This window comes from Streptomyces sp. NPDC001816, assembly GCF_042892235.1.
Taxonomy (GTDB): Bacteria; Actinomycetota; Actinomycetes; order Streptomycetales; family Streptomycetaceae; genus Streptomyces.
The window spans coordinates 909,320-965,380 of the sequence record NZ_JBIATY010000001.1; the positions used below are offsets into that span (position 1 = coordinate 909,320).

General features: G+C 70.3%; 53 protein-coding genes and 2 pseudogenes (2 of these 55 only partly in view). 31 read left to right on the top strand and 24 right to left on the bottom strand.

What is annotated here, in order from left to right; translation table 11 throughout:
• Positions 1–81 carry the end of a hypothetical protein gene (locus tag ACFYZZ_RS04150; protein WP_389171275.1) on the top strand. The gene continues 591 nt to the left of window position 1, outside the view, so only the last 81 of its 672 coding nucleotides appear in the window; its start codon lies off the left edge, out of view; its stop codon occupies positions 79–81.
• Positions 78–446, top strand: a complete 369-nt coding sequence (locus tag ACFYZZ_RS04155; RefSeq protein ID WP_389171278.1) for a hypothetical protein — start codon at positions 78–80, stop codon at positions 444–446. Before ACFYZZ_RS04150 ends, ACFYZZ_RS04155 begins: the two co-directional genes overlap by 4 nt.
• A 99-nt stretch (positions 447–545) precedes the next feature.
• Here the strand turns inward: ACFYZZ_RS04155 and ACFYZZ_RS04160 are convergent, their stop codons facing one another.
• Positions 546–1,787, bottom strand: a complete 1,242-nt coding sequence (locus ACFYZZ_RS04160; protein ID WP_389171281.1) for a PP2C family protein-serine/threonine phosphatase — start codon at positions 1,785–1,787, stop codon at positions 546–548.
• 605 nt (positions 1,788–2,392) lie between these two features.
• Complete coding sequence (locus ACFYZZ_RS04165; protein WP_389171284.1) at positions 2,393–3,025, bottom strand: type III effector protein; 633 nt, start codon at positions 3,023–3,025, stop codon at positions 2,393–2,395.
• 122 nt (positions 3,026–3,147) lie between these two features.
• Between ACFYZZ_RS04165 and ACFYZZ_RS04170 the strand changes: the two genes are divergently transcribed.
• The 3 genes from ACFYZZ_RS04170 (at position 3,148) to ACFYZZ_RS04180 (ending at position 4,576) form a co-directional block, all read left to right on the top strand.
• Positions 3,148–3,579 (top strand): Hsp20/alpha crystallin family protein, encoded by a 432-nt coding sequence (locus ACFYZZ_RS04170; RefSeq protein WP_389171286.1) that lies wholly within the window; start codon positions 3,148–3,150, stop codon positions 3,577–3,579.
• 107 nt (positions 3,580–3,686) lie between these two features.
• Positions 3,687–4,082, top strand: a complete 396-nt coding sequence (locus tag ACFYZZ_RS04175) for a DUF2267 domain-containing protein (RefSeq protein WP_389171288.1) — start codon at positions 3,687–3,689, stop codon at positions 4,080–4,082.
• 113 nt (positions 4,083–4,195) lie between these two features.
• Positions 4,196–4,576: a DUF2267 domain-containing protein gene (locus ACFYZZ_RS04180; protein WP_389172009.1), complete on the top strand. Its 381-nt coding sequence runs from the start codon at positions 4,196–4,198 to the stop codon at positions 4,574–4,576.
• A gap of 353 nt (positions 4,577–4,929) precedes the next feature.
• Here the strand turns inward: ACFYZZ_RS04180 and ACFYZZ_RS04185 are convergent, their stop codons facing one another.
• The 3 genes from ACFYZZ_RS04185 to ACFYZZ_RS04195 form a co-directional block, all read right to left on the bottom strand.
• Complete coding sequence (locus ACFYZZ_RS04185) at positions 4,930–5,634, bottom strand: hypothetical protein (RefSeq protein WP_389171290.1); 705 nt, start codon at positions 5,632–5,634, stop codon at positions 4,930–4,932.
• A 68-nt stretch (positions 5,635–5,702) separates the two neighbouring features.
• Positions 5,703–6,056: a DoxX family protein gene (locus tag ACFYZZ_RS04190; protein WP_389171293.1), complete on the bottom strand. Its 354-nt coding sequence runs from the start codon at positions 6,054–6,056 to the stop codon at positions 5,703–5,705.
• Positions 6,053–8,044 (bottom strand): acetoacetate--CoA ligase, encoded by a 1,992-nt coding sequence (locus ACFYZZ_RS04195; protein ID WP_389172011.1) that lies wholly within the window; start codon positions 8,042–8,044, stop codon positions 6,053–6,055. Before ACFYZZ_RS04195 ends, ACFYZZ_RS04190 begins: the two co-directional genes overlap by 4 nt.
• A gap of 62 nt (positions 8,045–8,106) precedes the next feature.
• Here ACFYZZ_RS04195 and ACFYZZ_RS04200 point away from each other — a divergent pair, with 62 nt between their 5' ends.
• Positions 8,107–8,739, top strand: coding sequence for a TetR/AcrR family transcriptional regulator (locus ACFYZZ_RS04200; protein WP_389171296.1), 633 nt, complete (start codon positions 8,107–8,109; stop codon positions 8,737–8,739).
• Between the two features lie 115 nt (positions 8,740–8,854).
• Here the strand turns inward: ACFYZZ_RS04200 and ACFYZZ_RS04205 are convergent.
• Together ACFYZZ_RS04205 and ACFYZZ_RS04210 are read right to left on the bottom strand one after the other, a co-directional pair.
• A pseudogene (locus ACFYZZ_RS04205) lies at positions 8,855–9,082 on the bottom strand (transposase); the annotation flags it as partial.
• Between the two features lie 244 nt (positions 9,083–9,326).
• On the bottom strand, positions 9,327–9,848 hold the full coding sequence (locus tag ACFYZZ_RS04210) for a Clp protease N-terminal domain-containing protein (RefSeq protein ID WP_389171298.1): 522 nt from the start codon (positions 9,846–9,848) through the stop codon (positions 9,327–9,329).
• Positions 9,849–10,134: 286 nt separating this feature from the next.
• On the opposite strand from ACFYZZ_RS04210, the gene ACFYZZ_RS04215 reads away from it, so the two are divergent.
• The 6 genes and pseudogenes from ACFYZZ_RS04215 to ACFYZZ_RS04240 form a co-directional block, all read left to right on the top strand.
• Positions 10,135–10,344, top strand: a complete 210-nt coding sequence (locus tag ACFYZZ_RS04215) for a ferredoxin (RefSeq protein WP_365524678.1) — start codon at positions 10,135–10,137, stop codon at positions 10,342–10,344.
• A complete protein-coding gene (locus tag ACFYZZ_RS04220) occupies positions 10,334–11,689 on the top strand; it encodes an NAD(P)/FAD-dependent oxidoreductase (RefSeq protein WP_389171300.1) in 1,356 nt (451 codons plus the stop codon). The genes ACFYZZ_RS04215 and ACFYZZ_RS04220 overlap by 11 nt, the downstream gene beginning before the upstream one ends.
• A gap of 31 nt (positions 11,690–11,720) precedes the next feature.
• On the top strand, positions 11,721–12,905 hold the full coding sequence (locus ACFYZZ_RS04225) for a cytochrome P450 (RefSeq protein ID WP_389171303.1): 1,185 nt from the start codon (positions 11,721–11,723) through the stop codon (positions 12,903–12,905).
• Positions 12,906–13,131: 226 nt separating this feature from the next.
• The gene (locus tag ACFYZZ_RS04230; protein WP_389171306.1) at positions 13,132–13,533 is read left to right on the top strand and encodes a PAS domain-containing protein; all 402 of its coding nucleotides are present in this window, start codon (positions 13,132–13,134) and stop codon (positions 13,531–13,533) included.
• Between the two features lie 63 nt (positions 13,534–13,596).
• Positions 13,597–13,848 (top strand): hypothetical protein, encoded by a 252-nt coding sequence (locus tag ACFYZZ_RS04235; RefSeq protein ID WP_389171308.1) that lies wholly within the window; start codon positions 13,597–13,599, stop codon positions 13,846–13,848.
• A 96-nt stretch (positions 13,849–13,944) separates the two neighbouring features.
• Positions 13,945–14,046, top strand: a pseudogene (locus tag ACFYZZ_RS04240) (IS5/IS1182 family transposase); the annotation flags it as partial.
• 87 nt (positions 14,047–14,133) lie between these two features.
• Here the strand turns inward: ACFYZZ_RS04240 and ACFYZZ_RS04245 are convergent.
• The 4 genes from ACFYZZ_RS04245 to ACFYZZ_RS04260 form a co-directional block, all read right to left on the bottom strand.
• A complete protein-coding gene (locus ACFYZZ_RS04245) occupies positions 14,134–14,289 on the bottom strand; it encodes a DUF6131 family protein (protein WP_099053157.1) in 156 nt (51 codons plus the stop codon).
• 98 nt (positions 14,290–14,387) lie between these two features.
• Positions 14,388–14,882, bottom strand: coding sequence for a hypothetical protein (locus ACFYZZ_RS04250; RefSeq protein ID WP_389171311.1), 495 nt, complete (start codon positions 14,880–14,882; stop codon positions 14,388–14,390).
• 38 nt (positions 14,883–14,920) lie between these two features.
• Complete coding sequence (locus ACFYZZ_RS04255) at positions 14,921–15,478, bottom strand: hypothetical protein (RefSeq protein WP_389171313.1); 558 nt, start codon at positions 15,476–15,478, stop codon at positions 14,921–14,923.
• A gap of 168 nt (positions 15,479–15,646) precedes the next feature.
• Complete coding sequence (locus tag ACFYZZ_RS04260; RefSeq protein ID WP_389171314.1) at positions 15,647–16,393, bottom strand: ANTAR domain-containing protein; 747 nt, start codon at positions 16,391–16,393, stop codon at positions 15,647–15,649.
• 128 nt (positions 16,394–16,521) lie between these two features.
• Between ACFYZZ_RS04260 and ACFYZZ_RS04265 the strand changes: the two genes are divergently transcribed.
• Positions 16,522–16,872 (top strand): helix-turn-helix domain-containing protein, encoded by a 351-nt coding sequence (locus ACFYZZ_RS04265; RefSeq protein ID WP_331743949.1) that lies wholly within the window; start codon positions 16,522–16,524, stop codon positions 16,870–16,872.
• 147 nt (positions 16,873–17,019) lie between these two features.
• On the opposite strand, the gene ACFYZZ_RS04270 is transcribed toward ACFYZZ_RS04265, so the two are convergent.
• Positions 17,020–17,211, bottom strand: a complete 192-nt coding sequence (locus tag ACFYZZ_RS04270; protein WP_389171316.1) for a hypothetical protein — start codon at positions 17,209–17,211, stop codon at positions 17,020–17,022.
• Between the two features lie 381 nt (positions 17,212–17,592).
• Between ACFYZZ_RS04270 and ACFYZZ_RS04275 the strand changes: the two genes are divergently transcribed.
• The gene (locus ACFYZZ_RS04275) at positions 17,593–17,901 is read left to right on the top strand and encodes a transposase (protein ID WP_389171317.1); all 309 of its coding nucleotides are present in this window, start codon (positions 17,593–17,595) and stop codon (positions 17,899–17,901) included.
• A 59-nt stretch (positions 17,902–17,960) separates the two neighbouring features.
• The gene (locus tag ACFYZZ_RS04280; protein ID WP_389171319.1) at positions 17,961–18,497 is read left to right on the top strand and encodes a hypothetical protein; all 537 of its coding nucleotides are present in this window, start codon (positions 17,961–17,963) and stop codon (positions 18,495–18,497) included.
• Here ACFYZZ_RS04280 and ACFYZZ_RS04285 read toward each other — a convergent pair.
• The 6 genes from ACFYZZ_RS04285 to ACFYZZ_RS04310 all read right to left on the bottom strand — a co-directional run bounded on the left by ACFYZZ_RS04285 (position 18,454) and on the right by ACFYZZ_RS04310 (position 26,617).
• Positions 18,454–19,242: an IS5 family transposase gene (locus tag ACFYZZ_RS04285; RefSeq protein WP_389172013.1), complete on the bottom strand. Its 789-nt coding sequence runs from the start codon at positions 19,240–19,242 to the stop codon at positions 18,454–18,456. The two genes, ACFYZZ_RS04280 and ACFYZZ_RS04285, sit on opposite strands and share 44 nt — an antisense overlap.
• A 335-nt stretch (positions 19,243–19,577) precedes the next feature.
• Complete coding sequence (locus tag ACFYZZ_RS04290) at positions 19,578–21,026, bottom strand: GH1 family beta-glucosidase (protein ID WP_389171322.1); 1,449 nt, start codon at positions 21,024–21,026, stop codon at positions 19,578–19,580.
• Between the two features lie 162 nt (positions 21,027–21,188).
• Positions 21,189–22,676: a ricin-type beta-trefoil lectin domain protein gene (locus ACFYZZ_RS04295; protein ID WP_389171323.1), complete on the bottom strand. Its 1,488-nt coding sequence runs from the start codon at positions 22,674–22,676 to the stop codon at positions 21,189–21,191.
• A gap of 673 nt (positions 22,677–23,349) precedes the next feature.
• Positions 23,350–24,693 carry an ABC transporter substrate-binding protein gene (locus ACFYZZ_RS04300; protein ID WP_389171326.1) on the bottom strand — a complete coding sequence of 448 codons (1,344 nt, stop codon included), beginning with the start codon at positions 24,691–24,693 and terminating at the stop codon, positions 23,350–23,352.
• A gap of 56 nt (positions 24,694–24,749) precedes the next feature.
• Positions 24,750–25,697 (bottom strand): carbohydrate ABC transporter permease, encoded by a 948-nt coding sequence (locus ACFYZZ_RS04305; RefSeq protein ID WP_389171329.1) that lies wholly within the window; start codon positions 25,695–25,697, stop codon positions 24,750–24,752.
• Between the two features lie 2 nt (positions 25,698–25,699).
• Positions 25,700–26,617: a carbohydrate ABC transporter permease gene (locus ACFYZZ_RS04310; RefSeq protein ID WP_389172016.1), complete on the bottom strand. Its 918-nt coding sequence runs from the start codon at positions 26,615–26,617 to the stop codon at positions 25,700–25,702.
• A 245-nt stretch (positions 26,618–26,862) separates the two neighbouring features.
• On the opposite strand from ACFYZZ_RS04310, the gene ACFYZZ_RS04315 reads away from it, so the two are divergent.
• The 5 genes from ACFYZZ_RS04315 to ACFYZZ_RS04335 all read left to right on the top strand — a co-directional run bounded on the left by ACFYZZ_RS04315 (position 26,863) and on the right by ACFYZZ_RS04335 (position 31,691).
• Positions 26,863–27,960 (top strand): LacI family DNA-binding transcriptional regulator, encoded by a 1,098-nt coding sequence (locus ACFYZZ_RS04315; RefSeq protein WP_389172019.1) that lies wholly within the window; start codon positions 26,863–26,865, stop codon positions 27,958–27,960.
• 519 nt (positions 27,961–28,479) lie between these two features.
• Positions 28,480–29,769 carry a 4-carboxymuconolactone decarboxylase gene (gene pcaC, locus ACFYZZ_RS04320; protein ID WP_389171331.1) on the top strand — a complete coding sequence of 430 codons (1,290 nt, stop codon included), beginning with the start codon at positions 28,480–28,482 and terminating at the stop codon, positions 29,767–29,769.
• Positions 29,770–29,804: 35 nt separating this feature from the next.
• The gene (locus tag ACFYZZ_RS04325) at positions 29,805–30,440 is read left to right on the top strand and encodes an MBL fold metallo-hydrolase (RefSeq protein WP_389171334.1); all 636 of its coding nucleotides are present in this window, start codon (positions 29,805–29,807) and stop codon (positions 30,438–30,440) included.
• A 36-nt stretch (positions 30,441–30,476) separates the two neighbouring features.
• A complete protein-coding gene (locus tag ACFYZZ_RS04330; protein WP_389171336.1) occupies positions 30,477–31,256 on the top strand; it encodes an exodeoxyribonuclease III in 780 nt (259 codons plus the stop codon).
• A gap of 15 nt (positions 31,257–31,271) precedes the next feature.
• Complete coding sequence (locus tag ACFYZZ_RS04335) at positions 31,272–31,691, top strand: DUF6278 family protein (RefSeq protein WP_389171339.1); 420 nt, start codon at positions 31,272–31,274, stop codon at positions 31,689–31,691.
• 121 nt (positions 31,692–31,812) lie between these two features.
• Here ACFYZZ_RS04335 and ACFYZZ_RS04340 read toward each other — a convergent pair whose 3' ends face one another.
• Both ACFYZZ_RS04340 and ACFYZZ_RS04345 read right to left on the bottom strand, forming a co-directional pair.
• The gene (locus ACFYZZ_RS04340; protein ID WP_389171341.1) at positions 31,813–33,378 is read right to left on the bottom strand and encodes a CocE/NonD family hydrolase; all 1,566 of its coding nucleotides are present in this window, start codon (positions 33,376–33,378) and stop codon (positions 31,813–31,815) included.
• Between the two features lie 99 nt (positions 33,379–33,477).
• Positions 33,478–34,221 carry a hypothetical protein gene (locus ACFYZZ_RS04345; protein ID WP_389171344.1) on the bottom strand — a complete coding sequence of 248 codons (744 nt, stop codon included), beginning with the start codon at positions 34,219–34,221 and terminating at the stop codon, positions 33,478–33,480.
• A gap of 142 nt (positions 34,222–34,363) precedes the next feature.
• On the opposite strand from ACFYZZ_RS04345, the gene ggt reads away from it, so the two are divergent.
• Positions 34,364–36,166, top strand: coding sequence for a gamma-glutamyltransferase (ggt, locus tag ACFYZZ_RS04350; RefSeq protein ID WP_389171347.1), 1,803 nt, complete (start codon positions 34,364–34,366; stop codon positions 36,164–36,166).
• 3 nt (positions 36,167–36,169) lie between these two features.
• Here ggt and ACFYZZ_RS04355 read toward each other — a convergent pair whose 3' ends face one another.
• Positions 36,170–38,713, bottom strand: coding sequence for an ATP-dependent Clp protease ATP-binding subunit (locus ACFYZZ_RS04355; protein ID WP_389171349.1), 2,544 nt, complete (start codon positions 38,711–38,713; stop codon positions 36,170–36,172).
• A 97-nt stretch (positions 38,714–38,810) separates the two neighbouring features.
• Entirely contained in the window at positions 38,811–39,587 is a 777-nt protein-coding gene (gene map, locus ACFYZZ_RS04360) for a type I methionyl aminopeptidase (RefSeq protein WP_389171351.1), read from the bottom strand.
• A 75-nt stretch (positions 39,588–39,662) separates the two neighbouring features.
• Here map and ACFYZZ_RS04365 point away from each other — a divergent pair, with 75 nt between their 5' ends.
• From ACFYZZ_RS04365 to ACFYZZ_RS04405, 9 genes are all read left to right on the top strand, one after another.
• Entirely contained in the window at positions 39,663–39,914 is a 252-nt protein-coding gene (locus ACFYZZ_RS04365; protein ID WP_389171353.1) for a helix-turn-helix domain-containing protein, read from the top strand.
• 148 nt (positions 39,915–40,062) lie between these two features.
• Complete coding sequence (locus ACFYZZ_RS04370; RefSeq protein WP_389171356.1) at positions 40,063–42,327, top strand: hypothetical protein; 2,265 nt, start codon at positions 40,063–40,065, stop codon at positions 42,325–42,327.
• Between the two features lie 157 nt (positions 42,328–42,484).
• Positions 42,485–43,327, top strand: a complete 843-nt coding sequence (locus ACFYZZ_RS04375; RefSeq protein ID WP_389171359.1) for a nitrilase-related carbon-nitrogen hydrolase — start codon at positions 42,485–42,487, stop codon at positions 43,325–43,327.
• Complete coding sequence (locus ACFYZZ_RS04380) at positions 43,324–44,607, top strand: aspartate aminotransferase family protein (RefSeq protein ID WP_389171362.1); 1,284 nt, start codon at positions 43,324–43,326, stop codon at positions 44,605–44,607. The genes ACFYZZ_RS04375 and ACFYZZ_RS04380 overlap by 4 nt, the downstream gene beginning before the upstream one ends.
• A 17-nt stretch (positions 44,608–44,624) precedes the next feature.
• Positions 44,625–46,202 (top strand): PucR family transcriptional regulator, encoded by a 1,578-nt coding sequence (locus ACFYZZ_RS04385; RefSeq protein WP_389171364.1) that lies wholly within the window; start codon positions 44,625–44,627, stop codon positions 46,200–46,202.
• Positions 46,203–46,534: 332 nt separating this feature from the next.
• Positions 46,535–47,377 carry a nitrilase-related carbon-nitrogen hydrolase gene (locus ACFYZZ_RS04390; RefSeq protein ID WP_386576165.1) on the top strand — a complete coding sequence of 281 codons (843 nt, stop codon included), beginning with the start codon at positions 46,535–46,537 and terminating at the stop codon, positions 47,375–47,377.
• Between the two features lie 31 nt (positions 47,378–47,408).
• A complete protein-coding gene (gene hydA, locus ACFYZZ_RS04395; RefSeq protein ID WP_389171368.1) occupies positions 47,409–48,812 on the top strand; it encodes a dihydropyrimidinase in 1,404 nt (467 codons plus the stop codon).
• 12 nt (positions 48,813–48,824) lie between these two features.
• Complete coding sequence (locus ACFYZZ_RS04400; RefSeq protein ID WP_389171371.1) at positions 48,825–49,844, top strand: TIGR03842 family LLM class F420-dependent oxidoreductase; 1,020 nt, start codon at positions 48,825–48,827, stop codon at positions 49,842–49,844.
• 160 nt (positions 49,845–50,004) lie between these two features.
• Positions 50,005–51,576, top strand: coding sequence for an NCS1 family nucleobase:cation symporter-1 (locus ACFYZZ_RS04405; protein WP_389171374.1), 1,572 nt, complete (start codon positions 50,005–50,007; stop codon positions 51,574–51,576).
• A gap of 558 nt (positions 51,577–52,134) precedes the next feature.
• Here ACFYZZ_RS04405 and ACFYZZ_RS04410 read toward each other — a convergent pair.
• Positions 52,135–52,791 (bottom strand): hypothetical protein, encoded by a 657-nt coding sequence (locus ACFYZZ_RS04410; protein WP_389171377.1) that lies wholly within the window; start codon positions 52,789–52,791, stop codon positions 52,135–52,137.
• Positions 52,788–53,108, bottom strand: coding sequence for a hypothetical protein (locus tag ACFYZZ_RS04415; RefSeq protein WP_389171380.1), 321 nt, complete (start codon positions 53,106–53,108; stop codon positions 52,788–52,790). The genes ACFYZZ_RS04410 and ACFYZZ_RS04415 overlap by 4 nt, the downstream gene beginning before the upstream one ends.
• Positions 53,109–53,355: 247 nt before the next feature.
• Here ACFYZZ_RS04415 and ACFYZZ_RS04420 point away from each other — a divergent pair, with 247 nt between their 5' ends.
• Positions 53,356–56,061, top strand: partial view of a CHAT domain-containing protein gene (locus ACFYZZ_RS04420; RefSeq protein ID WP_389171382.1) — the 5' portion only. The gene runs 990 nt beyond the window's last position; the window shows 2,706 of its 3,696 coding nt (coding positions 1–2,706); its start codon is at positions 53,356–53,358; its stop codon lies off the right edge, out of view.

Here is a 56,061-nt window from a genome sequence, read left to right on the forward strand (position 1 = left end):
GCCGTCGACATCACCGTGGTCGACGTACTGGAGCCGGGGCCGACCCTCGGCCCCCGCCTCCCGACGGGCGGTGGCACATGACGACCGCCACCGGCACCACCGCGCTCCTCGGCGTCGCGGCCGAGGCGGCCCTCGCGGTCCCGGGCGTGGCCGCCCTGCAACCCCGCCTCGCCCGACGCCTCGCGGCAGCCGCGGCGCCCACCCGGGCGGACACCACGCTGCCCGAGGCCGGCATCCGCGCCGACCGGGCGCCGGACGGTTCGGGATGGCACATCGAGGTGCGCTGCGTCCTGACGGAGGGCCGGCGGGCGCTGGACATCGCCCGAAACGTCCATGACCAGGTGACAGCCGCCCTCATCACCCACCTCGCCACCCACGGTGCCGCGGAGCCGGTCACCGTCGCGGTAACGGTGACCGGTATTGCCGCCTGGCACGACGCCGCATGAGCGGCGGCGCGGGCACAGGCCCCGCGAACAGTCGCTCCACCAGCGGGGGCTCACCCGTGTACCGAGCATGATCCCTACGACCGGGAGCTGACTGCCGGCTCACTCCAGGATGGCGAGGTGGTCCGCGGCGCCCCCGCGCCATTCGATCAGGAAGAGCGTCGCGTCGTCGCTGGTGCGGCCGCCGCGTTGCTGCTTCAGAGCGTGGGAGAGAGCGCGCACCACCGCGCGTACTCCCTTCTCTGTGCGTTCGACGCGGTTGACCCAGTGGATGAGTTGCTCCTCGCCGAACTGCTCTTCACCGGCTTCGTGTTCCTCGATCAGGCCGTCGGTGAAGCACAGCACCCGGTCGCCGTGTTGGAGCGTCTGCTCGCTGATCCGGGGTTCTTCACCGCCGAAGCCGACCGGCAGGGTGGTCGGGCCTGTCAGTTGCCGCACGACCTGGTGGTTGCGGATCAGCAACGGTGCGGGGTGGCCCGCGTTGACCCACTGCAGGTGGCCCGTTGCGATGTTCAGGCGCATCATCTGCGCGGTGACGAAGTGGTCGGGCCCGAACTGGTCGGAGATGGCCCGGTCCATGAACGCGTAGATCTCGGACAGTCCGATTTCGGCACGTCTGGCGTGCCGGTAGGCCCCGACGGCGACGGTCGCCATCGTGGCGGCGTCCAGGCCGTGGCCCATCGCATCGACGATGGCCAGGTGCAGGATGTTCTCGTTGAGGGCGTAGTCGAAGCTGTCGCCTGCGACGCTGTAGGCGGGCTCCAGGATTCCGGCTACCGCTGCCTGCGGGACGGACATCGCCAGCGGCGGCAGCAGAGACCACTGGATCTCGGCGGCCACACTCATCGGTTCGCGGCGCCGGGCGAGGAAGAACTGGTCGGTGTAGCTGTGCTTGGTGACCAGCATGTCGGCGACCAGGCCGGCGAGCCTGCGCAGTAGCCGCCGGTCGTCGTCATCGACGGTGTCCAGGGTGAGGCCCATCACTCCCACCTGGTCGCTGCCGTCCAGCAGCGGTAGGTACATCCGGACGCCGTCGGGCTGCGGCACCTCGACAGTGGTCGCCTGCAGGAAGGCGGTGCCGGCGGGAGAGTCACCGATCGGCTCGGGCTCGCCGACCATCAGCCGCCGACCCGGCAGGGGCACCAGCACCAGCTGGCCGTAGTCCTGCAGCAGGATCGAGACGTCGCGGCCACCGACCCTGGCCACCTCTTCCGCGATCAGCGGGGCGATCAGTTGCGGCGGCATCTCGTGTGCCCGGTCCAGCAGCACCCCCAGCAGCCGCTCACCGAACCCTTCCGAACGGTCCGTCATGCCGTTGTCCGGTCGCCGCTCACCTTGTGCCATCGCCGCGCCCTTGCATCGGAGTCCTCATACTCCCGGTCACCGTGTCCCTGCTCACCTCGTGCCGCGGATCCAGCGTCCGCCCCGACACGCTCGGGGCCATCCGGCGGTCGTGGCTGATCCGCTCGACCCTCTCACGCGATCCGTACACGTGGCTCCTGACACGACCGTGATCAACCCTTCCAGAGTGACGCGACCGACCGACCCGAGGTGCCCATGACGCCACATGCGGCATGTCATACGGGCTGCTGCCAGAGCAGCGGTGGACGTGGTGTTCGGCGGGCTTTTCGACTTCCCGGAAGGTGGACCGGCATTCGGGTGTGGGGAATTCGGGAGGGGGGACACGGCGGGTAGGCCGCGTTCAGCAGCGTATCCATGGGGCTGGCTCGACTCAGGCTCCCCCGGTTCAGCCAACGAGCCGGGGGAGCCGCTGCACGCCCGGCGGGAGACCGAGACGGTCCCCGGCGGCCAGTGATGCGGCCAGAATCCGCTGACCAGCCTCCAGGTCGACCGAGCGACCACATACGCCGCGAGAAGCGTGAACTCGACACCGATCAGTTGCAGGGAACAGTGTCGACGGGCTGCTGTTGCAGGGCGCCGGGCGGGGGTCAGGGGGGTGTGAGGGTGTCGAGTCGTGCGGCGAGGTCGGGATGGGTTCTGGCCAGATGGGGGCGGGTCTCGGCCAGGGGGTGGAGGAGGGTGGAGGGGTCGTCGTGGGCGAGGGCCTCGTGGAGCCGGCTGAGCGGGGTGTGGGCCGCGGCGGGCAGGTCGGTGAGCGCGGTGATCTGGCCGGCGAGGCGGCGCAGGTCGGCCGCGTTGCGGCGGGCCCAGACGGCGGTGGTGCGTTCGGCGGCACGGCGTTCGCGGGTGGCCTGGACGCGCTGTTCGCCGGTGGGTCCCGCCGGGCCGGGACGGCCGCGCAGGTAACGGCGCTCGGCGGCCTGCCGGCTGGCGACGCCGAGAGGGTGGGCGAGGTCGGCCCAGCTGGCGCCCGCCTCGCGGGCCGTTTCGATCAGGCCGGTCTCCCATCCGGCGAGCTGCTCGCGGACCTGCCGCCGCAGCAGCAGCAGGGAGGCCAGAGCCTGCTGCGGGGCAGGCCCGTCGCCGGCGGTGTCGGGGGCCTCGTGCCGGGCGGCGCGCAAAGCGCCGTCTATGGCGCGCAGGGCAGCCTCGGCGGCGAGGAATGACGCCGGGCTGTGGGCTTCGGCGCTGGACGCGGACGGCTGGTCGGCCGGGGTCAATGGGCACCTCCTCCGGTGTCATCCAGTCGATGACATTGTGTTTGTCATCTATTGGATGACATGCTACGGTTCCAGTGCGGCGCATTGGCAGCAACTGCCCGAACTTCTGGAGGTGTCTTCCGATGTTGATGCGCACCGACCCCTTCCGTGAGCTGGACCGGCTCGCACAGCAGCTGATGGGCCCGGGCACCTGGTCCCGGCCGTCGCCGATGCCGATGGACGCGTACCGCGAGGGCGACGAGTACGTGGTGGCCTTCGACCTGCCCGGTGTCAGCCCGGAGGCGATCGACATCGACGTCGAGCGGAACATGCTGACCGTCAAGGCCGACCGTCGGCCGGTGGCGAAGGCGGACGACGTGCAGATGGAGCTGTCCGAGCGGCCGCTGGGTGTCTTCTCCCGCCAGATCGTGCTGGCCGACACGCTGGACACCGAGCACATCAAGGCCGACTACGACGCGGGTGTGCTCACCCTGCGCATCCCGATCGCCGAGCGCGCCAAGCCCCGCAAGATCTCCATCGGCGCGGGATCCGGCCGCAAGGAGATCTCCGGCTGACACCCGGGGACACCGGCCGGACGGTCGCGGAGGACGGGGACCTGATCCCCCCTCACCCCGTCCTCCGCACCCCATGGACGGTCCGCAGGAAAAGGGGTGCGGCCGAGATGACTCTGCGACGCGCAGCATTCCTCGACCACGTGCAGGAACGCGGCGAGTACGCCAGCACGCACGAGGCGGAACGCGCGGCCCGCGTGGTACTCGCCCTGCTGGGCGCGCACCTGGTCGGCGAGGTCCGCGCCCAGCTGGTGGCCCGTCTGCCGGAGGACTTCGCCCTGATCCTGCTCAACCCGCTCCAGAGCGCCGAGCCGCTGCCCCCGGCGCGGTTCGTGCGGGCGACCGCGGCCTGGATCGAAGGGGCCACCGAACAGACCGCGACCTGGGACGTCAGCGCCGTCCTGTCCACGGTCGCCGACACGGCCGGCGACGCCCTGCTGGCCCAGATCCTGCTCCAGCTCCCCGCCGGCTACGACCTCCTCTTCGGCCGTCCCCTGCCCATCTGACCACTCGCACCCCGGTGCCCGCGCACCGGCGGGAGAGAAAGGCATCCACCCCAGTGATCTCCGACCAGCTCGCCCCGCTGCAGCCGCACCTTCACGGGACGGCGTACGAGCAGATGCTGGAGAAGGTCCGCTACGAGGGCGCCTACCCCACCCGCGAAAGGGCCGAGGAAGCCGTCCGCCTGGTCCTTTCGGGGCTGGGACGCCAGCTGACCGGTGACGAACGCGTCGACCTGGCCGCCCGGCTGCCCCTGGAGTCCGCACGCGTCCTCACCGCGCAGATCCCCGACACCCAGCCCCTGACCGGCTGGGCCTTCGTCAAGGACCTCGCCGCCCGCACCGGCGCCTCCCTGGCCACCACCCGTTGGGACACCGGATCCGTCTTCGCGGCCGTCGCTGCCTACGCCGGCCCCGACCTGATCACCCGCATCCTGCACCAGCTCCCCACCGGCTATGCGCTGCTGTTCGGCCGCGCCGAATTCACCCCCGCCGCGTAGTCAGACCGTGTCTCGCCCGAGGGTGTTGGACATGGCCACGCGTGCGCGGGGTGTCTCAGCCGCAGGACTCGTGTGCGTGCCAAATGCCACGTGCAGTGACTCCCACAGTTCACCGGCTCAAACCCCTGACCGCGGGACGTCACCCGCCAGGCGGGTGAACGGTCACTCGGCACCACCCCGCCGTCTACGGCGGGCGTGACCACCTGCCGTACCTCCTCATCGCTCCGTACAGCCTCATCGGCGCCCGCCCTGCCCCTGGGCCGCAGCGGAAGCCCCCGGTACGTCTCCTCGGGCCGGGCTGAGCCGTGATGTCCTGCTCACCGCATGTACGCGCTCGGCCGGCGGGTGTTGCATCAGCGGCTCGCGCCGGTATCGCCATCGTCATGTGGAGAATTCCGATGTCTCCCGCCGCCCGGAGCGGAGTCGTCGCCCTTCTCTTCCAACAGTTCGAGGAGCGCGGCATCCGCCCTCTTCTGGTCTTCCTTCGTCAGCTCGACCGGCGCGTTGTTGTAGACGGTGTAGCGACTCGGATCGATGATGTTGGCGGCCCGCAGGGTGAACGTCAGCAGGCGGCGCCACCCCTTGTGGTGACCGACCCGCGCTTGCAGCTGGACCGTGTAGTCACGGGCCTCCGGCATGAACCCGGAGAACGGGGCCTCGAACTCGATGAAGAGCTGTAGCGCTTCTCTGCCGGGCACGACGAAGCCCGCCGGCAGTTTGGCGTCCTCGTCCGGCCCCGGCTGGAGGCGAGACGGTGAGGACACCCACAGAAGCGGCAGGTGAGAAGCGGGCTCGTCGGGGAAGGTCAGGATGAGGTCCTGGACGACTATCGGCTTGGGGCCGGTGTTGTGAAGGACGAGCGGGAGCCGCAGGCGGGCCGTGGATGAGTGGATGATCGTTGCGAAGGCATGAGGCTCCCATGTCTTCAGGCGCCCTTGTCTGGCGTTGAGCCACCAGAACGACGCGACGGTGAAGAGCAGTGCGCAGGCCGACACGACGCCGGCGCCTGTGAGTGATGAGGACGCGGCCTGATCGGCCGCGGTCATCAGCGGAACCACAGATTCAGTGTGCCAGGCCTGGCGTGCGCTCGCTCACAGGACTCAGGGACCTCCGCCGCGGGTTCATGTCATGAGTCGATACCGACAAGGAGCACGAGATACCAGGCGACCAGTGCGGCGCACACCACCGCCGGGACGAGTTTCGGCAACCTGTCTCCCTTGCGCACGTGCGTGGTCACAGCACCGGCGAGAAGTGTCAGGAGCCCGACGCCGGCCACCCCTCCGAACAGCGGCAGGACCGGTCCGAGGGCCACGCCGATGGCGCCTGCCAGCTCCAGCGCACCGATCACTCGGTAGGCCGCGATGGTGAAGCCGGCGTGAGCGGCCAGCCCGGGCATCGGACCGAGCGCCATGATCTTGGCCACGCCCAGCAGGGCGAAGATCAGCACGATGAGACAGGCCAGGGCGGCGGAGAGGCTCATGAGGCGTCCTTGGCGGTGTGCCGGTGACGGGCCTGGCGGCGTTCTGTTCCCAGGCGGGCGAAGTAGGCGACGAGGTCCGGGTTGTCGACCGCCGAGGGATTGAGGACCTGCTCGGCGGGGGTGCCCTGGAGGAGGCGCTTGACCGGGACTTCGAGTTTCTTGCCGGTCCTGGTGTGCGGGATGGCCGGCACGGCGCGGATCTCGTCGGGGACGTGGCGGGGCGAGGCGCCGGTGCGGATGGCGGCGCGGATCTTCTCGCGCAGGACGTCGTCCAGGGCGACGCCGGGCGCGGGTACGACGAACAGGGGCATCCAGTAGCCGCCGTCGGGTTCCTCCACGCCGATGACGAGTGCCTCGGTGATCTCGGGGAGGCGTTCGACGAGGTCGTGGATGTCGGCGCTGCCCAGGCGTACGCCGTTGCGGTTGAGGGTGGCGTCGGAGCGGCCGTGGACGACCACCGAGCCGTGGGAGGTGAGGGTGATCCAGTCGCCGTGCCGCCACACACCCGGGTAGGCGCCGAAGTAGGTGTTGCGGTAGCGGCTGCCGTCGGGGTCGTTCCAGAAGTACAGCGGCATGGAGGGCATGGGCCGGGTGACGACCAGTTCGCCCACCTGGTCGACGACCGGCCGTCCCGCCCCGTCGTAGGCCGCGAGTGCGACGCCGAGGTTGGGGGCGGACAGCTCGCCGGCCCAGACGGGCGTCGTGGGAGCGCTGCCGGCGAAGGCGGAGACGTCGGTGCCGCCGCTGGTGGAGGCCAGCTGGATGCCGGCGCCCACGTGGTCGCGGACCCAGCGGTAGGCGGAGGCGGGGAGGGTGGAGCCGGTGCTGCCGATGGCGCGGACGGCCGACAGGTCGTGCACGGTGGGTTCGATGCCCAGTTTGGTCATGGCCAGCAGGTACTGGGGGCTGGTGCCGAAGACGGTGACCTTGTGGCGGGCCGCCAGCTCCCACAGGACGTCGGGGCGCGCCACCGGCGCGGGGCTGCCGTCGTAGGTGCAGGTGGTGGCGCCGGTCAGCAGGGTGGAGACGACGAGGTTCCACATCATCCAGTGGGTGGTGGTGTACCACAGCAGGCGGTCGCCGACGCCCAGGTCGCAGTGCAGGCCGAGGATCTTGAGGTGTTCGAGCAGGACGCCGCCGTGCCCGTGGACGATGCCCTTCGGCAAGCCCGTGGTGCCGGAGGAGAAGACGATCCACAGAGGGTGGTCGAACGGCACTGGGGTGATGGTGAGGTACTCGGTACGGGTGGCGGCATCGTCCCAGGGGACCGTCAGGCCCGGGTGCCGGGTCTCGGGCCAGCCGAGACCCAAGTGATCCACGAGCACCGTGGCCTGCAGCGTGGGAAGGGCTGCGGCGAGGTCGAGTGAGGCGGCGCGGCGGTCGTGTCGGGTGCCGTTGAAGAGGTAGCCGTCCGCCGTGATGAGCACCGTGGGTTCGAGCTGGGCGAAGCGGTCGGCGGCGGCCTTGGGCGCGTAGTCCTGGCCGCATACCGACCACACCGCGCCCAGGCTGGCGGTGGCGAGGAAGGCGATGACGGCGTGAGGGGTGTTCGGCAGGTAGCCGACCACCCGGTCGCCCATCCCCACCCCCAGGTCGCGCAGGGTGGCCGCGACGGAGGCGACCCGGGCGCGCAGCTGTCGGCCCGTGATCTCGTAGCCGGAGCCGTTCTCGTCCAGCGCGGTGATCGCGGGAGCGTCCGGGTGCAGGTTGCGCAGCGCGTGGTGGGCGTAGTTGAGGGTGGCGCCGGGGAACCAGCGCGCGCCAGGCATGGTCTCCTCGGCCAGCACCCGCTCGTACGGCGTGGTCGCGTCGACGTCGAAGTACTCCCATACCCTGGCCCAGAATCCCTCCAGGTCGGTGACGGACCAATGGTGCAGGGCCTGGTAGTCGGTGGGGTCCGGGATCCCTTCGGTGCGCTGTTGCCTGGCGGCCCAGCGGGCGAAGTCCGCGATGCGGCTGCCGGCGACCGTCTTCGGGTCGGGCGGCAGGAACGGTACGAGGTATGGAAAAGAAGGTGAGGCGTCCCCCGCGGGGAACGAGGAAGAGAGACGTGCCTCTGACCGAGGCCGGGATCTATGCCGCCGCCCTGCGGCTCATCGACGAGGACGGGGTCGAGGCGCTCACCATGCGCAAACTCGCCACCGAGCTCGATGCCAACCCGATGTCGCTGTACCACCACGTGCCGAACAAGGAAGCGGTGCTGCGTGGCGTGACGAGAATGGTCGGCGCCCAGTTCCGCACCGTGACGCTTGAGGACGCTCCCTGGCAGGAGCGCATCCGCCTGCTCGCCACGGACTTCCGTACGCTGGCGCATCGTCACCCCGAGCTGATGGCCTACTCGTTCAGCCACCAGCCGGACTTCATCCAGCCCGACGACCCGTTCTGGACCGCGCTCACCGCGATCGTGGCCGCCGCGGGAGTGCCGGAGTCGGAGGTCTCGGAGGCCGCCGCTCTGGTGGTCGCCGTCGTCGTCGGTGTCCTCGCCGCCGAACTCAACGGCTCGCTTCACCAGTGGGCGAGCCTCAAGCCCCCCGGTCCCGCTGTCGGCGCAGGCGAGTCCATGGACGCAGACCCGGCAGGGCCTGTCCAGGACCGAAGGTTCCGCCTGGTGATGGACACTCTCATCGCGGGCCTGGAAAGCCGGCTTGCCGCCGAACGTGACAGCCGGGGCGCCGGCCGTTGAGTCCCGGCTTCTGAGGCGTGGCGGCCTGGGGCCGGCACTGACGGGGCCGCAGTCCGGATATCCGGGCGGCCCTCGTCGGGAGGGGGCGACCAGGCCCTGGCCGGGCGGGCATCCCGAGGATCTTCTGGTGCAGCCGTCCCCAGACGCCGGCCCGGGGCCAGATCAGGAACCGGCGGCGCACCGTTGACTTCGGCACCCCCAGGCACGGCGGCAGGGGCCGCCAGGCGCAGCCGGTGACCAGCACGTAGCTGATCGCCGCGAAGACTGCCTCATCGACGATGTTCGCGACCCCGCCGCCCTGCGAACGCACCCGTGTCGGTGGCGGCCTCGCGGTCTCCCACAGACCCTACGAACGATCCATCCCCCCTGGGAATCAGTGCAGTGCGTCGTGGTCAGTCGTGCAGTGATGAGGGGGCGTCCGTGAGCGTGGCGTCGAGGGCGGCCGGGCCGAACCCGGCCTCGGTCGGGACGTCGGCGGCCACTCCGCGGCCGAGCTGGGCAAGACCGATCAGCAGGTCGTCGCAGTCGATGCGGTCGGAGCCGTTGTGTTCGGACCGCGTCTCGGCGATGGCGATGGCCTTGCGGGACTAGGGCGTCCAGGCGATGCGCTCGGTTGCCTGGGAAGCACCCCTGCTCAGCCGGGTGCCGACGGACCGGTGGACCGCTTCCGGCGAGACACCGGCGGCTTGCAGGAGCTGGGTGGCGCTGTTGTCCTCGGCGGTCAGGCCCCAGAGCAGGTGCTCGGTGCCGATGTAGTTGTTGCGGTGCTGCACCGCGGCCTGTTTGACGTGTGTCATCGCCTGGCGGAGGTCGTCGGTCATCGTCTCGGGGCCGTAGCGCTTGTGGGGGCTGTTGAAGCGCTGCTGGACCGCTTGCCGGGTCACCCCCAGGGTGGCACCGATGTCGGTCCACGAGGAGCCGTGCGTCCGGCAGTGCTCGACGTAATACTCGACCAAGTCGTCAGCCAGCGTGTGCAGTTGGCCGGCAAGGTCGGCAGCGACGGTCAGCAGGGCGAGCCAGTCCAGCTGTTCCCGCCCTGCGGAGCGGTGCGCGGTGTCGCATCTCCGGTCGACTTCCGCGATGAGATCGTCCAGGTCCGGAAGAGCCATGAGGACGCTCACCCTTCTGGCGTGTGGTCCGAGTCAGAGTTTCCATACGCCGTATGGAACCTCCCTCCCATTAATACCATACGTTGTATGGAATGGTCGAAGTGGCGTGGGTCACGGAGATGGCCGGAGCTGATCAGAGCGACAACGGAGGCTTTCCTCAAGAGAGTTGGCAATGCTCGCCTCATCGGCGCGCCGGAGTATGTGTTCCGCAGCCGCGACGTGCGGGTCCGCGATTCCCGGCCCATGCTGGAAGCGAGGGGGTGAGACAGCGGAGGAAGTGGTGGATATGCGGACCGTTGTCGACCTCACGCGCTGCCAGGGCTACGCACAGTGCGTGTTCCTCGCGCCGGAGGTGTTCGAGCTGCACGGCGAGGAGGGACTGCTGTACGCCACAGCCGTTCCCGACGACCAGGTCGAACGCGTGCGTCAGGCCGCGGCGGCGTGCCCGGTCCAGGCGATCCTGCTCGGGGAAGAGGTGACCACCGGTGCCCGGTGACCTGAAGCACGGCCGCATCGTCATCGTCGGCGCGTCGCTGGCCGGGCTGCGAGCCGCCGAGGCGCTGCGCGAGGAGGGCTTCACCGGTTCACTGACCGTGGTCGGCGACGAACCCCACGTACCCTACGACCGGCCGCCGCTGTCCAAGCAGGTGCTGCTCGGGCAGGCGACGGCGGACACCACCGAGCTGCCGATGCGCCGGGATCCGGACGCCGAGTGGCGCCTCGGCGTCCGCGCCACAGGTGTTGATCTGCTGGCGAAAAGGGTGCTGCTGGAGGACGGAGAGTCACTGCCGTACGACCGGCTGCTGATCGCCACCGGCACCCGCGCGCGGCCCTGGCACAACTCGGACGAAGCCGCCCTGGACGGAGTGTTCACCCTGCGCACGCGTGAGGACGGAGCGGGACTGGCCGAGCGGCTGGCCGCGAGGCCGGAGCGGGTGCTGGTGATCGGCGGCGGCTTCACCGGCTCGGAGATCGCCTCGGCCTGCCGGGAGCTGGAGCTTGAGGTCACGGTCACCGAACGCGGCCCCGCGCCCCTGGTCGGAGCCCTCGGCGGGACCCTGTCGAAACTCGCGGCGGTCATGCAGCGCAACCACGGCGTGGACCTGCGCACCGGGGTGACGGTCACGGCCCTTCGCGGGAACGGCAGCTTCACCAGCGCGGAGCTGTCCGATGGCAGCCGCGTGGACGCGGACGTGTGCGTCGTCGCGCTGGGTGCGATCCGCAATGTCGAATGGCTGGCGGACTCCGGCCTTGCGGCAGGCCCGCGCGGGATCGCCTGCGACGCCGGGTGCCGGGCCTTCAACATGTACGGGATCGTGACCGACGACGTCTTCGTGGCCGGCGACGTCTCCCGCTTCCCCCACCCACTGTTCGGCTACCAGATGCTGTCCCTGGAGCACTGGGGAAACGCGGTGGAGCAGGCCGGGGTGGCGGCCCACAACATGGTCAACCCCGGGCCGCTGCAGCGACCGCACCTGTCCATCCCGTCGTTCTGGTCGACCCAGTTCGGACTCAACATCAAGTCCGTGGGCGTACCCACCTACTCCGACCATGTGGTCATCGCGCAGGGCTCCCTGGAGGCACGCCGTCTGGCCATGGTCTACGGCTACCAGGGCCGGGTCACCGCCGCGGTCACGGTCGACATGGCCAAGTCACTCGACTACTACCGGCACCTGATCGAGACGGCTGCTCCCTTCCCGCCGCCGCCCGGCGCGCAGGACCGGGCGATCGCGGCAGACATTCCGATCCCCTCTCTCGTGCCGGATCCGTCGGGGCTGTCCCACGGCCCGACCGTCGCGCTCACCGGCCATCTTCCAGACCGCAGACTGACCGTGGTGTAGCCCACGTCTCGCCGACCCACGAGGATCCGCCATGGAATCCGAGACTCTGCTGGCACGGATCACCGACTACGCCAGCCGCCCCTACCCTTACCCGCTGTATGCGGAACTCCGCGAGGCCGGTCCCGTGGTCCGGCAGACAGACGGCAGCTACCTGATCGGCACCTACCACGAGATCGCCGCTCTGCTCCACGACCCGCGCATGAGTGCCGACCCCCGCACCAGGGGGGAAGTGACCCACAAGCCTCCGTTCCTCCGGCTCGACGACCCCGAACACCACAGGCTGCGCACCCTGGCCATGCGGCCCTTCGGACCGCCGCACAGCCCCGACCGGGTCGACTCCATGCGCGGCGAGATCGAACGCATCACCGGCGAACTGATGGCGTCCTTCGAGGCCGGCAGGCAGATCGACATCGTCGACGACTTCGCCTACCCGCTGCCCGTCACGGTGATCTGCCGGCTGCTCGGCGTACCGCGCGAGGACGAGCCGCTGTTCAGGGCCTGGTCCGACGCGCTGGTCGCAGCCGCCGACGTCAGGCCCGACGACGACACCACCGAGACGGACAAAGCCGGCGACCAGGCACGGGTGGAGATGGGCGGGTACCTGGTGAACCTCGCCGAGCGGCGTCGCGGTGATCCGGGCGACGACATGCTCTCCGCCTTCGTCAACGAACCGGACCCGGCCCTGCGACTCACCCAGGAGGAACTCGCGGAAACCGCCGTGCTGTTGCTCATCGCCGGGCACGAGACGACGGTCAACCTGATCACCAATGGGGCGCTCACCTTCCTGCGCCAGCCCGAGCAACTGGATCTCCTGCGCCGCGAACCGGACCTGCTGCCGCGAGCGGTGGAGGAACTGCTGCGCTACGAGCCCCCGGTCCACATGCGCGAGCGCATCCCGCGCGCCGACATGGACGTCGCCGGCACCAAGATCCCCCAACACGCGTCCGTCATTCTGGTGCTGGCCTCGGGCAACCGCGATCCCATGCGGTTCCACGAGCCCGACCGGTTCGACCCCACCCGCGCGGACAACCAGCACCTCGGCTTCGGCAGTGGTATCCACGTGTGCTACGGCAGCCCCCTTGCCCGCATCGAGGCTTACGCCGCGCTCGGTGCGCTGCTTCCCCGCCTCGGCAGCGCCCGCCTGGTCGAAGACCCGCCCCCGTACCGGCAGAACGCCATGCTCCGCGGACCCCGCCACCTGCCCATCCAATGGTGAAGCCGCGTAGCCACGGCGCGTGTGTCTGATTATCCGATCAAACGTGAGGGTCTTGACGTCTGCGTCATTACATCTGACTATTTAATCAGAAATGGCCATATACTCCACTATGACCCATACCCCACCGTGTGCCGCTCACCGGGACAACGCCGTTCACCACGGCTGCACACAGGGCCGCCGGACAAGCGCCGACGCTCCTACTTCCGCACCGATGGGACGGACCGCGATGACCAACACCGACCACACCCTCCTCGCCGAGCCGGCAGGCCCCCGTGAGATGCGCGACGCCGCGATAGCGATGATCGATGCCAGGGGCACCGTGGTGGGGTGGACGCACGCCGCTCAGCAGCTCGTCGGTTACTCGGCCGGCGAAGTGGTGGGCCGATCCGCCGCACACGTGCTGCCGCCCCCCGAGGACGCCCGGAGGGCTTCGGCGTTCGCCGAGCTCTGCCGTGCACGGGGTGGCTGGTCCGGCACCGCGGCGATACGCCACCGCGACGGCCACACGCTCAGGATGACGCTGCGGGTCTCGCTGCTGCGGGGGCGGGACGCCGACACCCGGTGGCTGGTGTCCGTGACGGACATAGGTTCCCTGTCCTCGGGGACGACCGGGGGACCGGTGCGGTAGTCGCTCCTTGCCCGCGCCCCGATCGGCATCGTCGTCTATGACCCGCAGCTGCGTTGTGTGTGGGTGAACGACACCATGGAGCGTCACGACGGCGTTCCTCGTCACCGACGCTTCGGGCGCGGTCTGAAGGATTCACTGCCCGCCGTCGAGGCCGAAGCGCTCAAGGTGGTGATGCGGCAGGTGCTGGAGAGCGGCACCACGACGGTGCACGAGTACCGGGCGTGGCCGCCCGCGGACCGGCGCCGTGAGCACGCGTTCTCGGCCTCGTTCTTCTGCCTCCAGGGCGCGGACGGCACACCGGCGTGTGCTCCATGACTGTGGACGTCACTCGTCCCAGACTGACCGCTCACGCATGCGGGGCGTTCTCACCTGCGGCGGAGTGGGCGTCTCTGGGCAGGGCGCGAGGGAGGGGCGTACTCATCACACCGCAACCGCCGTTACCTGCGGCGTCGGCAGATCAAGCACATCGTCCCCGAACGCCGTGACCAACAAGCCCACAGCCAACGCCGTGGCAAACAGCGGCGGAAGATCCGCCAGCGGCCGCGCTCATCGTCAATGCGCTGCTGACCCAGGCTGGGAGGGAAGTTGTACAGGCGTGCTCTACCAGTAGTGGCGGCGGCCGCCGACCGCGTGGCCGAGGGAGCCGAGGAGGAACAGGACGACTCCGATGAGGAGCAGGATGATCCCGATTGTCCACAGGATGCCGATGTTCAGGACGAATCCGACGACGAGCAGGATGATGCCAAGTGCGATCACGGCGTTCTTCTTTCTCTCCGGCCGGTGTACCGGCCGCTGTGAGGCGGGATGCCGTTCACTGCCTGAACCCGTTGCGCCTCGCCTCACGGGTGTGTTTGTCAGGTGGTGAGCAGGCGGTTGAAGAACGAGCGATAGTGGCGCAGAGCCCTGCGCAGAGCTTCGGTGTCGACCTGCTCGCCTCGGCTCCACTGCTCTTCGAGGTTCTTCTTGTGCTCGTCGAACGTCGCGGCGAGCGTCTGCATGACCTTGGCGACCAGGTTGTCCGCAGCCTGTACCGCCTGGCGAGGATCGTCAACGAAGGCACCCTGGATGTTCTCCCACTCCTTACGGAAGTCTTCCTCGTCCTGCGATGTCAGCAGTTGCGGCATCTCGTCGGCGTCTGTGGTCCGTGCGCCCGCCGCCTCGTCCGCCGCGGGGGTGGCTTCGTCGCGGGACGCGCGGTCGTCGGCCGCATCCGTTCTGTCGTCGCCCTCGCTCGGGTAGACCGGGGGCGGTGGAGTGGTGTTCGACGCTGCGTCGGCCTTGCGGGGCTGGGCGAGGTCCTCCGTGGACAGCCCGCTGTCACGAGTGTGCGGTGTGTCGTCGCGTTGCATGTCTCCTCCATGTCCGTTCGGTCCCGGCTGCCCGAAGGTCAGGCCGGGGCGTGGCGGGTCTGGCCGCCGTCGGAGAGAAGTTCGTCGAACAGCGCCCGGTAGTGCACCATGGCGCCGCGCAGTTGCTCGGTGGTGGCCTTGTGACTCGCGCTGAGTGTGTCGATCTCGTGGGCGGCTCGGTAGTGCTCGAGGGTGCGGCCGTGCTCGACGGAGAGATCCTTGAGCTGCTGGTCGTAGCTTTCGGTGGGGTAGCCGCGGTCGTGCATCAGGGAGGTCACCAGATGGTCCGCGTCGTGTACGGCGTCCTCGGGCCGGTCCACGAACTCGTGCTGCACGTGGTCCCAGTCCCGTGAGTAGCGCTCGCGGAGACGGTCGGGCAGAGGCTTGATGTCGAGTTTGTCGTGCCGTTTCTCGCGTGCGCTGAGTTCCCGCTCGGCGGCGAGCCTGCTGTCGGCGCCGTCGACGGTCCGTTCGTACTCGGGGCCGAAGCGCTGACGCAGAGCCCGGTGCCGCAGGAAAAGAGCCAGGGCAGCGGCAATCAGCACGACGACCACTGCGATGGGAATGACGATCGCCAAAAGCATGCCGGTAGACATCTGACCGACCTCCTCATGGATGGGCGATATCCGCTGTGTTCCCAATTTCTGTTAATTGGTGCTTCACAGTCGGGCTTTGGGCCTCCTCCCTGCGGCAGGCGCCGAGGCATGAGATCCGGAGCGCAAGCCCGGCTTCAGCATCGGACTCTCAAGACCGACCCCAGCAGCTCAGATCCCGCCGGCCCAAACCTCCCTGACAGCGAATGCCGGTCCGCCGCCGGTGTTGCGTGTTCTGGCGACGGCTGCGGTGAGTTGCTGCTGGACCGGGTTGGGCAGGGGCGCGCCTTGGACGGTGGTGACGACGTCCTCGGCGAGGCGGTGCAGTTTCGTGTTGGTGTTCTGGGACGCTGTGACCAGTACCTGCCACGCCTCGTCGGGGTTCAGACCGAAAGAGGCCATGAGGATGCCGCGTGCCAGGTCGATGTCCGGGTGGGTGCGCAGCGCGCGCCTCAGCTGGACGACTTCGGTCCGCAGGAGGTCGTCGTCGGTTTCTTCGCGCGGCGGCCCGGGCCTTCGGGCGGGCGGGTCGGCATGCTCGTGGGCGGGGGAGAAGAGGCTGTGGGTGTCGGTATAGGTCAGCAGTCGTTCGACGGCGGGGCTGGCCGTGGTGACGGTGACCGTCTTCCCCGCCGCGACTGCGTCACGGCGAGCGGCCAGCAGCACGTTGAGTGCAGAGCAGTCCGCGAAGTGAAGTTCGCTGAGGTCCAGGTCCACACCCTCGGCCGACCGCATGATTGCATCGCGCAGGGCGTGCCGGAGGCTCTGGCAGTTGTCGAGGCAGAACTCTCCGCTCACGGTGACGGTCACGCGGATCCCGGCCGGCCCTGCCTGCACCGGCAGCGCGCCGGTGGACGGTGGTGTGCGGTCGGCTTCGTCGCTGGCGAGCGGTGTGTCCGGGGACGGTAGCGTCGTCATGCTCGCCTCCTCCGGTCCTCCGGGTTGTTCTTCTCCAGGCTCAGCCGCCTCTACGTGACACGTCAACCCCTACACGAATTTATCTTCGTGTTTTTGGGTGCGTGAACGTGTGGACGTAACATGGAGTCGTGACAGAAGTCCATGGAGTGCCCGAGCCGCACACGGGGTGGACGTTTCTGACCAATCACGCGCGCGTGCTGGCCAGCATCGCCGACAACCACCACGCGCGGGTCCGTGACATCGCGGCGCGATGCCGACTCACGGAACGGGCCGTCCAGAAGATCATCGCGGACCTGGAGCAGGACGGATACCTCTCCCACACCCGCCACGGCCGCTCCAATCGGTACAGCATCGACCCGGACAAGGTGCTGCGCCACCCGGCCGAGGAGGGCGTGACCGTGGCCTGCCTGCTGTCGATGCTGGCCAGGGACGAGGACGAACGCCACGGCGCCAGCGACCATGCCCGGCCCGGTTCGTGAGGGGATGCGGTCTGCCGCGACCTACAAGTTCTGCCCGCCGGTCAGGGAATGAGCCGCCGGTTGGTTGTCCGACGACGAGGAGACCGTGATGGAACCTGTAGGCGACGGCGCGACGGCCCACCCGTCGGACACCCCCTAGTACTCCAGTCAGACATCGTGCTCTGAGCTGGTTCTTCTTCCGTATTGGCAGCGGCGGGCGATGGCTTGGTTGATGAGTCCTCGGTTCTGCAGGGCCTGAGCGCTGACCTTGTACGTGCTGTCCGGCCAGACTCCGTCGGGACACCCCTGGTTCACCCAGCCGAGCACGGCCTGCTGCCGCTCGTTGAGGACCTGGTGCATGCGGTCCTCCAACGGTTCCCCGGGCGCGCTGACCCGGAGACAATGCCCGTCCCTTCTGCGGGAATTCACGGTGGCTGCGAGGACCCCTCGTTCGGATGAGACGCGCCTGTGTACCTGAGTTGGCACCTCTCGCCGATTCAAGTGCACAGTCGGGGACATCTTGCAGTGGCCGGCTGACGCGGTGGTGGTCCGCCCCCAGCCGCTCCTTGGTGGCGGCCAGACGCGTTAGGAGATGACGAGACCAACGCGCTCCAGCCAGGCCCTGATGGCGCTGTCCCCTTGTGTGACCTCTTCGCCCTGAATCGCCAGACCATCGGCAAAGGCTGCACCGCGGCATGAGGCTGCGTAGTCGCGGCGCGTGGTGCCCAGGCCGCTCATGGCGTGGGTGGTGAAGGGAATGATCCCGAGCGGCTGAGCACCGAGGCGTCTTTCGCCGCGCTGTGCGGAGTCAGTCCCATCGAGTACTCCTCGGGCGGTCGGAGCTCACGGAGGCTCAACCACGGCGGCGACCGGCAGGCGAATGCCGCTCTGCACCGCATCGTGTTCACCCGGCTGCGCCACGACCCGCGCACCCAGGCGTACTACGAACGCCGCACCCAGGAGGGCAAGACCCGGCGTGAGATCATCCGATGCCTCAGAAGCTGTTGTTTTTCCGGACGTGATCGCCGCGTTTCCGCTGGTCGGGCATAGGGTCGGTGATTCGGTGGGAGTCGTGGCCTGTCGGGTCGTCGCTTGCCGGGAGGTCGCGGATGCCGTCGGTCGTTGGACTGCTGGAACAGCACGAGCTCGCCGCTCGCCGTCGGATCGACGGGCTGCGGGAGGAGGCCGACCGGATCCAGGCCGAGTTAGCCGTGGCCGAGCTGGAATGGCAGGAGTGGGCGATCGCCCGCAGGCGGGTCGATATGGTGCTGGCTCCGGACCGCGGCGACACCGCCGGGACGGAGGTCATCCCGGATCCGCGGGATGCGGATGCTCAGCCGACGCCCCGCGATGCGGCGAAGCCGAAGTCGCAGGTGCCCGTGTGGCGTGAGGGGCTGGCCTCGTCGGTGCTGTCGGCGGACTACCAGCGCATCCTGCAGGCGCTCGCGGACCGGTCCCGGCTCCGTCAAGGGCCGCTGACCTGCCAGGAGATGGCTGCGGTGTTCGGTATGGACGTGGTGCCAGCGCGTGTGGAGGCATTGCGGTCGAAGGCGAAACGCCTGGTGGCCCGCGGCTGGCTGGCCGAGCCCGCACCGGGCCGGTTCATGCTGGCTGCGGGCGTGTCCGGGCCAGGCGGCGGGTCATGAGCAGGGTCATCGACCAGTAGATCATTGCTTCGGCGCTGGTGGCGCGGCGTTCGAAGTCGCGTGCCAGGCGTCGGGTGCGCATCAGGTGGGCGAAGAACCGCTCGACGATCCACCGTTTGGGCAGCACCACGAAGCCGCGCATGTCGTCGCTGCGCTTGACGATCGCCAGGACCAGCGTGAACGCGGCCAGGCAGTGCTCGACGAGGCTGCCGGTGTAGCCGCCGTCGGCCCAGACGAGGGCGAGGCGGTGGTGGGCATCGCCCTGTTTCAGCAGCACGCGGGCGGCGGTGCGGTCGCCGGTGTCCGCGGCGGTGACCATCACCCCCAGCAGCAGACCGAGCGTGTCGACCACGACGTGCCGTTTGCGGCCGTTGACCAGCTTGCCGCCGTCGAAGCCCCGACTGTCCGCCCCGACCACCGCGTCCGCCTTGACCGACTGCGAATCGATCACGCCTGCGCTCGGCTCCGCGTCGCGGCCCACCATCAGGCGGGCCCTGGCGCGCAGCCGGTCGTGGAACTCCCTGACCAGACCGTGGTCGCGCCAGCGGCGGAAGAATGCGTACACCCGGTCCCACGGCGGGAAGTCAGCAGGCATCGCCCGCCACTTGATGCCGTTGTCCACCAGGTAGCGGATCGCATCAAGTACGGCCCGGTGGCAGTACGCCTCCGGCCGGCCGCCGCGACCGCGCAGCCAGCCCGGCACCGGCAGCAACGGCCGGACAGCCGTCCACTCCCGGTCCGTCATGTCCGTCGGATAACGCGGCTGCCGGGACCCGTTGTCGGCGGCGTTTCCGAACCGGTGAGCCAGACAGTCACACTCCCAGGTGACCGAGCTGGACCGCCCGGCCATCGGCACGGAAGACTGCTGCATCAGGGCCTCCTGCTGCTCGGTGATTCGACACCAACGAGCTGTTCAGGAGGCCCCACCCGTATGCGCCAAGCATCCCGCGACCACCCAATCGGGACTCCCGCCCGACGGGCTTCTCTCAAGATCGAAAAACAACTGCTACCAAGAGCGTCGGCCTCGGCGGCATCCACGCACCGCTTCGCCGCGTCCTGTCGGCCCGGGACATGTGAGCGTCAGACAGTCCCCTGGTGACGAGGGTCTTCAGTTACTGCGCCGCTCCTCCGAATAGAGGTTCTCTTCTCGGGGGTGGGTATCGCGACGGAAGCTGCGTGTTGTGTGGTGCGCCGGTGGGCGCGGATGATCTCGGCGTAGCGGTGGCCGCTGTCCTTGATGGTGCGTGTCTGGGTCTCGTAGTCGACGTGGACGATGCCGAACCGCTGGGAGTAGCCGTAGGCCCATTCGAAGTTGTCCAGCAGGGACCAGGCGAAGTAGCCGTCGAGCGGGACGCCGCGGCGGGCAGCCCGCGCGCAGGCTGCCAGGTGGGACTCCAGGAAGGCGGTGCGGTCAGTGTCGTGGACGCTGCCGTCGGGCGCTGCACGGTCGGGGTAGGCGGAGCCGTTCTCGGTGACGAGGACCGATTGCGGCGCGTAGTCCTCGGTGATCCGGACGAGGATTTGTTCCAGCCGGTCCGGGTGGACCTCCCAGTCCATTCCGGTGCGGGGTGTGCCCGGCGGTGTGACGGGACGGGCGAACGGTGCGGGCCCCTGCGGATCGTCGACGGTGACTGACCGCTTGTAGTAGTTGACGCCGAGCCAGTCCAGCGGCGCGGCGATCGTCTCCAGGTCACCGGGTTCGGCGGGTGGTTCGGTCCCGTACACCTCGACCATGTCGGCCGGGTAACCGCGGCCGTGGATGGGATCGAGCCACCAGCGGTTGTTGTGCCCGTCGTCGCGGCGGGCGGCGGCGATGTCCTCGGGCCGGTCGCTCGCGGGCTCGGACTGCGTGAGGATGTTGACGATGCCGACCCGCGCTTGTGAGGCGGTGGACCGGAGGGCCTCGACGCCGAGCCCGTGGGCGAGCAGCAGGTGGTGTGAGGCGCGCACGGCGGCGGTCAGGTCGGTGCGGCCCGGCGCCATGACCCCCTGGAGGTGGCCGAGCCATGCGGAGCAGTACGGCTCGTTCAGCGTCGCCCAGTTGGTGACCCGGTCACCGAGCCTGTCGGCGACAACGGTGGCGTAGTCGGCGAATCGCAGGGCGGTGTCGCGGGCGGGCCAGCCGCCGCGGTCCTCGAGGGCCTGCGGCAGGTCCCAGTGGTAGAGGGTGGCATGAGGAGCAAGGCCCGCTTCCAGCAGTGCGTCGACCAGTTGGTCGTAGAAGGCCAGCCCTGCCGGGTTCACGCGGCTGTCCCCGTCCGGCATGACGCGGGGCCAGGCGATGGAGAATCGGTAGGCGTTGAGGCCGAGGGCCTTCATCAACGCCACGTCGTCGGGCCACCGGCGGTAGTGGTCGCAGGCGATGTCGCCGGTGTCCCCGCCGGCGATGGTGCCGGGCTGCTTGCAGAAGGTGTCCCAGATGGATGGTGCTCGGCCGTCCTCGGCGACCGCGCCTTCGATCTGGTAGGCGGAGGTGGCCGCTCCCCAGGCAAAGCCGGAGTGGAATGCGGTCAGGTCGTCAAGGGGCACAGCTTTCCTCGCTTCGTGGTGGGGAGACGTTCGGAGTGCCGATGGGACCGTGGATGGACCGGTCGGCTGCTCGGGCCCGGAGGGGAGCGCCCCGGGGATGAGGCCGGTCGCGGCTCTTGACGTCCGCGACCGGCCTGTGGGTGTGTCAGGCGGGGGGGCCTCTCAGCTGGTCTGCCACTTCTGGTTGTTGCCGCCCCAGCAGGACCAGAGCCAGACCTGGTTGGAGGCCAGGTCCTTGTCCAGGCAAAGACGGGACTGCACTCCCCGGATCGTGCCGTCGGAGTAGAACATCCACTTCTGGTTGTCCTGGCCGTTGCAGTCGTAGGTGCCGACCTTGGTGGCGTCGTTGGTGCCTGCTCCGTAGGCGTCCAGGCACTTCGTACCGCCGTAGACGGTGATCTGCCCGGAGGGCGTCCGGGTCCACTGCTGGTTGTCGCCGCCCCAGCACTGGGCCCAGACCTGGACCTGGACGTTGTTGTGGCTGAGGTCGGGGACGTCGAGGCAACCGTCGCTGCCGACGGTGCGCAGGATGCTCGTGTGCGAGCCGGGGTCGCTGCCCCAGGCGTACTTCAGGCGGTCGATGCCGCTGATGTTGCGAACGCCCAGTGCCAGGTTGGTGCCGCTGCCCTTGAGGTCGAACAGGGAGTACCAGTCGTAGGCGGGCCGGTCGATGTGCTTGCCGCCGAGGGCCGGCCAGTAGACCGCGCCCATGCCGAGGGAACGGGCGGTGTCGGTGTCGGCACGCAGGTACCGCACGAAGTTGTCGGTGCTCGTCGCGTCGTTGTAGTTGAGACCTGTGTCCATCGGCGCGCCGAACTCGTCCAGGATGGTACGCGTGCCGCAGGTGCCGACCTTGCTGTTGAAGTCGGTGACCCATTCGCTGTAGGTCTTCGCCGGCTTACCGAAGGCGTAGTGGTGGAGCGAGAGGTAGGTCCCGTCGAGGCGGGAGTCGGCGCACACGGTCGTGACGTAGTCGTTCGAGCCTGGTCCGCTCACGATGATCCGGTTCTTGGGGACCGAGGGGCGGTCGGTGATCCACTTGGCGGCGAGGTTCGCCCAGTCGGTGGCGCTGTAGCCGTTGGGCTCGTTCATCGGCTCGAAGTAGACCAGGCTGTTGGAGCCGTACTTACCGATGACCGCGTCCCACATCGAGTTGAAGGCGGCCATATCGGTGATCCTGCCGCTCTGGGCCGCGTCGTCCTCCCAGTAGGAGAGGATGACCTTGAAGCCCTTGGCGGTTGCGGCGTCGATGGCGCCGGTGTACTTGTCGCCCCATGTCGTGTCGGGGACGGAGTGGGTGTTGATCGGCAGCCGGACGGTGTTGGCGCCGAGTGCGCTCTGGAATCCGCCGAGGATGGCGTTGGCCTTGGCTTTGACGGTGTCGTAGCTGTCGGAGCTGTCCAACCCCTCGGGGACGACGGCGCCGTGGACATAGTTGTCCCCCGGCATGGCCCAGTTCGCGCCCTTGAACTTGCTGGCGTCCGTCGGGTTGGTTTCCGCAGCCGCCGGCGACGCGGTGGACAGCATGGTGATCGGCGCGGCGATCAGTGCGGCCGCGAGGCAGGCCAGCGCGCGGCGGAGGAAGCGGGTACGGGCGGGGGGCAGTACGGCGGAGTGTGGACCTGGCCGGGTGGGTTGGGAGTTGGGCATGTCGTGTTCCTTATTCTGCGTGCGGCTCTGTGCAGGCGGTCGTTGCCGCCTTGGGCGCCACGAAGCGATCTGCTTGGGTGGGTGGTTGTGATGTGGTGGTGGCGCCTGGGTGTGTTCCGGAGAGGGCACGGCGCGAGGTGGTGATGGGCGCCGGGCGGCCGGGGAACGTGGGGTCGGCTGAGTTGACGTGCTCGCTTTGGGCTGGCGGGCACGGTCTTTGTTGTGGAGAAGGGGCCGCTGCGGGTGGGGCCCGCTACGGCGTTGTCACCGCCCGCTGAGTGTCCTTGCTCGGGGCGGCGGGCACGGGATGCGGTTGGCGGCTGCGCGGCCGACCGCGGTGATCGCGGCCACCGGTGCCGAATTCGCGCGGGCGGTGGCCTCGGCAGGATGCTGGGCGAGCGTCCGTGCATCCGGTTGCTCCTTCGGGTACGGGCGGCTCAGGGCATGGGGGAGGGAGGCCGCGTGTGGCTCGGTGAGCCCGGGGTGGGACCCCGCCGGCCCGTCAGGTGGCCGGCGGGGCGATGGTGGGGGCGGGTCGCTGAGGTCGTCGTCAGCGGCGGCCGTTGGCGGCCGGTCGTGCGACCTCGTGCCCTCAGGGTGGAGGTGCGAAGAAGAGCCGTTGGACGGTCCTGCTGTCCCGCCAACAGGCGGGCGGGACACGGGCCGGGGCGTGTTACCTGACGGTGAAGCCTTGTTCCTGGCCGTACTTGCGGGAGGCGTCCTGCCAGGCTTTGAGGCCGTCCTGCAGGGTGGTGTCGCTGACGTAGGCCTTGCCGACGTTGTCGTTGAAGATGCTGTTGGCGTAGACCTGGAAGGGCAGGTAGGACCATCCGATGAGGACGTCGTCGGCCGACTTGGCGAGCACCTCGTTGATCTTCTGGCCGCCGAAGTACGGGTCCTTCTTATTGAGGAAGTCCGGGGACTTCAGCTGCTTGGTGGTGGAGGGGAACGTCCCGGCGTCGACGCGGGTCTGCGCGCCCTCGTCGACGGTGGCGTACTTGAGGAAGGCGTAGGCGAGCTTCTTCTTGGTGCTGGCCTGCATGACGGCCAGCGAACTGCCGCCGTTCTCGGCGGTGGCCTCCTCCCCACTGCTCCACTGTGGCATGGGCGCCACACGCCACTTGCCGGCGCCGGCCTTGACGCCCGATGCGAGGGGCGCGGGCATCCACGCGCCGGTGACGAGGGAGGCGATCGTGCCGTCGCCGAGGCCCTTGTACCACGCATCGCTCCAGGGGGAGACCGGCGCGAGCAGCTTGTCGCTGATGAGCTGCTGCCAGGCGGTGGTGAACTTCTTGGTCCCGGCGTCGTCGAAGTTCACACCGACCTGGGTGCCGTTCACGGTGTACGGCCTTCCGCCGGCCTGCCAGATCATGCTGGTGGTGAAGCCGGCGTCGCCGGTGTCGGCGGTGAGATACGCCTTGGGGTCCGCCTTGTGCAGCTTCTTGGCCGCGGCGATGTACTCCTCCCAGGTGGCCGGCACCTTGATCTTGTGCTTGTCGAAGACCTCCTTGTTGTAGAACAGGGCCATCGGGCCGGAGTCCATCGGCAGGGCGTAGATACCCTCGGTGCCGGCGTGGACGGCGCTCCACGGGCCGGCGGAGAAGGTGCCCTTGAGCTTGTCCGCACCCAGGGCGCTGAGGTCGGTGAGGGACTTGGCGAGCGAGAACTGCGACAGGGCGTAGTACTCGATCATGGCGACGTCGGGGACACCCGATCCGGCCTTGACCGCGTTCTGCAGCGCGGTGTACTGGTCGTTGTTGGTGCCGGCGTTGACCAGGTTGACCTTGACCTTGGGGTACTTGGCCTCGAAGTCGCTGACGACCTTCTTCAGCGTCGGGTCCCAGGCCCAGACGGTGATCTCGCCGCCGGTGTTCAGGGCGGCCTGGATGTCGGCGTTGGACGCAGGCTCGGCGCTGCCCGAGTCCTCGGTGCCGGAGGAACTGCAGGCGGTGGCGGTGAGTGCCACTGACAGGGCGGCGGCGCCCAGCAGCAGGGCGTGACGACGGGTTCTCGTCATGGGGTGTTCCCTTTCGTGCGGTGTACCTGGGAGGCGTGGCAGTCGGCGGGCTTGGGTCAGCCCTTGACGCTTCCGGCGGACAGGCCGGACTGCCAGTACCGCTGGAGCAGCAGGAACGCCGCGATCAGCGGGACGATGGTGAGCAGTGATCCAGTGATCACGAGATTGAAGACCGCTTCGCCGCCCACGGTGGAAGCCTGGGCGTTCCAGCTGTTCAGGCCGAGGGTCAGCGGGTACCAGTCGGGATCCTTCAGCATGATCAGCGGCAGGAAGTAGTTGTTCCAGGTCGCGACCACGTTGAAGAGAAGTACGGTGACGATTCCCGGCGCCAGCATCGGCATGCTGATCTGGAAGAACGTGCGGAACTCGCCGGCGCCATCGACGCGCGCCGACTCCAGGATCTCTTTCGGGACGGCGTCGGTGGCGAAGGTCCACATCAGGTAGAGGCCGAACGGCGAGACCAGCGACGGGATGATGATCGCCCACGGGGTGTTGGTCAGCCCCATCTCGGAGAACATCAGGAAGGTGGGAACCGCCAGTGCGGTACCGGGCACCGCGACCGCTCCGATGACGGTCGCGAAGACGGCCTTCTTGCCGGGGAAGTCGAACTTGGCCAGCCCGTACCCGGCGAGCGTCGCGAGGAAGGTAGCGCCGCCCGCCCCGACCACCACATACAGCACGGTGTTGAGCAGCCAGCGGGTGAAGATCCCGTCGTTGTAGCTGAAGGTGTCGGCGATGTTGCCGAACAGGGCGAAGTCGCCATCCAGCCACAGGCCGAAGGAGTCGAACAGCCCCTTCTGCGTCTTGGTGGCGTTGATCGCCAGCCAGGCCAGCGGCAGCAGCGTGTACACCAGCATGATCATTGTCAGGGCGGTCAGCGTGGCGCTGCGCCGCTTCCGGCGGGAGGCGCGCCGGGCGGGGCGGACCACCAGCGGGCCCGAAGAGGCACCCGCGTGCCGTGCGGTGCGCGGCTTGTGCCCGACGCGAGGAGTCGTGGTCGCCATGATCAGGATTCCTTTCGCATGCCGCGCAGCTGGACGGCGTAGGCGATGATCATCGTGATCACACCCATGACGATGGCGACCGTGGCCGAGTAGTTGAACTTCTGTCCGGCAAACGACAGCGAGTAGGCGTAGAGGTTTGGCGTGAAGTAGGACGTGATCGCATTCGGCGCCAGGCTCTTGAGGACGCTCGGCTCGTTGAACAGCTGGAAACTGCCGATGATCGAGAAGATCGTCGCGATCGACAGAGCCCCGCGCAGCGCCGGGAGCTTGATCGCCCGGATGATCCGCAGCTGCCCGGCCCCGTCCATCTCCGCGGCCTCGTACAGCGTCGGATCGACCACCCTCAGCGCCGAGTAGAGGATCAGCATGTTGTAGCCGACGAACTGCCAGGTCACGATGTTGCCGATCGACGCGAGGACCAGACCGGGCGACAGCGGGTCGGGAAGCGAGATGCCGAACGCCTCATTGATGTTGCCGACCAGGCCGAACCGGGTTCCGTACATGAAGCCCCACATCAGCGTGGCAACGACGGTCGGCACCGCGTAAGGCAGGAACACTGAGATCCGGAAGAAGCCCACCCCGTACAGGCGGCCGCTGTCGATCGCCAGGGCCAGCAGAAGCGCGAGGAGCAACATGATCGGGACCTGCACGGCCAGGAAGACCGCCACCCGCCCGAAGGCGGACCAGAACTGTGCGTCCCCCAGCACCTCGGTGTAGTTGTCGGCACCGACGAAGGCCGTTCCGCCGATCAGCCGGGTACGGAACAGGCTCAGGTAGATCGAGTAGCCGATCGGTGCGAGGAAGACCAGCGCAAACACCGCCACGAACGGCCCGACGAACCGCCAGCCGACCCATGACCGCCGTCTCGAGGCCGATGGCCTCCTGGCACCTAGAACCCCTGCCTGTGGTGCTGCGACCACCGCTTCACTCCTTGCTGCGCGAACGCTGACCACACTGCGTGGTCACGTGAACATCGAGTCCGGCTCAGCGCATCGACCCGAACCTTGTTCACGTGACCATTCAGCCCGCAGACGGTTGGTCACGTGAACATGATGCGGTAGCGTGGCACCCGTCACAGTGGGAGGTCAAGGTTTCTCGCACGTTAAAACTTCCGCCCGAGCCTTCAGCGGACGGCGACGAGTGGACAGACAGGAGCGAAGGCTCGATGGACCTGAGTGAGCTGGGACAGCAGGATCCTGGTCCTGCGGTGGGCGCACAGCAAGTCGGCTCGGCCGTACCGGGCGGGCGCCACAGGCAGCACGTCACGAGGGCCGACGTCGCCGCGCTTGCCGGCGTTTCACGTCAGACCGTGTCCAGGGTGGCCAACGGCCATCCCAGCGTGATCGGTTCGACCCGGGAGCGGGTGCAGGCTGCGATGCGGGAACTGGGCTACCGGCCCAACAGTGCCGCGCGCGCCCTCAGGTACGGGCAGTTCAAGACCATCGGCGTGATCCTCCACAACCTCTCCGCCACCGGCCACAGCGACACCGTGCAAGCGATCGCGGCCCAGGCCGCGGCCGAGGGATACGCGATCACGGTGATCCCCGTCGATATTCCGACCCAGGACAGTGTGCTGGGCGCCTTCACCCGGATGGGCGAACTGGCCGTCGACGCAGTCATCGTCTTCATCGAGGTCCACCTGCTTGACGCGGGAACCGTGAAGCTGCCGCCCGGCGTGCGCGTGGTCGTCGTGGACTCCGACGCCGGAGACCGCTATCGCGTGGTCGATACCGACCAGGCCGGCGGCACCCGAGAGGCCATCAGTCACCTGCTGGAACTCGGACATGAGACCGTCTGGCACGTGACCGGTCCGGAGACGTCGTACGCAAGCCAGCGCCGAGCCCAAACATGGCAGACCGTGCTCGAGGAAGCCGGACGGCCTGTGCCACCACCCCTGCACGGCGACTGGACCGCCGCATCGGGCTACGCGGCCGGCCTCGAACTCGCACAAGAGCCGGACTGCACCGCGGTGTTTGCCTCCAACGACCAGATGGCACTCGGTCTCCTGCACGCCTTCCAAGAACGAGGCAAGGCCGTCCCCGGCGACATCAGCGTGGTCGGCTTCGACGACCTCCCCGACGCCGCCCACTTCGCCCCGCCCCTGACCACCGTCCACCAGGACTTCGCCGAGGTGGGCCGGAAAAGTGCCCAGGAGGTCTTGCGGCAGATCCACGAACACGACGTCCCCCGATCCGGCACGGACATCGTTCCCACCCGCCTGGTGATCAGAAGCAGCACGGCGCCGCCGCCCCTGAAGCCGTAAGGGTGGGTGGCTGTTGGCTTGCCGAACTTGAGGACGGCGTTTCAGCTGGTCAAGCTTAGGGTCGGTGATTCCGTGGGAGCTGTGGCCTGTCGTGTTGTCGCTCGCCGGGAGGCCTCGAATGCCGTCGGGGTCGGGCTACTGGAAACAGTACGAGTTCGCCGCTCGCCGTCGAGTCGACGGGCTGCGTGAGGAGGCTGCCGTATCCAGGCCGAGCTGGCCGCGGCCGAGCTGGAATGGCAGGAGTGGGCGATCGCCCGCAGGCGGGTCAACACGGTGCTGGCTCCGGACGGCGGCAACACCGTCGGCACGGGGGTCACCCCGGATCCGCGGGATGCGAACGCGCCCCCAAGCACCCAGGACCACCTAATCGGGACTCCCGTTCGACGCGCATCTCTCAAGATCTGAAAGACAACAGCTACTCAAGCGATATGCCGCCCGCGAGGTCTTCAACCTGGTCAGGATGGGCTCTACCGACCCCCCGTTATAGGGGCGTCCGTGACAGATGAGAGGCTCGGACGGGTGAGCGAGACACCACCGAACACCCTGCAATACCGCTTTGACGGGCCAGAAGACGCACCTGTCCTGATCTTGGGACCCTCACTTGGTACCACATGGCACATGTGGGACCGCCAGATCCCCGAGCTGACGCAGCAGTGGCGGGTCTTCCGGTTCGACCTGCCGGGGCACGGCGGCGCCCCCGCCCACCCGGCCGGCTCCGTCGGTGAGCTGGCGGCCCGCCTGCTGGTGACCCTGGACGCGCTCGGTGTGCAGCGCTTCGGCTACGCGGGCTGTGCGCTGGGCGGTGCGATCGGCATCGAGCTGGCCCTGCGCCACCCCGAGCGCCTCGCCTCGCTCGCGCTGGTCGCCGCCTCGCCCCGGTTCGGTACCCCGGACGAGTTCCGCCAGCGCGGGGTGGTCGTCCGGACCAACGGGCTCGAGCCGATCGCCCGGACCTCGCCCGACCGCTGGTTCACCGGCGGGTTCGCCGCCGCGCAGCCCGCGATCACCGAGTGGGCCGTACAGATGGTGCGCACCACGGACCCGGGCTGCTACATCACCGCCTGCGAGGCCCTCGCCGGGTTCGACGTCCGGGCCGAGCTGGGCCGGGTCGGCGCGCCGACTCTGGTGCTGGTGGGCTCCGAGGACCAGGTCACCGGACCGGCCGAGGCCCGCACCCTGGTCGCGGGGATACCGGACGCCCGGCTCGCGGTCGTGCCCGGCGCCTCCCACCTGGTGCCGGTGGAGCAGCCCGCCGCCGTCACCGACCTGCTGGTACGGCACTTCTCCACCGCCTGGCTGCAGCCCTTCGACACCGCTCAGACGGCCCTCCCGGCCGTCCCCGTCAACCCGGCGCTGACGGCGGCGCCCCAGGTCGTGCCGGTCGCCGAGATCGCCCCCGCCGTCGCAGCGCCGCGGCCGCTCGATCTGCCCGACCGGTACGAGGCCGGGCTGAAGGTCCGCCGGGAGGTGCTCGGCGACGCGCACGTGGACCGGGCGCTGTCCCAGGCCGACGAGTTCTCCGGGGGCTTCCAGGAGTTCATCACCCGCTACGCCTGGGGCGAGATCTGGGACCGGCCCGGCCTGGACCGCCGCACCCGCAGCTGTGTCACGCTCACCGCGCTGGTCGCCGGCGGCCACCTGGAGGAGCTGGCCTTCCACACCCGCGCCGCCCTGCGCAACGGCCTCACCCCCGACGAGATCAGGGAAGTGCTGCTGCAGGCGGCCGTGTACTGCGGCGTCCCGGCGGCGAACAGCGCGTTCCGGGTGGCCCAGCAGGTCATCCGCGAGGAGACCACCCCCGCCGAGTGAGCCCCGGGCCGCCGCAGGCGGCAGGATGGGGAGACATGAAGCTCACCAAGAAGTCCCACGCCTGTGTCCGCCTGGAGAAGGACGGGCGGACGCTCGTGATCGATCCCGGCGGGTTCAGCGAGCAGGACGCGGCGGCCGGCGCGGACGCGATGCTGGTCACGCACGAGCACCCGGACCACTTCGACGAGGGCCGGCTGCGGGCCGCCCTGGAGGCGAACCCGGCAGCCCGGATCTGGACCCTGAAGTCCGTGGCCCAGCAGATCGCGGCGGCCTTCCCGGGCCGGGTGCACACCGTCGGCCACGGCGACACGTTCACCGCCGCGGGCTTCGACGTGCAGGTCCACGGCGAGCTGCACGCGGTGATCCACCCGGACATCCCGCGCATCACCAACGTCGGCTACCTGATCGACGGCGGCCGGGTCTTCCACCCGGGCGACGCCCTCACCGTCCCCGACCTGCCCGTCGAGACGCTGATGCTCCCGGTGCAGGCGCCCTGGAACAAGATCTCCGAGGTGATCGACTACGTCCGCGAGGTGAAGCCGCAGCGCGCCTACGACATCCACGACGCCCTGCTGACCGACCTCGCCCGTCCGATCTACGACCGCCAGATCGGCGCCCTGGGCGGCACGGACCACCAGCGGCTCACTCCGGGGGCGTCGGCGGACGTCTGAGGCGCGCTGTCACACCCGCCGGGTAGGTTGTGAGACATGCGCATCGCCACCTGGAACGTGAACTCGATCACCGCCCGCCTCCCGAGGCTGCTCGCCTGGCTGGAGAGCAGCGGCACCGACGTGCTCTGCCTCCAGGAAGCCAAGATCGCCGAGGAGCAGTTCCCGTTCGGCCAGCTGCGCGAGCTGGGCTACGAGGCGGCGGTCCACGCGACCGGCCGGTGGAACGGCGTGGCGGTGCTCTCCCGCGTCGGCCTGGAGGACGTCGTCAAGGGCCTGCCCGGCGACCCCGGCTACGAGGGCGTGACCGAGCCGCGCGCCATCTCGGCGACCTGCGGCCCGGTCCGCGTCTGGTCGGTGTACGTGCCCAACGGCCGTGAGGTGGACCACCCGCACTACGCCTACAAGCTCCAGTGGTTCGAGGCCCTGAAGGCCGCCGTCGCCGGTGACGCCTCCGGCGGCCGTCCGTTCGCGGTGATGGGCGACTACAACGTGGCGCCCACCGACGACGACGTCTACGACGTGGCCGTCTTCGAGGGCTCCACCCACGTGACCCCCGCCGAGCGCGCCGCCCTGGTCTCCCTCCAGGAGGCGGGCCTGTCGGACGTCGTGCCGCGCCCCCTGAAGTACGACCACCCGTACACGTACTGGGACTACCGCCAGCTCTGCTTCCCCAAGAACCGCGGCATGCGCATCGACCTGGTGTACGGCAACGAGCCGTTCGCGAAGGCCGTCAAGGACTCCTACGTCGACCGTGAGGAGCGCAAGGGCAAGGGCGCGTCCGACCACGCGCCGGTGGTGGTCGACCTGGACGTGTGATGCCAGGCTGGGTCCATGAACATTCCGTTCCTGGGCCCCAGGCACCACAAGAACGGTGGCGCGGCGCTGCCGGCCGACCCCGAGGCGATCGCCGCGCTCCTGTCCGAATGTGAACTGCTCCGCTCCCAGGCGGACGAGGCCGGCGTCCGCCTCGACGACACCCCGGCCTCCCTGGAGGCGCTGGACCAACTGGTCCCGCGCTGGCGCGACGACGCGGAGACGCTGCCCTGGCTGGGCAACGACGCGGGGCTGTACCTGGGCACGGTCGTCGTGCGCACCGTGCCCGGGGCCGGCTGGGAGATCAGGTCCGACGGCGAGCCCGTGCTGCGGCTCGCCTCCGGCCGCGAGGTCGAGGTCGTGGACGCCGGCCGGGCCTGGGCCGCGACCGGCGTCCCCGAACTGTCCCAGCTGTACGGGGAGATCGCCGAGGCCTGACGCCGACTACGCCTGGATCGCAGACCTCGACTACGATGAGCCGTTCATCCCTGTGGTGATGGTGATCTTGCCGAACCGCACCGGGATACAAGGGCCAGGCTCGTCCGGCGGCAGCCGATGATCACTGCTCGCGCACGGGGACGGACACGTATGACGGGTCGTCCGGCGGCGAGGAGAAGGTCAGCTGCGCGCCGGACGGGTTGTGCTCGATGTAGAGCGGGTCGACGGTGTCGACGACCAGCGCGAGGCGGTGCCCGGCGGGTACGTCGTAGGCGGTGGAGAACAGGTCCAGGTTCACGTCGAACGGCTCGCCGGGCGTCCGACCGTGCCAGGTGTAGGGCGCGTTGGTGACCAGCTTGCCGAAGCCGAGCGGACCCACGTCGTACAGGTAGGCGATGAGGGTGCCGCTCTCCTTGGTCGGGGTGAGCGTGGTGTGCAGCGTGGCCGTGCCCCGCACCTGCTGGGCCGTGCCGTACCGCTCCGACTGCCACACGGCCGCCCAGCGGCGCGGCAGCAGCGGGATCGAGGCGACGGGCGGCAGTTGGGCGACCTGGTCCAGGATGCTGGAGAGGAAGACGATCCCACCGTCCGCGCCCGAGTCGATGTTGGCGTGGATGGTGGTGGAGCCCGCGAGCGCGAGCTTGGTGCGGGTCGCGCCGACCGACTTCCAGTCCGGGTAGCCCTCGTATCCCCCCGCGCTACGGGACTTGAGCTGGACGGGCTGCTCGCGGTCGATGCCGTTGTCGGCGCCCTTGAGGTAGTGGTCGAACCAGCGCCCGGTGTCCGTCCACACGTCGTTGGGCAGCCCGAACAGGCCGGTCAGCTCGGCGGTCGCGTGGTCGCCGGGCCGCATCTCCAGCCGCTTCGGGACGTTCAGCTTCTCGTAGAAGTCGGCGTACGAGTTGGCCGGGAAGATCGTGTCGCCCCAGGCGTTGGCCATCAGGACCGCGGTGCCGTTCCTGTTCAGCTGGTCGACGTAGGTCGCGGCGGAACGCTTGCGCCCCCAGTCGATCATCTCCTGTTCCTTTGTCAGGTTGGAGGCGTAGAAGTTGTCGAAGATCTCCCGGAGTTCGGGGCTCTCGCGGCCGGTGATGGTGCCCGCGCCGTCGAGCAGGGCGCCCGCCTGGACGTGCTGGGTGCGGCCCGAGTAGATCGAGTCGATCAGGTCGGCCCAGCCGCTGAGCGCGGCGACGGCCTTGATGCGCTTGTCGTGGGCGGCGGCCAGCAGGCTGATGCCGGCGCCGTAGGAGACGCCCGCCATGCCGATGTGCCGCGGGTCGGCGGGGGTGTTGGCGAGCGCCCAGTCGATGACCTTGGAGGCGTCCGCTATGTCCGGCGGACCCGCCACTTCTATCTCGCCGCCGGACTGCCAGAACCCGCGCACGTTGTACGTGAGCACCACGTAGCCGGAGTCGGCGAGCTTCTGCGCCTGGGCGAGATACTCCACCTGCGGCAGGCCCCAGCTCGTGGGCAGCACGATGAGCGGGTAGCTGTGCGAGCCGTCGGCGCCCGCGGGCGTGACGACGTTCGCCTTCAGTACGGTGCCGCCGTCGCCCGTGATGTCCACGAAGCGGACGGACGAGGCGGCCTGGGCGGCCGGAGCCAGGCCGACGACGGTCCCCGCGATCAGCGCCGCGGAGACGACTCCTACGGCAGAGGTGCGCAAGGTGGTGCGACCGTGTCCCATGGGTCACTCCTCACTCGTGTCAGTGCAAAGTGACTCGACGGTAACCGGCGGACCTTACCCTAAGTAACCCGTCGGTAAGTTACGCACCGGTAAAGGTTTTTACGACTGTGCGGGCTCGGGTTCGGGCAGTGGGGTGCGCGCCGCCCGTGTCACGTCCGCGACCAGCTCGACCACATCCGGGCCGTACGCCTGTGAGTTGACCACCTTCAGTAGCAGGACGAAGGGTCCGGTGCCGTACTTGCGGTGCAGTCGCTCGTGGTGGCGGGCGAGATAGCGAGTGGCGGCCTGGTTCGTGATCGCGCGCTGTCCGCAGAAGAGGAACACCGGCCGGAAGTCCCCTTGTCCGTTCGCGGTGAGCCGGGCGAGCAGTACGTACTCGCTCCGGCCGCGCTCCATCCGGTACTCCTCCGAGCCGATCCGGAGGGCGCCGAGCTCCGGACCGGCGTCGGCCTCGACGTTCATCCGGGTGCCCGGCAGCAGCGAGGAGAGGTGGGCCGCCATCCGGCGGTTCGAGTAGGGCCCGCCGACGCAGAACTCCGTCCGCTCGCCGAAGCCCTGCTGGGTGGCGTCGTGAGCCACGACCTGGGCGTGTGCCTTGCATTCCTTGATCAGGGCGGAGAGTTCCAGCAGGGCGAACACGTCGTGCCGCATCACCGTCAGCTCCGGTCCGCCCGCCTTGTGGTTGACCACGAGCAGCGACTCCGAGTTGTCCGGCAGCCCGAAGAACGCCTGCTTGCGGCGCAGTTTGCGGCGCCACAGATACGTGCGGGCGAGCCAGCCCAGCGAGGCCGATATCCCGGTCGCCACCAGGCCCAGGACGATATTGCGCACGTCGTCGTTCATGGCCGCGCATGGTAGCGGGCCCGGGCAACGACTACGTACCGGCGTTCGAACTGTGACGGTCGTGTGGCGGGCGGCCGAGGCGTACTGTTGGCCTTACGGCAATCTCGTTACGCTGCGCGGACGGTCCCGACGGGAGGTACGGATGGGTCGGCCTGGCGCGCGGAAACTGGCGGTGATGGCGGTCTCGGCCGCCATGGTGTCGGTGGGAGCGGCGGCTCCGCCCGCCGGAGCGGGAGAGACGCCCACGAAGGTTCCGGTGGCCGTCGGCTACGGCGGAGCCGTGGCCAGCGTCGACGCGGACGCCTCGGCCGCCGGCATCGAGGTGCTCAGGAAGGGCGGCAACGCGGTCGACGCGGCCGTCGCCACCGCAGCCGCGCTCGGCGTCACCGAGCCCTACTCGGCCGGCATCGGCGGAGGCGGCTACTTCGTCTACTACGACGCCAAGTCCCGTACGGTGCACACCATCGACGGCCGCGAGACCGCGCCGCTGAGCGCCGACGCCGACCTGTTCACGGAGAACGGCAAGCCGCTCGCCTTCGCCGACGCCGTCAGCAGCGGCCTGAGCGTCGGCACCCCGGGTACGCCCGCCACCTGGCAGACGGCGCTGGACCAGTGGGGCAGCAGAAGCCTCGGTGCGGTACTCAAGCCCGCCGAGCGGATCGCCCGCGACGGCTTCACCGTCGACGGCACCTTCCGCTCGCAGACCGCGTCCAACGAGACCCGGTTCCGCTACTTCCCCGACACCGCCCGGCTGTTCCTGCCGAACGGACAGCTCCCGGTCGTCGGCTCCACCTTCAAGAACCCCGATCTGGCCCGCACTTACCAGGAACTGGCCAGGAAGGGCGTCGGCGCGATCTACCATGGCGACCTGGGCGACGACATCGTCAATACGGTGAACAAGCCACCGGTGGACCCGGGTTCGGGCTGGAACGCCCGCCCCGGCAAGCTGGAGGAGAAGGACCTGGCCGCCTACGGCGCCAAGCTCCAGAAGCCCACCAGGACCTCGTACCGCGGTCTGGACGTGTACTCCATCGCGCCCTCCTCCTCCGGCGGCACCACCGTCGGCGAGGCGCTCAACATCCTGGAGAAGACCGACCTCTCGAAGGCCGACGAGGTGCAGTACCTGCACCACTACATCGAGGCGAGCCGCATCGCCTTCGCCGACCGCGGCCGCTGGGTCGGCGACCCCGCCTTCGAGGACGTACCGACCAAGGACCTGCTCTCGCAGCGGTACGCCGACTCGCGCGCCTGCCTGATCAAGGACGACGCGGTCCTCGGCAGCCCGCTCGCACCCGGCGACCCGCGCCACCCCGCCGCCTGCGGCACCGGCGGTACGGCTGCCCCGACGACGTACGAGGGCGAGAACACCACCCACCTGACCGCGGCCGACAAGTGGGGCAACGTCGTCGCCTACACGCTCACCATCGAGCAGACCGGCGGCAGCGGCATCACCGTGCCCGGCCGGGGCTTCCTGCTCAACAACGAGCTGACCGACTTCTCCTTCGCCCCGGCCAACCCGGCCGTGCACGACCCGAACCTGCCCGGCCCCGGCAAGCGGCCGCGCTCCTCCATCTCACCGACCATCGTCCTCGACCGGCACGGCCGGCCGGTGGTGGCGCTCGGCTCGCCCGGCGGCGCGACCATCATCACCACCGTGCTGCAGACACTGACCGAGTTCCTCGACCGGCATCTGCCGCTGGTCGACGCGATCGCCGCCCCGCGCGCCAGCCAGCGCAACGCGGCCCAGACCGAACTCGAACCAGGCCTGTACAACAGCGACTTGAGGACACAGCTGGAGGCCATCGGGCACAGCTTCAAGCTGAACCCGGAGATCGGCGCTGCCACCGGCGTCCAGCGGCTGCCGGACGGCAGGTGGCTGGCCGCCGCCGAGAAGGTACGCCGCGGCGGCGGCTCGGCGATGGTGGTCCATCCGGCGGCGCCGTGACCCTCACACCTCGGGAGCGGACGGCTGCGCCTGCTGTGCACGGAAGTCCAGCAGTCCGTCCCTGACGTCCACCGTGACCCGGCTGCCCGGGGCGATCGTGCCGTCCAGCAGCAGCCGGGACAGCTGGTTGTCGACCTCGCGCTGGATGGTGCGGCGCAGCGGGCGGGCGCCGTACTCGGGCTGGTAGCCGCGCTCGGCGATCCAGTCGACGGCCGCGTCGGTGAACTCGACCGCGACGCTCTGGCCGTCCAGCAGCCGGCGGGTGCGCTCCAGCAGCAGCTGGGTGATCTGCCGCAGCTGCTCGCTCGTCAGCTGCCGGAACACGACGATCTCGTCGATCCGGTTCAGGAACTCCGGCCGGAAGTGCTCGCGCAGCGGGCGCAGGATCTGCTCGCGCCGCGCCTCCTCGTCGGCCTGCGCGCCACCCGGCCCGAAGCCGATCCCGGCACCGCGCCGGGTGATCACGTCGGAGCCGAGGTTGCTGGTCATCACGATGACCGTGTTGGTGAAGTCGACCGTGCGGCCCTGCGAGTCGGTCAGCCGCCCGTCGTCCAGGACCTGCAGCAGGATGTTGAAGACGTCCGGGTGGGCCTTCTCCACCTCGTCGAGCAGGAGCAGCGAGTACGGGTACCTGCGCACCACTTCGGTGAGCTGGCCGGCCTCCTCGTGGCCCACGTACCCGGGCGGGGCGCCCACCAGCCGGGAGACGGTGTGCCGCTCCTGGTACTCGCTCATGTCGAGGCGGACCATGCGGTCCTCGCTGCCGAACAGGGCCTCGGCGAGCGCGCGGGCCAGCTCGGTCTTGCCGACGCCGGTCGGGCCGAGGAACAGGAAGCTGCCGATCGGCCGGTCCGGGCTCGCGAGCCCGGCGCGGGAGCGCAGTACGGCCTCGGCGACCACGCTCACCGCCTCCTCCTGGCCGACCACCCGCTGGTGCAGATGCCCCTCCAGGCCCAGCAGCCGCTCCTTCTCCTCCTGGGTCAGCCGGCTCACCGGGATGCCGGTCTGCCGGGACACCACCTCGGCGATGGCCTCCGCCGTCACCTCCAGGTTCTGCCCCTCGTCGGCCTCGTCGCCGCCGCTGGCCTCGGCGATCCGCTCCTTCAGCGCGCCGATCCGGTCGCGCAGCTGCGTGGCCCGCTCGTACTGCTCGTCGGAGACCGCCTGGTCCTTGTCACAGACGAGCTGCTCCATCTCGCGCTCCATCGCGCGCACGTCCGTGCCCTTCGTCCGGGCGCCGAGGCGCACCCGGGCGCCGGCCTGGTCGATCAGGTCGATCGCCTTGTCGGGCAGGCGCCGGTCGGTGAGATAGCGGTCCGACAGCTCCACGGCGGCCACCAGCGCCTCGTCGGTGTAGCGGACCTGGTGGTGGGCCTCGTACCGGTCGCGCAGGCCGCGCAGGATCTCGATCGTGTCCTCGGTGGTCGGCTCGGGCACCAGGACCGGCTGGAAGCGGCGGGCAAGCGCCGCGTCCTTCTCGATCCGGCGGAACTCCTCCAGCGTGGTCGCGCCCACGATGTGCAGCTCGCCCCGGGCGAGCGCGGGCTTGAGGATGTTGCCCGCGTCCATCGCACCGCCCTCCCCGCCCGTACCGGCGCCGACGACCGTGTGCAGCTCGTCGATGAAGACGATCAGCTGGTCGGAGTGGGTGCGGATCTCCTCCACGATGTTGTTCAGACGTTCCTCGAAGTCGCCCCGGTAACGCGTGCCCGCGACGACCCCGGTCAGGTCCAGGGCGACCACCCGCCGCCCGGACAGGACGTCCGGCACGTCCCCGTCCGCGATCCGCTCCGCGAGCCCCTCCACGATGGCCGTCTTGCCGACACCAGCGTCGCCGATCAGCACGGGGTTGTTCTTCCCGCGCCGGGACAGCACCTCGATGGTCTGCTCGATCTCCTCGTCGCGGCCGATGACCGGGTCGACACGCCCCTCCCGGGCCAGCTCTGTCAGATCACGGCCGTACTTGTCGAGCGTCGGCGTGGAGGTGGGCCGCTGGCGCTCCGTGACGCGTACCGGGACGGACTCCGGGGCCTCGGGCGGCAGGGCGCCCGGCGAGAAACGGGACGCGTGCAGGATGTGCCCGGCCGCCGAGTCCGGATTCGCGGCCAGTGCGCTCAGCACGTGCTCCGGGCCGATGTACCCGGCACCGGTCGACCGCGCCAGTTCGTGCGCGTCGAGCAGGGCCCGCTTGACGGCCGGGGTGAGCGAGAGCGACGTCGGCGGGGGTGTCTCGCCCGGCGGGTGCTGGACGGGGCCCGCGCGGTCGTCGATCTCCGTCGCGAGCGAGTCGGGGTCCGCGCCGGCCCTGCTGAGCAGGGACCGGGTGGGCTCGGTGGCCAGGGCCGCACGCAGCAGGTGCTGCGTGTCCAGGTCCCGGCTGCCATGCTCGGCGGCGTACTGGGCGGCCCCTCTCACCATCTCCCGGGCCGGCTGGCTGAGCAGGCGGCCGATGTCGATGTGGCGGGGGCGCTCGGGTCCGCCGGGGGTGCTGCCGAGGAAGCGGCCCAGGAAATCACCGAAGGGGTCGGGAGGGTAGCCGTTGGTCATGGCGTTCCGTTCCTTTGGTGTCCGTTCATAACACCTTGGCACGGATGGTCCCCGACGGCATCGCGGCGGATCCGCACATCGACAGAGCCCCGCGCCCCTAGGCGGTTTCCCTTGCGGTAAGGACGCGAGGTCCCGTTTCCGTGATCGCCACGGTGTGCTCGGCGTGGGCTGCGCGGGAGCCGTCGCTCGTGCGCAGGGTCCATCCGTCGCTCGCTTCGTAGTAGGCGTCCTTGCCGCCGCCGATCAGCATCGGCTCGATCGCCAGGACCATGCCATGGCGCAAGGGAAGTCCCCGGCCCGCGCGGCCCTCGTTCGGGACCTCGGGGTCCTCGTGCATGTGGCGGCCTACGCCGTGACCGCCGAAGCCGGCGGGGATGCCGTAGCCCGCCGTGCGGCAGACCCGGCCGACGGCGTGGGCGATGTCGCCGATGCGGTTGCCGACGACGGCTGCCGCGATGCCGGCCGCCAGGGCGCGCTCGGCGGTGTCGACGAGGCGCAGGTCCGCCGGGCGGGGACGACCGACCGTGAAGCTGATCGCCGAGTCGCCGGCCCAGCCGTCCAGGTGGGCGCCGCAGTCGATGGAGACCAGGTCGCCGTCACGGAGGCGGTAGCGGGTGGGGATGCCGTGCACGATCGCGTCGTTGACCGAGGCGCAGATCACCGCCGGGAAGGGGGTCGGGGCGAAGGAGGGGCGGTAGCCGAGGAAAGGGGAGGAGGCCCCGGCCTCGCGCAGCACCTCCCGGGCCACCTCGTCCAGCTCCAGCAGGGAGACGCCGACGGCGGCGGCCTTTCGTACAGCGGTCAGGGCTCGTGCGACGACCTGGCCTGCGGCGTGCATCGCGTCAAGGGACGTGTCCGTCTTCAGTTCCACCATGCCAATTACTATACCGGCATTTGAATGGGGGTGGCGGTATGGGTGCGGCAGGGGGGCGGTATTAGAATGGGTGCCATGGTGCGCACCCCCCTCACCCCCGAAGAGCGTGAACGCGGCGAACGACTCGGGCAGTTGCTGCGCGAGGCGCGCGGCGGGCGGAGCATGGCCGAGATCGCGGCGGAGGCGGGCGTCTCGGCCGAGACGCTCCGCAAGATCGAGACCGGGCGGGCGCCGACCCCGGCCTTCTTCACGGTGGCCGCGCTGGCCCGGGTTCTCGGGTTGTCCATGGATGACCTGCTGGCGCAGTGCGTGCTGGTGGGTGTCTGAAACACGCCTGCGGCGGGCCGGTCCGCGCAAGAGTCAAGATCGCGCAATGAGCCGCCCGCACACTCCCGGAAAACTCTGCGTAGCAAGCTCGTAACACAGCTGGTGTTGCCTGGCGGCCGGAGTGCTGGCAGTCGGGCGGGAGTCGGGCATGGCTGTGGATCAACTCCCCGGTCGGGTACGGGAGTTCGCGAACTACCTGGACGGCCTCCTGGGGCGCCTGGATCAGGGCGGCGGGTGGTGCGGGGTCTTCTGGCAACGCGACCCCGAGGGCATGCAGGCCTGCCGCGACGGGCATGAGGTGCCGCCGTGGGACGTGGTCGAGGCGCTGCTGCAGGACCTCCACGCGGCGTTCGGCCCCGCCGCGGCCGCGGCCGAGCGGGAACGCGCCCGCGTCCTGCACGCCGCCGCCGTCTCGGCGTACGACGCCCGGCCCGGCGCCCGGGACGCCCTGCGCGACCGGCTCGACGTGATGCTCCGCGAACAGCGGTACGCCGCGGAACGCCAGGCCGAACTGAACCGCCTGCTCACCGAGGCACCCTCCCGCGAGGAGGCCGACACCCTCCGCCTGGACCTCGCCTGGGCCCACGACGACCACGAACGGGCCACCGCCCGCTGCGCCGAACTCCAGGCCAGGATGGCGAACCTGGACCGCAGGGCGGTGGGAGCACCGCTCCTGGACGGGTCGGAAGCCCGGGGTGGGGGCGAGGGGAGAGCGCCGGGCCCTGACGGCGCATCGGTGACGCCGGAACACCATGGGGCTGCTGGCGGGGCCTTCGGTGGCGCCGTGGGGGCGGATGGGGGCGGTGGGTCACGGGGGGCGCGTGCGGAGGGCTTTGGTGGTGGCGGAGCGGTAGGCGACGGCGGTGGGTCGCGGGCGTCGCATGGTGGCTTTGGCGGTCCTGCGCGGGCGGGTGGCGATGGTGGGCCGCTTGCGCCCGGTGCTGACGACTACGGCGGGGCCGGGGCAGGCGGCGGGTCTCGTACGTCCGGTGCGGAGGGCTTCGGCGGCGCCGCGGCAGTCGGGAGCGGCGGGGCTGCCGCGCCCGGAGGGGCGGGGGCTCCTGGCGCTGCCTGGCGTGGAGCCGGGTCAGCCCCGTTCCCCTCACGCGATGCCCGGGCTGCGGGCCACGACGGACGGTTCGCCGCGTCCGCCGGTGACGGTCAGGACTCCTGGTTCGCCGGGCCGGTCGCCGACCACGCCCCTCAGCCCGCCGCGCAGGACGCCGGCCCTGCGGCCCGTCAGGCCGGGTCCGTGATGGGTCCGTCCTCCTGGCCCGCCGTGTCGGGTGCCGGCCCTGTGGTTGGTCGGGCGGAGTCTGCGGTGGATCCGGCCGCGCGGCCCGCCATGCCGGACGTCGGCCCTGTGGCCCGTCAGGCCCGGTCCGCGATGGGCCCTTCCTCCTGGCCCGCCGCGTCGGATGTCGGCCCCGTGGTTGGTCAGCCGGAGTCCGCGCCGGGTCCGGCCTCGCCGCCCGTGATGTCGTACGCCGACCCTGCGGTTGGTCAGGGGGGTCCGTCGATGGATCCGGCCCCTTGGTCCACCCGGGCGGACGCCGGCCCGGTGGCGCGCCCGGCAGGGGTCGTCGCCGACCCGGCAGTTCCTGCGCCCGCCGCGCATCCCACCGCAGCCCCCGCCCACGAGGTCAGCCCTGTGCCCGCCCCTGAGGCACCGACCCCCGCCAAGCCCCGTAAACGGCGCCGCGGTAGTGCCCGGTTCGCCGGGATGGTTGAGGACGGGGGCGCCCCGGTCGTCGTGCCGCAGGCTCCTGTTGCTGCGGTACCCGAGGTGGCCGTCGGGCGGCGTACCCCGCGTGGGGCGCGGTTTGCCGGGGCTGCGGAGGGGGGTGAGGCGGTTGAGGCGCCCGTGGAGGTGGTGGAGGATGCCGAGGCGGGGGCGGCCGTCGCAGGGGTCGTGGAGGAGTTGGTGCGGCTGCGGGGCGAGGGGCGTACCGGTGAGGCGCATGTGCTGTTGGTCGAGATCGCGCGGTGGCCCGCCGCTCGGTTCCCACTGCTCGCGGACCGGCTGCAGCGTGCCGGGCTCGGTGCCGACTGGGCCACGCTGCTGTGGGAGGCCGCCTCGCTGCCCGCCGAGCGGCTGGTCGCGGCCGCCGACGCGCTGGAGGCGGCCGGTCGGGTCGAGGACGGGCAGCAGATGCTGCGGCAGGGCGTGGCCAGGCCGGCCGAGGAGATAGGCGCCGCCGTGCTGGGGCTGGACGCGGAGGGGCGTGGCCGCGAGGTACGGGCCCTGCTGGACGCCTACGTGAGCGTCCGGACGCCGGAGGAGGCCGCCCGCAGCGCCGGAGCCGACCCGCGCCGCCTCGTCCCGCTCCTGCTGGAGGCCGCCCGGGGCGTCTCGGAGGAGCGCCACTGGGACCTGGTGCACGCCCTGAGGGTCGCCGGATTCACCGCCTGAGCGTCCTCCCGCTCACCCTAAGGAGTGCGAAACGTGATCGACTCAGCGGGTTAACGACGATGGTCTTGGCAAGGACTTCCTCGAGGCTTACTTTCGTCCCTCTACAGACTGTTTCTACGGGCGTAGAGGCTCGGACGTCGCGTCGAAGGAGCAGCTCATGGCCAACGTCGTACGTGCCGCACTGGTTCAGGCCACCTGGACCGGCGACACCGAGTCCATGGTGGCGAAACACGAGGAGCACGCCCGCGAGGCGGCCCGTCGGGGCGCGAAGATCATCGGGTTCCAGGAAGTCTTCAACGCCCCCTACTTCTGCCAGGTCCAGGAGCCGGAGCACTACCGCTGGGCCGAGCCGGTGCCCGACGGACCCACCGTGCGGCGGATGCGGGAGCTGGCCCGCGAGACCGGCATGGTGGTCGTCGTCCCCGTCTTCGAGGTCGAGCAGTCCGGCTTCTACTACAACACCGCCGCCGTGATCGACGCCGACGGCACCTACCTCGGCAAGTACCGCAAGCACCACATCCCCCAGGTCAAGGGCTTCTGGGAGAAGTACTACTTCAAACCCGGCAACCTGGGATGGCCGGTCTTCGAGACGGCCGTCGGCAAGGTGGGCGTGTACATCTGCTACGACCGCCACTTCCCGGAGGGCTGGCGGCAACTGGGGCTGAACGGCGCACAGTTGGTCTACAACCCGTCCGCCACGCATCGAGGTCTGTCCGCGCACCTGTGGCAGCTGGAACAGCCCGCAGCGGCCGTCGCCAACGAGTACTTCGTCGCCGCCATCAACCGGGTGGGGCAGGAGGAGTACGGGGACAACGACTTCTACGGGACGTCGTACTTCGTCGACCCGCGCGGCCAGTTCGTCGGCGACCTCGCCAGTGACAAGGACGAGGAACTCGTCGTCCGGGACCTGGACTTCGACCTCATCGACGAAGTGCGGCAGCAGTGGGCCTTCTACCGCGACCGCCGCCCCGACGCCTACGAAGGGCTGGTGCAGCCGTGAACGACCTCTACTCCCGCCACCGCAATGTCCTGCCCGACTGGCTGGCCCTCTACTACGACGAGCCGCTGGAACTCACGCACGGCGAGGGCCGCCATGTCTGGGACTCCGCCGGCAACAAGTACCTGGACTTCTTCGGCGGCATCCTCACCACCATGACCGCGCACGCCCTGCCCGAGGTGACCAAGGCGGTCAGCGAGCAGGCCGGCCGGATCCTCCACTCCTCGACCCTCTACCTCAACCGGCCGATGGTCGAACTGGCCGAACGCATCGCCCAGTTGAGCGGCATCCCGGACGCCCGCGTCTTCTTCACCACCTCCGGCACCGAGGCCAACGACACCGCCCTGCTGCTCGCCACCGCCTACCGGCGCAGCAACACGGTCCTGGCCATGCGCAACAGCTACCACGGCCGCTCCTTCAGCGCGGTCGGCATCACCGGCAACCGCAGCTGGTCCCCGACCTCGCTGTCCCCGCTGCAGACCCTGTACGTCCACGGCGGCGTCCGTACCCGCGGCCCCTTCGCCGAGCTGGACGACCGCGCGTTCATCGACGCGTGCGTGGAGGACCTGAAGGACATCCTCGGGCACACCCGCCCGCCGGCCGCGCTGATCGCCGAGCCCATCCAGGGCGTCGGCGGTTTCACCTCCCCGCCGGACGGTCTGTTCGCGGCCTTCCGCGAGGTGCTGAACGAACAGGGGATCCTGTGGATCGCCGACGAGGTGCAGACCGGCTGGGGCCGCACCGGCGACCACTTCTGGGGCTGGCAGGCGCACGCCCAGAGCGGCCCGCCGGACATGATCACCTTTGCCAAGGGTATCGGCAACGGCGCGTCCATCGGCGGGGTGATCGCTCGCGCCGAGATCATGAACTGCCTGGACGCCAACAGCATCTCGACGTTCGGCGGCACCCAGATCACCATGGCGGCCGGCCTCGCCAACCTCACCTACCTCGTCGAACACGACCTCCAGGGCAACGCCCGGCGCGTCGGCGGACTGCTCATCGAGCGGCTGCGGGCCGTCGCCGCCCAGCTGCCGGGCGTGCGGGAGGTGCGCGGGCGCGGACTCATGATCGGCATCGAACTGGTCAGGCCGGGCACGGACGAGGCCGATCCGCAGGCGGCCTCCGCCGTCCTGGAGGCGGCCCGCGAGGGCGGCCTGCTGATCGGCAAGGGCGGCGGCCACAACACCAGCGCCCTGCGCATCGCCCCGCCGCTGTCCCTGACCGTCGCGGAGGCCGAGGAGGGCGCGGCGATCCTCGAACGCGCACTGAGGAGCACGCACTAGAGAACGGGTGTACCGCCATGACCACCACCTCGGTGACCTCGCACACCGGCTTCGAACCCGCCCTCTCCGTCCGTCAGGTGCTCACCCTGGAGCGGGTGCAGGCCGGGGAGCCCGAGGTGGTGGCCGGGGCCGGGCAGCTCGACCGGCCCGTGCGCTGGGTGCACGTCGCCGAGGCCGCCGACGTCGGAGTGATGCTCAGCGGCGGCGAGATGGTGCTCACCACCGGTGTGCTGCTCGCCGGTGACGAGGCCAAGCAGGTCGAGTACATCCAGTCCCTGCACCGGGCGGAGGCCGCGGCCGTCGTACTCGGGCTCGGCCGGGCCTTTCCCGCGCCGCCCGAGGTGATGCGCCGGGCCGCCGAGCGGTGCGGGCTGCCCATGGTCGTGTTGCACCGGCCGTTCCCCTTCGCCGAGTTGACGGAGGAGGTCCAGTCCCGGCTGGTACGGCGGAAGTTCGCCGCCGTGAGCCTGTCGGAGACCGTACGGACCGCCCTCACCGGGCTGATCACCGCGGGCGCTCCGCTGCAGCGGCTGCTCGACGAGGTCGCCCAGCACAGCGGCTGCCCGGTCGTCGTCACCAACCTCGCCCACCGTGTCCTCGCCACGGCGGGCGAGCGGCCCGCCGTGGACGACGTGCTGCGCGACTGGGAGCGGATCGCCCGGCAGGCCGGCGGCAGTGTGGGCGACGGCTGGATCCACGCCGAACTGGGCGGCCGCGGGGAGCGCTGGGGCCGGCTGCTGCTGTGCGGCTACCGGGGCGACACGGCCACCGGGCGGCTGCTCGCCGACCGGGCCGCCGAGGCCCTGGTCCTGCACCGCATGCTCGGCGGTGGCTCCGCCCACACCTGGGAGGAGCAGTCCGCGCAGAGCCTGGTGACCGACCTCGTCTCCGGAGTCGTACCGGCCAGGCAACTGCTGCCCCGGGCGCGGGCGGCCGGGCTGCCGGTGAACCGGCGGACCTTCGTGCCCCTCGTCGTTCCGGCCGGGGAGCCGGAGCAACTGGAGCGGATGCTGCGGGTGTTGGGCCTGTCCGGGCTGGTCGCCGAACTGGCCGACGGCGCCACGGCCGTACTTCTCAGCCTCGCCCGCGACCAGCAGGCCGACGCGCTCACCGCGCACTTCGCGGCCCGGCTGCGGACCGAGACCGGCCTGCCGAACACGGTGGTCGCCGCCGCCGATCCGCGCACCGACTGGGACGACGTGCCGGCCGGGCTGCGCGAGGCCCGGCATGTCGCCGACGCCGTGGCCGACTCGGCGGCCGCCCTCGACCTGCCGGCCGTCGTACGCCTGCGGGACGTCCATCTGCGCGGCCTGATCCGGCTGCTCAGGGACGACCCGCAGGTGCAGTCCTTCGCCGAGCGCGAGCTGGACGGACTGCTGTGCGGGGCCGACCAGGAGCTGCTGAACGTGCTGCGCACCTACCTGGCGACCGGGCGCAACAAGTCCCGTACCGCCCAGCTCCACCACGTCTCGCGGCCCGCCCTCTACCGGCGCCTGGAGGCGATACAGACCCGACTGGGCGTCGACCTCGACGACTTCGAGCAGGCGGCCTCCGTGCACATCGCGCTCCTCGCGCACGACGCGCAACAGGGGTGAAACATGCTACGACCTGGGAAAACGGCGGTGAAACATGGGCTCGCAGACGCGTGACACGGTGGCACGCCGACCGCCCGCAGACGTGACACGCTGCCACTCAAAGGCTCCCTCGCGGCTTTCTAGGCTCCTGGGGCGGGCGTCGGAGGTTCCGTCTGCCGGGCGGCGCCCTGCACGCACTCTCGCCGCACCGGGCGCAAGCCCAAGTACATCCGGTACGTGGGCTCGCGCCCGGCACGCCGAGAGCACGCACCGGACGCCGCCCGGCCCGCCCTTCGGGCGGACGACGCGACCTCCGACGCCCGCCCCAGCACACCGAGCTACCGGAGGTCCCGATGAGCCGAGTGATCCGTGCCGCCCTGTTCCAGACGGCCTGGACCGGCGACAAGGAATCCATGATCCAGGTCCACGAGCAGGCGGCCCGCGACGCGGCCGCGCAGGGCGCCCAGGTGCTGTGCTTCCAGGAGCTGTTCTACGGCCCCTACTTCTGCCAGGTCCAGGACAAGGCGTTCTACGAGTACGCCGAGCAGATCCCGAACGGCCCCACCGTCAAGCGCTTCCAGGCGCTCGCGAAGGAGCTGGGCCTCGTCCTCGTCCTGCCGATGTACGAGGAGGAGCAGCCGGGGGTCCTGTACAACACCGCGGCCGTGATCGACGCGGACGGCTCCTACCTGGGCAAGTACCGCAAGACCCACATCCCCCAGGTCCAGGGATTCTGGGAGAAGTTCTACTTCCGCCCCGGCAACAGCGGCTGGCCTGTCTTCGACACGGCCGTCGGCAGGATCGGCGTGTACATCTGCTACGACCGCCACTTCCCGGAGGGCTGGCGGGCGCTCGGTCTCGGCGGTGCCGAGATCGTCTTCAACCCGTCGGCCACCTCGCGCGGACTGTCCCGCTACCTGTGGCAGCTGGAGCAGCCGGCGGCGGCCGTCGCCAACGAGTACTTCGTGGGCGCGATCAACCGGGTCGGCGTGGAGGACCTGGGCGACAACGACTTCTACGGCACGACCTACTTCGTGGACCCGGAGGCCCAGTTCGTCGGCGAGGTGGCGAGCGACAAGGAGACCGAACTCGTCGTACGCGACCTGGACCTGGCCAAGCTCCGCGAGGTCCGCGACCGCTGGCAGTTCTACCGCGACCGGGCCCCGGGGGCGTACACGCCGCTGACCGCACCCTGACCCCACCGTCCACCCTGGCAGGAGAGGGACCATGAGCAGCCGTACCGTCATCCGCGGTGGTCTCGTCATCACCGCGTCCGACGAGATCCACGCCGACGTGCTGATCGAGGACGGCCGCATCGCCGCCCTCGCCGCCTCCGGCACCCCCGCCGCCGAGGCGTTCACCGCCGAGCGGGCCATCGACGCCACCGGGAAGTACGTCATCCCGGGCGGCGTCGACGCCCACACCCACATGGAGCTGCCGTTCGGCGGCACCTTCGCCTCCGACACCTTCGAGACCGGCACCCGCGCCGCGGCCTGGGGCGGGACGACCACGATCGTCGACTTCGCGGTGCAGAGCGTCGGCCGCACCCTGCGCGAGGGCCTGGACACCTGGCACGCCAAGGCCGAGGGCAACTGCGCGATCGACTACGCCTTCCACATGATCGTCTCCGATGTGAACGACGAGACGCTCAAGGAGATGGATCTTCTGGTCGAGGAGGGCGTGACCAGCTTCAAGCAGTTCATGGCCTACCCGGGCGTCTTCTACTCCGACGACGGCCAGATCCTGCGCGCCATGCAGCGCTCCGCCGACAACGGTGGCCTGATCATGATGCACGCCGAGAACGGCATCGCGATCGACGTCCTCGTCGAACAGGCGCTGGCGCGGGGCGAGACCGACCCGCGGTACCACGGAGAGGTGCGCAAGGCCCTCCTGGAGGCCGAGGCCACCCACCGCGCCATCCGGCTCGCACAGGTCGCCGGGGCGCCCCTGTACGTCGTGCACGTCTCGGCCATGGAGGCGGTCGCCGAGCTGGCGCGGGCCCGGGACGAGGGGCTGAACGTGTTCGGCGAGACCTGCCCGCAGTATCTGTTCCTGTCCACCGACAACCTCGCCGAGCCCGACTTCGAGGGCGCGAAGTACGTGTGCAGTACGCCCTTGAGGCCGCGCGAGCACCAGGCCAAGCTGTGGCAGGGCCTGCGCACCAACGACCTCCAGGTGGTCTCCACCGACCACTGCCCCTTCTGCTTCGTGGGCCAGAAGGAGCTGGGCCGCGGCGACTTCTCCAAGATCCCCAACGGTCTGCCCGGCGTCGAGAACCGCATCGACCTGCTGCACCAGGCCGTCGTCGACGGGCACATCTCCCGCCGCCGCTGGATCGAGATCGCCTGTGCCACCCCGGCCCGTATGTTCGGCATGTACCCGAAGAAGGGCACCATCGCCCCGGGCGCCGACGCCGACGTCGTCATCTACGACCCGCACGCCGAGCAGGTCATGTCCGCACAGACGCACCACATGAACGTCGACTACTCGGCGTACGAGGGCAGGCGGACGACCGGCCGGGTCGAGACCGTGCTCTCGCGCGGCGAACCCGTCATCACCGAGCGGGAGTACACCGGACACGCCGGACACGGTGTCTACACCCCGCGCTCCACCTGTCAGTACCTCACCTAGGAGTGGCGCACCATGGACTTCGGACTCGTCCTGCAGACCGACCCGCCGGCCTCCCGCGTCGTCAGCCTGATGCAGCGGGCCGAGCGCAACGGCTTCACGTACGGCTGGACCTTCGACTCCGCCGTGCTCTGGCAGGAGCCGTTCGTCATCTACAGCCAGATCCTCTCCCACACCTCGAAGCTGACGGTCGGCCCGATGGTCACCAACCCGGGCACCCGCACCTGGGAGGTCACCGCCTCCACCTTCGCCACCCTCAACGACATGTTCGGCAACCGCACCGTCTGCGGCATCGGCCGCGGCGACTCCGCGATGCGCGTCGCCGGCCGCAAGCCCAACACCCTGGCCCGGATCAGCGAGGCCATGAAGGTCATCCGGGCCCTGGGCCGGGGCGACGAGGCCGACCTCGGCGGTACCGTCGTCAGGTTCCCGTGGATCAAGCCGGGTGCCGAACTCCCCGTGTGGATGGCCGCGTACGGACCCAAGGCGCTCAAGATGACCGGCGAGGAGGCCGACGGGTTCATCCTCCAGCTGTCCGACCTGTACCTGACCGAGTACATGGTGAAGGCCGTGAAGGACGCGGCCGTCGCCGCCGGCCGTGATCCGTCCGAGGTGACGATCTGCGTGGCCGCCCCGGCCTACGTCACCGCGGACGACTCGCCCGAGGCACTCGCCCACGCACGCAACCAGTGCCGGTGGTTCGGCGGCATGGTCGGCAACCACGTGGCCGACCTGGTCGCCAAGTACGGCGAGCACTCCGGCCAGGTCCCCGACGAACTCACCGACTACATCAAGGCCCGCGAGGGGTACGACTACTCCCACCACGGGCGCAGCGACAACCCCGACACCGAGTTCGTGCCCGACGAGATCGTCGACCGGTTCTGCATCATCGGGCCCGCCGAGAAGCACATCGAGAAACTCACCGCACTGCGCGAACTGGGCGTCGACCAGTTCGCGGTGTACGACATGCACGACGCCCAGGAAGCCACCATCGACGCCTACGGCACGACGGTGATCCCGGCCGTCAACGCCTGACCGCAGCACACCGGTTGATCCACCTTTTGATCTCCCCCTTCCCGCCGTCCCGGGGAGGGGGCCAGGGCGCTTTCCCCTCACCGGAGGTCGGGGCGCACCCCCCTCGGAGCCACCCGCACGGCCTATCCCCGTCCCACCCCTCTGTTCGATTGGCCTGCCCATGACCGACACCGCTCCCACGGCCATACCGCCGACCGCTCAAGTCACCCGCGCCGACGGCCGGGTGGAGATCGCCCCTGGTTCGCCGCAGCCCAGCGGCCCCTACGCCAACGCGGACCTGCTCCCGGTCCCCGTGGCGAAGCGCACCTGGACGACGTACAACTTCTCCGCGCTCTGGGTCGGCATGGCCCACAACACCGCCTCCTGGACCCTCGCGTCCGGGCTGATCGCGGTGGGCATGGACTGGAAGCAGGCCGTCTTCACCATCGCCCTCGCCAACCTGATCGTCCTCGTCCCGATGCTGCTCACCGGGCACGCGGGACCCAAGTACGGCATCCCCTTCCCGGTCTTCGCCCGCGCCTCCTTCGGGGTGCGCGGTGCCAACCTGCCCGCCGTCGTACGGGCGTTGGTGGCCTGCGGCTGGTTCGGCATCCAGACCTGGATCGGCGGCGAGGCCATCTACTTCCTGGCCGGCAAGCTGATCGGCGACAGCTGGGCGAACGCCTCGCACATCGGCGGCTACGCCTGGACCATGTGGCTGTCGTTCGCGATCTTCTGGGTGATCCAGGTCGCCATCATCTACCGGGGCATGGAGACCATCCGCCGCTTCGAGAACTGGGCCGCGCCCTTCGTGCTCGTCGGCGCGTTCGTGATGCTGTGGTGGATGAGCAGCAAGGCCGGCGGTGTCGGCCCGCTGTTCGACCAGCCCTCCAAGCTGGGCTGGGGCGGCGAGTTCTGGAAGCTGTTCTGGCCCTCGTTGATGGGAATGATCGGCTTCTGGTCCACTCTGTCGCTGAACATCCCTGACTTCACCCGCTACGGCAAGAGCCAGAAGGCGCAGACCTGGGGCCAGGCCCTCGGCCTGCCGACGACCATGACCCTCTTCGCCTTCCTCTCCGTGCTCGTCACGTCCGGCTCGCAGGCGGTCTACGGCCAGCCGGTCTGGGACCCGGTCCAGCTCGCCGCCAAGACGGACAACGTGGTCGGTCTGATCTACGCCCTGGTCACCGTGCTGGTGGCGACCCTCTCCGTGAACATCGCGGCCAACCTGGTCTCCCCGGCCTTCGACTTCTCCAACGTCGCGCCCCGCAGGATCAGTTTCCGCACCGGCGCCCTGATCACCTCGGTCCTCGCCGTGCTGATCTTCCCGTGGAAGCTGTACTCCGACCCGCAGGGCTACATCTTCACCTGGCTCGGCCTGGTCGGCGGCCTGCTCGGCACGGTCGCCGGCATCCTCGTCGCCGACTACTGGATCCTGCGCCGCACCCGCCTCGCCCTCGCCGACCTGTACCGCGTGGGCGGCCGCTACTGGTACGCCGGCGGCTGGAACTGGCGGGCGGTGGTCGCCTTCGTGACCGGCGGCGTCCTCGCGATCGGCGGCGCGGACTTCCACCCCCTGATCGACGGCCGCCCCATCCCGGCACTCAAGTCCCTCGCAGACTACGGCTGGGCGGTGGGCCTGGGCACCTCGCTGGTGCTGTACGTGGCGCTGACACTGCTGACCGGGCGGAGGGCGGAGAGTCCGGAGACGCCGGAGACGGCGGAGACGGCGGAGCCGGCAGAAACCGCTTGAGCGAGGGCCCGCTCCGGCGCCTGGTCCGATCGGTGGCCTGTTTGACCGACGTCCTGTTCGGCCGGTGGGTGGTCCGACGGCGGGCGGTGCGAGCGGGGGCCGGTCGGCCGGTGGCCGGTCTGCCGGGTGCTGTCGGCGGTGGGGCGTACCACCGGGAGGCGCCCCAGTCCTTGCCGCGGCCCGTTCCGCCCCGCCCCGCCCGGAGCCCGGTTCGACCGCTGGCCGGTCGGCCGGGCGCCGTCGGCGGCGCGGTCTGCCATCGGGGTGGGGGCGGTCCGCCCCGCTGGGGCCCGTTCCGCTGACGCGCTGACCGGGCGGAGGGAGGGCGCGGCAGAGGCTGCTTGAGTGAGGCGTGGCCGCCGATGGCCCGTCCGCGGTGCCTGGTCTGATCGGCGCCTGGTCTGACGGACATCCGTTCGTCGGTGACCGGTTCGACCGCGATCGGTTCGTCGGGTGGTCGGTCTGCCGGGTGCTGTCGGTGCTGGGGCCTGCCACCGGAGACGGTCCGCCCCACCGCAGTCCGTTCCGCTCTGCCCCAGCCCGCTCCGGTGCCCGCGGTCACTCGGAGGACGAGCCCCCGGGGCAGCTGTCGAGCGCCGCCACGGCCTCGGCCTGGGCGAGTTGCACCGTGACCTCGCCGGTGTCCGTCTTCACGAGCAGGCGTCCGGCGTCCGTGCGCACCGGCTCGCCGCACACGTCTCCGGAGGGGGTGCGCACCAGGATGCGGGGGCCGTCCTTCTCGGGGCCGTACCAGGTCAGGGCCACCCCCGTGACGAGCATCGCCCCGCAGGCGATCGTGAGTAGGACCCCACGGGTGAGGGCCCGTACCGTGCGGCGGGTCTCCATGTGGTCGCCCAGGTGCAGCGCGGTGGCCGCCGCGGGTACGCCGGTGGGCAGCCGGACACCGGTGGGTGCCCCGTGCGCCGCCCGGAGCAGCAGCAGCGCGCCGAGCGTGCCGAACACCAGGCACAGCAGGAGCGCGCCGCCCACCAGGGCGTCGTACGGGGCGGCCAGTTTCCCCACGTCGGTGCGGCCCTTGATCAGGCCGAAGCTGAGCAGTCCGACGAAGAGGGCCGCGAGCCCGTTGCGCCAGGCGAGCGCCGCCTCCCGGGCACGGGCCAGCTCACCGGCGAGCAACTGCCTGGTCAGCCGCCCCGCCTGCCGGTCGGCGGGGGTCGCGGGAGGGCCCGGCCGTACCTGCCATCCCGGTGTCATGTGCGCCCCATGAGGACGTTCCAGTAGGCGCCGCACCCCTTCTCCTCGGGCGGACGCCCAGGGTGTTCGGCCTGGCACTCGCAGAGCACCGGGACGTGCGTCGGCCGGGGCGTCCGGCGCAGGGATCGGAAGACCCGGTCGGTGTGCGTGTAGGTGAACGTGCAGCCGCAGCGTGGACATCGGCCGTGCAGCACGGCCACCCCGTCGTCCGCGGCCTCGACCCGCAGGCCGTCGGTCGTGTAGCGCGACGCGTAGTCGTCCCGCGTCGTCTCCACGTACGGTTCGAGGGCGCCGGGCGCCGGTGCGGAGTCCGTCACCGCATCCTCTCCTTCCCGGTTCTTTCCGGGCACCCAGCATGGCGACTTCCCTCGTCCGGCGCCACGGCCGGAGCCGATCACGCCCCGAACACGCCCACCCGGGACTCCCGTCGACCCTCAACACCCCACGGATCGGGCGGAATCCGTCCGGGAGCCGGGCGTTGTCCGGCAGGATGCCGAGGAGGCGCGCGACAACCGGCCGCCGGACCGGGGGGAACGGGCACCATGACGGCGGAGGGGATGACGCATGAGTGATGCCGGGGACGTACCAGCTGCCGACCGCGCCGCCGCCGTGCTCGGGCGCACGGCCGGGATCTCCGTCCCGCTCGACCCGGACGAGTACGAGGGGACGCGAGGGCCGGGTCTCGATGGGATGGTCGAGGAACTGGAGTCGGTTCACGCCGAGTTGACGCAGAGACCGGGGTGTGAGGCGACGGCCGCGGTGGTGGAGGCGCGTCTCGGGAGGTGCCTCGCCCTGAGGTTCGCCCTGGAGTGCGCCCCTGCCGACCGGGAGCGCGCGGTGCGCATCCTGGACGGGGCCCGTACGTCGGCCCTGCTCGGCGACGAGGACCGGGAGGCCGCACGCCGGGACCTCGTGTTGGTGCTCGGCTCGCGACTGGTGCGGCTGAACCGCGAGGCCTCGCCCGGATCCGAGAGCCACTGGACCATCGACCAGCTGATGTCCATGCTCGCGGTCGGAACCCCCCTCGCACACGGCGGTTCCGGCATGGTGGAGGACACCGGTCTGCTCGTGCGGCTGCTGCTCGAACGTCACCAGGAGCGCATGACACCCGAAGAGCGTGCCAATCTGCAGGGTCTGGGCGCGTTGACCGATGCGCTGCTGAAGGGCGAGACGGACGCGGTCGTCAGAGGGGTCCGGCACCTCCTCGCCACCATGTCGGGCAGGGCGCTGCCGCCGCCGCTGCGCGTCCTGATGCCGGTGATGACCTCCATGCTCGAGGACGGCCTCGCGGCGTTCCCGGAGACGGGGGCAACCGGCGTCGCGCCGGCCGACGACCCCGACGAAGCTTGGGAAACCCAGCACGTCCGAACCCAACTCCTCGCCCTGGCAGAGGTGATGTCACCCGGAACCGTCGCGCCGCACGAACTGCCCAGGCTGCTCGCCGAACTGTCCGGAGAGGGGGATCCCACGCAGGGGGAGGACGGCAGTGCGCCCTTGCCGTCCAGGATGGTCGCCGCCCTCTTCCACGCCACCCTCGCCGCCCGCACCGGGGACTTGGAGGGGTTCCGGGAAGCGTTCCGGCTCATGCACGAGGCCCATTCCAAGGGGGAACTCGACAGCCGCGTACACGCGGAATGGCTGCGCACCGTGGTGCCCGGACTGCTTCTCGCGGCCGCCCTCACCGGTGGCAGCCTCCAGGACGAGGACATGGCCCGGGCCCTGCTCGAAGCGCAGCAGTGGGACGACGACCCCGCGAGCCGCACCGCCGCCTCGCTGCGCCTGTGCGGGGAGACCATCCGGCTCAACGAGAAGCTGACGTCCGCCCTGGACAGCGGCGACGACGGGGCGGTGGAGGACGTCATCGACGCCCTGTGCGAAGTGGAGCTGGACGAGACCTACGACGGCGCCGAGGAATGGACCGGCGCCCTGCTCGGCTTCGTGCTCGGCAGCGCCTATCTGGGCCGTGTCGTGCTCGCTCCGTCGGCGCACGACAGGACGGACCACCTGCGCGCGGCCGCGCACCACCTCCAGCGGGCCGTGGAGACTTCGGTGGACATGCCCGCCCTGCGCGGCGTCCTCGACGGCACCTGGGCCCCGCTGATCACCCTGACGGCGATCGCCGAGTCGGACCCCAGCCGTATCACCGAGGGCGTGCGGCGCACCAGGAAGGCCCTGGAGAGCCCCGGATTCACCCCCGACTGGCGACCCAGGTCGCGTGGCGGCATCGCCATCGCCCTGGACACCCTGCACGTGCTCACCGGAGACCCCGAGCCGCTGGACGAGGCGATCGCGGAGCTGGAACAGGCCCTGGCGGAACTGCCCGACGGCACGCCCAGCGGCGCCCGCCTCACCTGGGACCAGGCCGTGCTCCGGGCCAAGCGCGCCACCCTCCGGGCGGACACGCCGGACGCCGACGAGCTGCGTGCCGCCGTCGGCCTCGCCCGCACCTCCCTCCGGCTCGCCGCCGACGACGTACTCCTCCAGCAGGGCGTCCGCCGCGGGCTGCGCATCGCGCGCGCGGCAGCAGACCGGGGCCGCAGCGCGGCCTTCTGGGCGGTGCGAGCCGGGCTCACCGAGGAGGCGATCGCGTGTCTGGAGGCGGGCCGTTCCCTGGTGCTCGGCGCGGCGGCCGTCTCGGCGGGCGTCGCCGACCGCCTGGCGGCCCTCGGCGAGACCCGACTGGCCGAGCGCTGGCGCAGCGCCGCCGCGGCCGACCGCGCCTGGGACCGGCCCGACGACCGCTCCCTGCTGGAGCTGTCGGCCGCGGCGGGCACGGGCACCGGCCTCCCCGGTGACCTGCGGGACCGCTCCCCGCTGGAGGTGCTGGCCGAAGCGGGCGCGGGCGCCCCCGATCTCCCCGGCGACCTGCGGCGCCGCTCCCTGGACGTGCTGCGTGGGCAGGGCGACGCCGACGTACAGCCGGTGTTCGCCTCCCTGAGCGAACTGCGCGCCGGCCTGGGGGAGACGGGGGCGGACGCGCTGCTCTACCTGGTCCCCGGCGTCGACGGTCCGGACGGGGCCGTCCTGGTCGTCACCCGCGACGGCCCCGTCGAGGCGCTGCCCCTGCCCGGCCTCGCCTCCGCCGGCCGCGGGCCCGTGGCGGAGTACCTGGAGGCCGGCGCGCACAGGCAGCGCCTGGAGGCCGCCACCCTCGACAGCCCCGACACCGTCAACCCGAGGGACACCCGGCGCGCCGAGCGGCGCTGGCTCGGCGCCCTGGACCGGATGTGCGAGTGGGCCGGCGACGTGCTCGGCCCCGCACTGGACCAC

Bases quoted from the DNA above. Each gene is read 5' to 3' on its own strand.
- ACFYZZ_RS04285 (WP_389172013.1), bottom strand. From the start codon at position 19,242: ATGACGGACCGGGAGTGGACGGCTGTCCGGCCGTTGCTGCCGGTGCCG.
- ACFYZZ_RS04410 (WP_389171377.1), bottom strand. From the start codon at position 52,791: ATGACACCGGGATGGCAGGTACGGCCGGGCCCTCCCGCGACCCCCGCC.
- ACFYZZ_RS04270 (WP_389171316.1), bottom strand. From the start codon at position 17,211: ATGCACCAGGTCCTCAACGAGCGGCAGCAGGCCGTGCTCGGCTGGGTG.
- ACFYZZ_RS04300 (WP_389171326.1), bottom strand. From the start codon at position 24,693: ATGACGAGAACCCGTCGTCACGCCCTGCTGCTGGGCGCCGCCGCCCTG.
- ACFYZZ_RS04365 (WP_389171353.1), top strand. From the start codon at position 39,663: ATGGTGCGCACCCCCCTCACCCCCGAAGAGCGTGAACGCGGCGAACGA.
- ACFYZZ_RS04325 (WP_389171334.1), top strand. From the start codon at position 29,805: ATGAAGCTCACCAAGAAGTCCCACGCCTGTGTCCGCCTGGAGAAGGAC.
- ACFYZZ_RS04295 (WP_389171323.1), bottom strand. From the start codon at position 22,676: ATGCCCAACTCCCAACCCACCCGGCCAGGTCCACACTCCGCCGTACTG.
- ACFYZZ_RS04225 (WP_389171303.1), top strand. From the start codon at position 11,721: ATGGAATCCGAGACTCTGCTGGCACGGATCACCGACTACGCCAGCCGC.
- map (WP_389171351.1), bottom strand. From the start codon at position 39,587: ATGGTGGAACTGAAGACGGACACGTCCCTTGACGCGATGCACGCCGCA.
- ACFYZZ_RS04315 (WP_389172019.1), top strand. From the start codon at position 26,863: ATGGACCTGAGTGAGCTGGGACAGCAGGATCCTGGTCCTGCGGTGGGC.
- ACFYZZ_RS04175 (WP_389171288.1), top strand. From the start codon at position 3,687: ATGACTCTGCGACGCGCAGCATTCCTCGACCACGTGCAGGAACGCGGC.
- ACFYZZ_RS04250 (WP_389171311.1), bottom strand. From the start codon at position 14,882: ATGCAACGCGACGACACACCGCACACTCGTGACAGCGGGCTGTCCACG.
- ACFYZZ_RS04190 (WP_389171293.1), bottom strand. From the start codon at position 6,056: ATGAGCCTCTCCGCCGCCCTGGCCTGTCTCATCGTGCTGATCTTCGCC.
- ACFYZZ_RS04370 (WP_389171356.1), top strand. From the start codon at position 40,063: ATGGCTGTGGATCAACTCCCCGGTCGGGTACGGGAGTTCGCGAACTAC.
- ggt (WP_389171347.1), top strand. From the start codon at position 34,364: ATGGGTCGGCCTGGCGCGCGGAAACTGGCGGTGATGGCGGTCTCGGCC.
- ACFYZZ_RS04390 (WP_386576165.1), top strand. From the start codon at position 46,535: ATGAGCCGAGTGATCCGTGCCGCCCTGTTCCAGACGGCCTGGACCGGC.
- ACFYZZ_RS04260 (WP_389171314.1), bottom strand. From the start codon at position 16,393: ATGACGACGCTACCGTCCCCGGACACACCGCTCGCCAGCGACGAAGCC.
- ACFYZZ_RS04405 (WP_389171374.1), top strand. From the start codon at position 50,005: ATGACCGACACCGCTCCCACGGCCATACCGCCGACCGCTCAAGTCACC.
- ACFYZZ_RS04215 (WP_365524678.1), top strand. From the start codon at position 10,135: ATGCGGACCGTTGTCGACCTCACGCGCTGCCAGGGCTACGCACAGTGC.
- ACFYZZ_RS04355 (WP_389171349.1), bottom strand. From the start codon at position 38,713: ATGACCAACGGCTACCCTCCCGACCCCTTCGGTGATTTCCTGGGCCGC.
- hydA (WP_389171368.1), top strand. From the start codon at position 47,409: ATGAGCAGCCGTACCGTCATCCGCGGTGGTCTCGTCATCACCGCGTCC.
- ACFYZZ_RS04170 (WP_389171286.1), top strand. From the start codon at position 3,148: ATGTTGATGCGCACCGACCCCTTCCGTGAGCTGGACCGGCTCGCACAG.
- ACFYZZ_RS04335 (WP_389171339.1), top strand. From the start codon at position 31,272: ATGAACATTCCGTTCCTGGGCCCCAGGCACCACAAGAACGGTGGCGCG.
- ACFYZZ_RS04180 (WP_389172009.1), top strand. From the start codon at position 4,196: ATGCTGGAGAAGGTCCGCTACGAGGGCGCCTACCCCACCCGCGAAAGG.
- ACFYZZ_RS04330 (WP_389171336.1), top strand. From the start codon at position 30,477: ATGCGCATCGCCACCTGGAACGTGAACTCGATCACCGCCCGCCTCCCG.
- ACFYZZ_RS04160 (WP_389171281.1), bottom strand. From the start codon at position 1,787: ATGGCACAAGGTGAGCGGCGACCGGACAACGGCATGACGGACCGTTCG.
- ACFYZZ_RS04280 (WP_389171319.1), top strand. From the start codon at position 17,961: ATGCCGTCGGTCGTTGGACTGCTGGAACAGCACGAGCTCGCCGCTCGC.
- ACFYZZ_RS04385 (WP_389171364.1), top strand. From the start codon at position 44,625: ATGACCACCACCTCGGTGACCTCGCACACCGGCTTCGAACCCGCCCTC.
- ACFYZZ_RS04375 (WP_389171359.1), top strand. From the start codon at position 42,485: ATGGCCAACGTCGTACGTGCCGCACTGGTTCAGGCCACCTGGACCGGC.
- ACFYZZ_RS04345 (WP_389171344.1), bottom strand. From the start codon at position 34,221: ATGAACGACGACGTGCGCAATATCGTCCTGGGCCTGGTGGCGACCGGG.
- ACFYZZ_RS04210 (WP_389171298.1), bottom strand. From the start codon at position 9,848: ATGGCTCTTCCGGACCTGGACGATCTCATCGCGGAAGTCGACCGGAGA.
- ACFYZZ_RS04340 (WP_389171341.1), bottom strand. From the start codon at position 33,378: ATGGGACACGGTCGCACCACCTTGCGCACCTCTGCCGTAGGAGTCGTC.
- ACFYZZ_RS04400 (WP_389171371.1), top strand. From the start codon at position 48,825: ATGGACTTCGGACTCGTCCTGCAGACCGACCCGCCGGCCTCCCGCGTC.
- ACFYZZ_RS04255 (WP_389171313.1), bottom strand. From the start codon at position 15,478: ATGTCTACCGGCATGCTTTTGGCGATCGTCATTCCCATCGCAGTGGTC.
- ACFYZZ_RS04155 (WP_389171278.1), top strand. From the start codon at position 78: ATGACGACCGCCACCGGCACCACCGCGCTCCTCGGCGTCGCGGCCGAG.
- ACFYZZ_RS04230 (WP_389171306.1), top strand. From the start codon at position 13,132: ATGACCAACACCGACCACACCCTCCTCGCCGAGCCGGCAGGCCCCCGT.
- ACFYZZ_RS04305 (WP_389171329.1), bottom strand. From the start codon at position 25,697: ATGGCGACCACGACTCCTCGCGTCGGGCACAAGCCGCGCACCGCACGG.